The 46,180-nt window shown below is 70.0% G+C and carries 43 protein-coding genes and 1 riboswitch; of the genes, 32 read left to right on the top strand and 11 right to left on the bottom strand.

Translation table 11 applies throughout. From position 1 onward, the window contains the following. Positions 1-45: 45 nt before the first annotated feature. The 4 genes from ABD298_RS09845 to ABD298_RS09860 all read right to left on the bottom strand — a co-directional run bounded on the left by ABD298_RS09845 (position 46) and on the right by ABD298_RS09860 (position 5,464). Positions 46-1,152 (bottom strand): substrate-binding domain-containing protein, encoded by a 1,107-nt coding sequence (locus ABD298_RS09845; protein WP_344299515.1) that lies wholly within the window; start codon positions 1,150-1,152, stop codon positions 46-48. A gap of 101 nt (positions 1,153-1,253) precedes the next feature. Further along, positions 1,254-2,537, bottom strand: coding sequence for a multiple monosaccharide ABC transporter permease (gene mmsB, locus ABD298_RS09850; protein WP_344299516.1), 1,284 nt, complete (start codon positions 2,535-2,537; stop codon positions 1,254-1,256). 31 nt (positions 2,538-2,568) lie between these two features. Then, entirely contained in the window at positions 2,569-4,113 is a 1,545-nt protein-coding gene (mmsA, locus tag ABD298_RS09855) for a multiple monosaccharide ABC transporter ATP-binding protein (RefSeq protein WP_344299517.1), read from the bottom strand. 160 nt (positions 4,114-4,273) lie between these two features. Then, a complete protein-coding gene (locus ABD298_RS09860; protein WP_344299778.1) occupies positions 4,274-5,464 on the bottom strand; it encodes an ROK family transcriptional regulator in 1,191 nt (396 codons plus the stop codon). 129 nt (positions 5,465-5,593) lie between these two features. Here ABD298_RS09860 and ABD298_RS09865 point away from each other — a divergent pair, with 129 nt between their 5' ends. Then, on the top strand, positions 5,594-6,121 hold the full coding sequence (locus ABD298_RS09865; RefSeq protein WP_344299518.1) for a gamma carbonic anhydrase family protein: 528 nt from the start codon (positions 5,594-5,596) through the stop codon (positions 6,119-6,121). Positions 6,122-6,294: 173 nt separating this feature from the next. Here ABD298_RS09865 and purU read toward each other — a convergent pair whose 3' ends face one another. Then, complete coding sequence (gene purU / locus ABD298_RS09870; protein WP_344299519.1) at positions 6,295-7,143, bottom strand: formyltetrahydrofolate deformylase; 849 nt, start codon at positions 7,141-7,143, stop codon at positions 6,295-6,297. Positions 7,144-7,148: 5 nt separating this feature from the next. Next, positions 7,149-8,267 carry an NAD(P)-binding domain-containing protein gene (locus ABD298_RS09875; RefSeq protein ID WP_344299520.1) on the bottom strand — a complete coding sequence of 373 codons (1,119 nt, stop codon included), beginning with the start codon at positions 8,265-8,267 and terminating at the stop codon, positions 7,149-7,151. A gap of 97 nt (positions 8,268-8,364) precedes the next feature. Continuing rightward, a riboswitch (ZMP/ZTP riboswitch) is annotated at positions 8,365-8,453 on the top strand. Between the two features lie 100 nt (positions 8,454-8,553). Between ABD298_RS09875 and glyA the strand changes: the two genes are divergently transcribed. From glyA to ABD298_RS09900, 5 genes are all read left to right on the top strand, one after another. Then, the gene (gene glyA, locus ABD298_RS09880) at positions 8,554-9,861 is read left to right on the top strand and encodes a serine hydroxymethyltransferase (RefSeq protein WP_344299521.1); all 1,308 of its coding nucleotides are present in this window, start codon (positions 8,554-8,556) and stop codon (positions 9,859-9,861) included. Positions 9,862-9,869: 8 nt separating this feature from the next. Then, entirely contained in the window at positions 9,870-10,775 is a 906-nt protein-coding gene (locus ABD298_RS09885) for a bifunctional methylenetetrahydrofolate dehydrogenase/methenyltetrahydrofolate cyclohydrolase (RefSeq protein ID WP_344299779.1), read from the top strand. A 185-nt stretch (positions 10,776-10,960) separates the two neighbouring features. Further along, a complete protein-coding gene (locus tag ABD298_RS09890; protein ID WP_344299522.1) occupies positions 10,961-12,109 on the top strand; it encodes a sensor histidine kinase in 1,149 nt (382 codons plus the stop codon). Next, a complete protein-coding gene (locus ABD298_RS09895) occupies positions 12,106-12,771 on the top strand; it encodes a response regulator (RefSeq protein ID WP_344299523.1) in 666 nt (221 codons plus the stop codon). Before ABD298_RS09890 ends, ABD298_RS09895 begins: the two co-directional genes overlap by 4 nt. 153 nt (positions 12,772-12,924) lie before the next feature. Beyond that, positions 12,925-13,200, top strand: coding sequence for an SHOCT domain-containing protein (locus ABD298_RS09900; protein WP_208711954.1), 276 nt, complete (start codon positions 12,925-12,927; stop codon positions 13,198-13,200). 137 nt (positions 13,201-13,337) lie between these two features. Here the strand turns inward: ABD298_RS09900 and ABD298_RS09905 are convergent, their stop codons facing one another. After that, positions 13,338-14,729 carry an MFS transporter gene (locus tag ABD298_RS09905; RefSeq protein ID WP_344299525.1) on the bottom strand — a complete coding sequence of 464 codons (1,392 nt, stop codon included), beginning with the start codon at positions 14,727-14,729 and terminating at the stop codon, positions 13,338-13,340. Between the two features lie 251 nt (positions 14,730-14,980). Here ABD298_RS09905 and ABD298_RS09910 point away from each other — a divergent pair, with 251 nt between their 5' ends. The 9 genes from ABD298_RS09910 to ABD298_RS09950 all read left to right on the top strand — a co-directional run bounded on the left by ABD298_RS09910 (position 14,981) and on the right by ABD298_RS09950 (position 22,995). Next, the gene (locus tag ABD298_RS09910) at positions 14,981-15,955 is read left to right on the top strand and encodes a LysR substrate-binding domain-containing protein (RefSeq protein WP_344299526.1); all 975 of its coding nucleotides are present in this window, start codon (positions 14,981-14,983) and stop codon (positions 15,953-15,955) included. A gap of 83 nt (positions 15,956-16,038) precedes the next feature. After that, positions 16,039-16,977, top strand: a complete 939-nt coding sequence (locus ABD298_RS09915) for an ABC transporter ATP-binding protein (RefSeq protein ID WP_344299527.1) — start codon at positions 16,039-16,041, stop codon at positions 16,975-16,977. Then, on the top strand, positions 16,970-17,869 hold the full coding sequence (locus ABD298_RS09920) for an ABC transporter permease (protein ID WP_344299528.1): 900 nt from the start codon (positions 16,970-16,972) through the stop codon (positions 17,867-17,869). Before ABD298_RS09915 ends, ABD298_RS09920 begins: the two co-directional genes overlap by 8 nt. Before the next feature lie 5 nt (positions 17,870-17,874). Continuing rightward, positions 17,875-18,696, top strand: coding sequence for an ABC transporter permease (locus tag ABD298_RS09925; RefSeq protein ID WP_344299781.1), 822 nt, complete (start codon positions 17,875-17,877; stop codon positions 18,694-18,696). Between the two features lie 170 nt (positions 18,697-18,866). Next, positions 18,867-19,400, top strand: coding sequence for a hypothetical protein (locus ABD298_RS09930; protein ID WP_208711958.1), 534 nt, complete (start codon positions 18,867-18,869; stop codon positions 19,398-19,400). Between the two features lie 9 nt (positions 19,401-19,409). Then, positions 19,410-20,237 (top strand): exodeoxyribonuclease III, encoded by an 828-nt coding sequence (locus tag ABD298_RS09935; protein WP_344299529.1) that lies wholly within the window; start codon positions 19,410-19,412, stop codon positions 20,235-20,237. Between the two features lie 20 nt (positions 20,238-20,257). Continuing rightward, positions 20,258-21,304, top strand: coding sequence for a tryptophan--tRNA ligase (gene trpS, locus ABD298_RS09940; protein WP_344299530.1), 1,047 nt, complete (start codon positions 20,258-20,260; stop codon positions 21,302-21,304). Positions 21,305-21,308: 4 nt separating this feature from the next. Beyond that, positions 21,309-21,905, top strand: coding sequence for a 2'-5' RNA ligase family protein (locus ABD298_RS09945; protein WP_344299531.1), 597 nt, complete (start codon positions 21,309-21,311; stop codon positions 21,903-21,905). Continuing rightward, positions 21,856-22,995, top strand: coding sequence for a YihY/virulence factor BrkB family protein (locus ABD298_RS09950; protein ID WP_344299532.1), 1,140 nt, complete (start codon positions 21,856-21,858; stop codon positions 22,993-22,995). The genes ABD298_RS09945 and ABD298_RS09950 overlap by 50 nt, the downstream gene beginning before the upstream one ends. 80 nt (positions 22,996-23,075) lie before the next feature. On the opposite strand, the gene ABD298_RS09955 is transcribed toward ABD298_RS09950, so the two are convergent. The 4 genes from ABD298_RS09955 to sdhC are packed head-to-tail and all read right to left on the bottom strand — an operon-like array spanning position 23,076 to position 26,545. Continuing rightward, the gene (locus ABD298_RS09955; protein ID WP_344299533.1) at positions 23,076-23,855 is read right to left on the bottom strand and encodes a succinate dehydrogenase iron-sulfur subunit; all 780 of its coding nucleotides are present in this window, start codon (positions 23,853-23,855) and stop codon (positions 23,076-23,078) included. Then, positions 23,855-25,654: a succinate dehydrogenase flavoprotein subunit gene (sdhA, locus tag ABD298_RS09960; RefSeq protein ID WP_344299534.1), complete on the bottom strand. Its 1,800-nt coding sequence runs from the start codon at positions 25,652-25,654 to the stop codon at positions 23,855-23,857. Before sdhA ends, ABD298_RS09955 begins: the two co-directional genes overlap by 1 nt. A 26-nt stretch (positions 25,655-25,680) precedes the next feature. Continuing rightward, positions 25,681-26,163, bottom strand: coding sequence for a succinate dehydrogenase hydrophobic membrane anchor subunit (locus ABD298_RS09965; protein ID WP_344299535.1), 483 nt, complete (start codon positions 26,161-26,163; stop codon positions 25,681-25,683). A gap of 1 nt (position 26,164) precedes the next feature. Further along, a complete protein-coding gene (sdhC, locus tag ABD298_RS09970; protein WP_208711964.1) occupies positions 26,165-26,545 on the bottom strand; it encodes a succinate dehydrogenase, cytochrome b556 subunit in 381 nt (126 codons plus the stop codon). A 248-nt stretch (positions 26,546-26,793) separates the two neighbouring features. On the opposite strand from sdhC, the gene ABD298_RS09975 reads away from it, so the two are divergent. From ABD298_RS09975 to ABD298_RS10055, 17 genes are all read left to right on the top strand, one after another. After that, entirely contained in the window at positions 26,794-27,933 is a 1,140-nt protein-coding gene (locus ABD298_RS09975) for a mannose-1-phosphate guanylyltransferase (RefSeq protein ID WP_344299536.1), read from the top strand. Positions 27,934-27,993: 60 nt separating this feature from the next. Then, positions 27,994-29,193 carry an amidohydrolase gene (locus ABD298_RS09980; protein ID WP_344299537.1) on the top strand — a complete coding sequence of 400 codons (1,200 nt, stop codon included), beginning with the start codon at positions 27,994-27,996 and terminating at the stop codon, positions 29,191-29,193. A 152-nt stretch (positions 29,194-29,345) separates the two neighbouring features. Continuing rightward, positions 29,346-30,458 carry a BMP family lipoprotein gene (locus tag ABD298_RS09985; RefSeq protein WP_344299538.1) on the top strand — a complete coding sequence of 371 codons (1,113 nt, stop codon included), beginning with the start codon at positions 29,346-29,348 and terminating at the stop codon, positions 30,456-30,458. A 123-nt stretch (positions 30,459-30,581) separates the two neighbouring features. Further along, positions 30,582-32,162, top strand: a complete 1,581-nt coding sequence (locus ABD298_RS09990) for an ABC transporter ATP-binding protein (protein ID WP_344299539.1) — start codon at positions 30,582-30,584, stop codon at positions 32,160-32,162. Beyond that, positions 32,155-33,435, top strand: a complete 1,281-nt coding sequence (locus tag ABD298_RS09995; RefSeq protein ID WP_344299540.1) for an ABC transporter permease — start codon at positions 32,155-32,157, stop codon at positions 33,433-33,435. Before ABD298_RS09990 ends, ABD298_RS09995 begins: the two co-directional genes overlap by 8 nt. Next, positions 33,432-34,895 carry an ABC transporter permease gene (locus ABD298_RS10000; protein ID WP_344299541.1) on the top strand — a complete coding sequence of 488 codons (1,464 nt, stop codon included), beginning with the start codon at positions 33,432-33,434 and terminating at the stop codon, positions 34,893-34,895. Before ABD298_RS09995 ends, ABD298_RS10000 begins: the two co-directional genes overlap by 4 nt. Then, positions 34,882-35,319 (top strand): cytidine deaminase, encoded by a 438-nt coding sequence (locus ABD298_RS10005; RefSeq protein ID WP_344299542.1) that lies wholly within the window; start codon positions 34,882-34,884, stop codon positions 35,317-35,319. Before ABD298_RS10000 ends, ABD298_RS10005 begins: the two co-directional genes overlap by 14 nt. After that, a complete protein-coding gene (locus ABD298_RS10010; protein ID WP_425564368.1) occupies positions 35,316-36,650 on the top strand; it encodes a thymidine phosphorylase in 1,335 nt (444 codons plus the stop codon). Before ABD298_RS10005 ends, ABD298_RS10010 begins: the two co-directional genes overlap by 4 nt. 95 nt (positions 36,651-36,745) lie before the next feature. Further along, positions 36,746-37,480, top strand: a complete 735-nt coding sequence (locus ABD298_RS10015) for a DedA family protein (RefSeq protein ID WP_344299783.1) — start codon at positions 36,746-36,748, stop codon at positions 37,478-37,480. A gap of 45 nt (positions 37,481-37,525) precedes the next feature. Beyond that, positions 37,526-38,668, top strand: a complete 1,143-nt coding sequence (locus tag ABD298_RS10020; protein ID WP_344299544.1) for an adenosine deaminase — start codon at positions 37,526-37,528, stop codon at positions 38,666-38,668. 28 nt (positions 38,669-38,696) lie between these two features. Continuing rightward, positions 38,697-39,419, top strand: a complete 723-nt coding sequence (locus tag ABD298_RS10025) for a MazG nucleotide pyrophosphohydrolase domain-containing protein (RefSeq protein ID WP_344299545.1) — start codon at positions 38,697-38,699, stop codon at positions 39,417-39,419. A 151-nt stretch (positions 39,420-39,570) separates the two neighbouring features. Further along, complete coding sequence (gene eno / locus ABD298_RS10030; RefSeq protein WP_344299546.1) at positions 39,571-40,851, top strand: phosphopyruvate hydratase; 1,281 nt, start codon at positions 39,571-39,573, stop codon at positions 40,849-40,851. A gap of 167 nt (positions 40,852-41,018) precedes the next feature. Next, the gene (locus ABD298_RS10035; RefSeq protein WP_344299547.1) at positions 41,019-41,615 is read left to right on the top strand and encodes an FtsB family cell division protein; all 597 of its coding nucleotides are present in this window, start codon (positions 41,019-41,021) and stop codon (positions 41,613-41,615) included. A 48-nt stretch (positions 41,616-41,663) separates the two neighbouring features. Further along, positions 41,664-42,356 (top strand): DUF501 domain-containing protein, encoded by a 693-nt coding sequence (locus ABD298_RS10040; protein WP_344299548.1) that lies wholly within the window; start codon positions 41,664-41,666, stop codon positions 42,354-42,356. Then, positions 42,353-43,345, top strand: a complete 993-nt coding sequence (locus ABD298_RS10045; RefSeq protein WP_344299549.1) for a Ppx/GppA phosphatase family protein — start codon at positions 42,353-42,355, stop codon at positions 43,343-43,345. Before ABD298_RS10040 ends, ABD298_RS10045 begins: the two co-directional genes overlap by 4 nt. After that, positions 43,342-44,664, top strand: coding sequence for a S8 family serine peptidase (locus tag ABD298_RS10050; protein WP_425564369.1), 1,323 nt, complete (start codon positions 43,342-43,344; stop codon positions 44,662-44,664). Before ABD298_RS10045 ends, ABD298_RS10050 begins: the two co-directional genes overlap by 4 nt. Positions 44,665-44,696: 32 nt before the next feature. Next, positions 44,697-46,133 carry an NAD(P)/FAD-dependent oxidoreductase gene (locus tag ABD298_RS10055; RefSeq protein WP_344299550.1) on the top strand — a complete coding sequence of 479 codons (1,437 nt, stop codon included), beginning with the start codon at positions 44,697-44,699 and terminating at the stop codon, positions 46,131-46,133. Positions 46,134-46,180: the final 47 nt, after the last annotated feature.

Genomic DNA, 46,180 nt, shown 5'->3' on the forward strand with positions numbered 1-46,180 from the left:
GTGCGCTGAACGCCCAGGGGCAGGGCCCCCGGTGCCTGAGCCTGGCTACTGGGTGAGCTTGCTCAGGGTCGGGTCGTTCGCGTAGGCCTCCTTGGCGTTGGCCTTGGTCACGATGACCGGCGGGAGCAGGAACGCGGGGACGGTCTTGACGCCGTTGTTGTAGGACTTCTCGTCGTTCACGTCGACCTTCTGGCCCGCCTGGAGCTGCTTGACCATGTCGATGGCCTTGTTCACCAGGTTGCGGGTGTCCTTGTTGATCGTCGAGTACTGCTCGCCGGCCATGATCGACTTCACCGATTCGACCTCGGAGTCCTGACCGGTCACGATCGGGACCGCCTTGCCGGCGCCCTTGACCGAGGTGATGATCGCGCGGGCAAGCGTGTCGTTCGGCGAGAGCACGCCGTCGAGGTTCGCGGACGTGTAGTTCGCCGCGAGCAGCGTGTCCATGCGCTTCTGCGCGTTCTCGGCCTTCCAGCCCTGCGTCACGGCCTGCTCGAACGACTTCTGGCCCGAGACCACGTTGAGCGTCTTGTCGTCGATCTTCGGCTGGAGGACGCTCATGGCGCCGTCGAAGAACACCTTGGCGTTGGCGTCGTCGGGGGAGCCGGCGAAGAGCTCAATATTGTACGGGCCGCTGGGCTTCTTGGCCTTCATGCCGTCGAGGAGGGCCTGGCCCTGGAGCTGGCCGACCTTGTAGTTGTCGTACGCGACGTAGTAGTCCACGGCGTCCGTGTTCTTCAGCAGGCGGTCGTAGGCGATGACCGTCGCGCCCGAGGCCTTGGCCTGCTGGACCTGGGTGCCGAGCTGCGAGCCGTCGATCGCGCCGACGATGATGACCTTGGCGCCCTTGGTCACCATGGCCGAGATCTGGTTCTGCTGCTCCGACACGCCGCCATTCGCGAACTGGACGTCGCCCTTGAAGCCGGCTCCCTTGAGGCCGTCGTTGAACAGCTGCTCGGCGAGCACCCAGTTCTCCGACGTCTTCTGCGGCAGCGCGACCCCGATGAGCGCGTCCTTGGCGAAGCCGCCGGAGCCGCTGGCCCCGCCCGTCCCGCCGGAGCTGCTCGGTTCCGAGCGGCCGCAGGCCGTCAGCGCCAGTGCTGCGATGCCAACGACCGCGACGGCCCTGGCTGCCCTTGAAAACATGCGCATGTTCTCCGCTTTCTTCTGTGTGTTCGTGATGGTGTTTCGTGGGGAACTTGTGGCCGGCGCCGCGCGGGGACGCACGACGCCGTGTGGTCGGCCGAGGCGCCTCAGGCGTCCTTAGCCAGGACCTCGCTGGTCTTGGTGGTCTCGTCCGGCTGGAGCGGGGTGCCCTTGGTGCCGGTGCCGCCGCCACCGCCGCGGATGAGCAGGCCGATGATGGAGCGCTTGCCCTGCATCTTGTTGTAGACGTCGAAGGCGACTGCGGCCAGGAGCACGAGGCCCTTGATGATCGCGGTGAGGTCCGCGCCCACGCCGAGCAGCTGGAGGCCGTTGTTGAGGACCGCCATGACGAGGCCACCGACGATCGACCCGATGACCGTGCCGACGCCGCCGGTGACTGCCGCGCCGCCGATGAACACCGCCGCGATCGCGTCGAGCTCCCACCCGGTGCCGTCGAACGGGCCGGACGCCGTGGAGCGGGCCACGAAGACCATGCCGGCCAGGGCCGCGAGGATGGCCATGTTCATCATGACGAGGAAGTTGACCTTCTTGGACTGCACGCCGGAGAGCTCGGCGGCGTGGCGGTTGCCGCCGACCGCGTAGATGTGGCGTCCGATGACGGTCTTGGCCGAGATGAAGCCGTAGAGCAGGACGAGGATGCCGAGGATGATGCCCGAGACGGGGAACGAGGTGCCGGGCCGGCCGGTGGCGAAGAGGTAGGTCGCGTAGAGGATCGCGCCGCAGACGAGGACGAGCTTGGTGACGGTCACCCACAGCTCCGGGACCTCGGCCCCGAGCTCCTTCGCGATGCGGCGGTTCCGGACCTCGAAGAAGACCACCGCGGCCGCGCCGAGGAGCCCGAGGAGCAGGGTGAGGTTGTTGTAGCCCGTGTCCGGGCCGACCTCCGGGAGGAAGCCCGCGCCGATGGTCTGGAAGTCACGCGGCACGGGGATGGTGTTCGACTTGCCGATGTACTGGTTCACGCCGCGGAAGATGAGCATGCCGGCGAGCGTGACGATGAAGGCGGGGATGCCGACGTACGCGACCCAGAAGCCCTGCCACGCGCCGATCACCGCGCCGATGGCGAGGCCCAGCAGGAAGCCGACCCACGAGGGGAGGCCCCAGTCGCGGATCGCGAGGGCCACGATGATCCCCACTGCCGCCGCGACCGAGCCGACCGAGAGGTCGATGTGGCCTGCGATGATCACGAGGACCATGCCGATGGCGAGGATCAGGATGTAGGAGTTGCCATTGAAGAGGTTGATCACGTTGTCCGGGGTCAGCGTGAGACCGCCGGTCAGGATCTGGAACAGCACGATCAGCGCCACGAGGGCGAAGATCATGCCGAACTGGCGGGTGTTCCCGCCGAAGAGCTTCTTGAGGGCGTCCATGGGGTGTCCTTCGGTCTCCTGGTTCTTCGTCTCAGGCCGTCTTGCGGGTCTGGGTCATGAGCTTCATGAGGCTCTCCTGCGTGGCCTCTTCCTTGGTCAGGACCCCGGTGATGGCGCCCTCGAAGATGGTGTAGATGCGGTCCGAGAGGCCGAGGAGCTCGGGCAGCTCGGACGAGATGACGATGACGCCCTTGCCCTGGCTCGCGAGCCTCTGGATGATGCCGTAGATCTCGTACTTCGCCCCGACGTCGATGCCGCGGGTCGGCTCGTCGAGGATGAGCAGCTCGGGGTCGGTGAACATCCACTTGGCGAGGACGACCTTCTGCTGGTTGCCGCCCGAGAGCTTGGCCACCCCCTCGTCGACGCTCGGGGTCTTGGTCCGCAGCGACCGCCGGTACTCCTCCGCGACCTTGTACTCGCGGTTGCGGTCGACGACGAGCCCCCGGGTGATCTTCTTCAGCGCTGCCGAGACGGTGGTCGTCTTGATGTCGTCCAGGAGGTTCAGCCCGAGCGATTTGCGGTCCTCGGTGACGTAGCCGAGTCCGGCCTCGATGGCCTGGGCGACGGTGCGCATCCTGACCTCCTTGCCGTGCATGAAGGTCTGGCCCGAGAGGAACTTGCCGTACGAGTGGCCGAAGATGCTGCGGGCGAGCTCCGTGCGTCCGGCGCCCATGAGCCCGGCGAAGCCCACGATCTCGCCTTTGCGCACGAAGAAGCTCGAGTTCTTGCACACGAGCCGGTCGGCGACCTGCGGATGCTGGACGTTCCAGTTACGGACCTCGAACAGGACCTCGCCGATGGTGGGGGTGTGGTCAGGGAACCGGGACTCGAGCGTCCGGCCGACCATGCCCTTGATGATGCGGTCCTCGTCCACGCCGTCGGCCCTGACGTTGAGGGTCTCGATGGACTTCCCGTCGCGGATGATTGTGATCTCGTCCGCGATCTGCTCGATCTCGTTGAGCTTGTGGGAGATCATGATGCTCGTGACGCCGCGGCCCTTGAGGCCGACGATGAGGTCGAGCAGGTGCTGGGAATCCGACTCGTTCAGCGCCGCCGTCGGCTCGTCGAGGATGAGCAGCCGCACCGACTTGTTGAGGGCCTTGGCGATCTCCACGAGCTGCTGCTTGCCGACGCCGATCTCCTTGATGGGCGTGTCCGGGTCGTCGCCCAGGCCCACGCGGGCGAGCAGCTCGAGGGACCGCTTGCGGGCCTCCTTCCAGTCGATGACGCCGCGCTTGGTCGGCTCGTTGCCGAGGAAGATGTTCTCCATGATCGAGAGCTCGGGGATGAGCGCGAGCTCCTGGTGGATGATCACGATGCCCGCGTGCTCGCTGGCACGGATGTCCTTGAACTCCTGGACCTCGCCCTGGTAGACGATCTCGCCCGAGTAGGAGCCGTGCGGGTAGACACCCGAGAGCACCTTCATCAGCGTGGACTTGCCGGCGCCGTTCTCCCCGCAGATGGCGTGGATCTCGCCGGCCTTCACCTTCAGGTTGACGTTCGAGAGTGCCTTGACTCCCGGGAACTCCTTCGTGATGGACCTCATCTCGAGGATCACCGCTTCGTTCGGCGCCATGTGCCGCTGCCTCCTGGTCGAACGTCGTTGTCCGGCGGCCTGATCGGCGGCGCCGTCTGAGTAGAAAGTAAACAAGCATGCACAGGTTGCCGTCAAGCCTTTAACGCAATCATGGTGAGGTCACCGCGCGCGGTGCGTGGCCGGCGTCGGGCGCGAGCGGTCAGCGGTGGGCGATGTCCGCGTTCTGGAAGACCAGCGCGGCGGCGCCGAGCACCTCGGCGCGGGCGCCGAGCGCGGACATGGTGACGGAGGTGGTCTCGCCGATGAGCGGGACTGCGTGACGGAGCAGCCCCCGCCGTATCGGCTCGAGCAGGATTTCTCCGAGGTCGGCCAGAGGGCCGCCGATGACGATCACCTCGGGGTTGATGAGGTTGGCGACGTTGCCCAGGGCGCGGCCGACGGCGAGCCCTGCGTCATCGATGACCCGCAGCACGGCGGGGTGGCCCGCGAGCGCGCGCCGGACGATCTCGTCCGGGGTGAGCGGCTCCGGCTGGCCGCGCGAGAGGAGCTCTGACATGGTGGTCGTCGAGGCGACGGTCTCAAGGCATCCGCGGTTGCCGCAGCGGCACACGGCTCCGTGCTCGACGATGGTGGCGTGGCCGATCTCGCCGGTCACCCCGACCTGGCCGTAGAACAGGAGGCCGTTGAGGATCAGCCCGGCGCCGATGCCCGAGCCGATCTTGACGAAGACGAGGTTTTCGACGCCGCTGTGCGGGCCCCACGTGACCTCGCTCAGCGCGCCCAGGTTGGCGTCGTTGTCCACGAAGACGGGCAGGCCGAGGCGTTCCTCGAGATGCGCGAGGAGGTGGAACCCGACCCACTCCGGAAGGATGGCGCCCTGGGCCACCGTGCCCGTCCGGTGGTCGATCGGCCCTGGGATCCCGGCGCCCACGCCCACGATGTCCGCACGGCGCACGCCGGCGTCCTCCAGAAGCGAGTCCAGGAGGTCCACTGCGGCGGAGATGCTGACATCGGCCTCGTGTCCCAGCGGAAGGGTGATGTTCTCCTCCGCGAGTACTTCGTAGGCGAGGTTGGCCAGGACGACTCGCAGGTGCCGCCGCCCGAAGTCGATCCCGACCGCCACCGCCGAGTTGCTGTTGAGACGGACGCTCAAGGCCCTCCGGCCCGAACTCGTGGTCGGCTCGGTGGCGACGACGCCGGCGTCGTGCAGGACCTTGACGATGTTGGACACGGTCGCGGTGGAGAGGCCGGTCTGCCGTGACAGCTCGGCCTGCGTGGCCGGTCCCGCCATGAGGGTTTCCACGATGCGCTGCTCGTTGAGCTTTCGCAGGGCGGACTGTGAGCCCGGGTTGTCGGTGGCGCTCGTCGTCGAACGCAGCGTGGAGACCATGCGGTACAGCTTCCCCTTCATCGGTCTTGTCGTCAAGAAGTAAACGCAACAGGTGCGGCAACGGTTCCAGTCTTGCCGAACCGGCGGCCCCGCCGCGCACGGCCTGCGAGGCGCAACTACGCTGAGGGCATGAGCCCAGTCATCGAATTCGGGGGCATAGCCCCGGACATCCATCCCAGCGCCTTCGTGGCACCGACGGCGAGCATCATCGGCGATGCCCACCTCGCCGAGCACTCCAGCGCGTTCTACGGCGTCTCCGTCCGGGGCGACACCGCAGCCATCTCGGTCGGGGTGGGGAGCAACCTCCAGGACAACGTCGTCCTCCATGCGGACGCCGGCTTCCCCTGCACCGTCGGCGCCGGCGTGTCGGTGGGGCACAACGCCGTCGTGCACGGGTGCACGGTGGAGGACAACGTGCTCGTGGGGATGGGCGCGACGATCATGAACGGGGCGGTGATCGGATCGGACTCGCTCGTGGCTGCAGGCGCCGTCGTGCTCGAGGGTACTGTTGTCCCGCCGCGCTCGCTCGTCGCGGGCGTGCCTGCGAAGGTCCGTCGCGAGCTTTCTGACGAGGAGGTCGAGTCGGTGCGCCGCAACGCCACGCACTACGTCGACCTAGCGCGCGCGCACCGGCAGGCCAACGGCCACCACTCCTGACCGCCCGCCGAGGTCACCCCGTGTGGTGCCGAGGTCACCCCGTGTGGTGCCGAGGTCACCCGGTGTGGTGCCGAGGTCACCCCGTCTGGCGCGGTAAAGGGTGACCTCGGGCGCAGAGGGGGTGACCTCGGGCGCAGAGGGGGTGACCTCGGCGGCGGGGGCAGGGGGCAGGGTCAGGCGAAGACGACCGTCCGGTGCCCGTCGAGGAGCACGCGGTGCTCGGCATGCCACTGCACGGCCCTGGACAGGGTGCGGCCCTCGACGTCGCGGCCCAGCTGGACCAGCTGCTCGGCGGTCTTCGAGTGGTCCACCCGGATGACCTCCTGCTCGATGATCGGCCCCTCGTCGAGGTCGGCGGTCACATAGTGCGCCGTGGCGCCGATGATCTTCACGCCCCGCGCGTGCGCCTGGTGGTAGGGCCGGGCGCCCTTGAACGAGGGCAGGAATGAGTGGTGGATGTTGATCGCCCGGCCCTCGAGGGCGCGGCACAGGTCATCGGAGAGGATCTGCATGTACCGGGCCAACACGACGAGCTCGACCCGGTGCTCCTCGACGAGGGCGAGAAGCTTCGCCTCGGCGTCCGCCTTGGTCGCGGAGGTCACGGGCAAGTGCACGAAGGGGACCCCGTAGAACTCGGCCATCGGCGCCAGGTCGGTGTGGTTCGAGACGACGGCGGGCACCTCGATCGGCAGCGTCCCGGTGCGCTGCTGGAACAGCAGGTCGTTGAGGGTGCGCCCGTCCTTGGAGCACATGATGAGCGTGCGGACCGGCTCGCCGCCGTTGAAGATCCCGAGCTTCATCGCGAAGGCGTCCGCCACCGGCGCGAGCGAGGCCTCGAGCGCCGCCCGCTCCGAGGCGGTCTCGACCGTGACCCTCATGAAGAACGTCCCCGTGTCCGGGCTCTCATACTGGCGGGACTCGGTGATGTTGCACCCGGCGTCGAGCAGCGCGCCCGACACGGCGTGGACGATGCCGGGCCGGTCCGGGCACGAGAGGGTCACGATGAAGGTGTTGCGTTCCACGCGTCCTAGGGTACCGACGCGAGCGCGTCCTCCCGCGGAACCTGGGCGGACGACGCCGCCGCCCCGCTCGCGTCTGAGAGGAACCTCACGGCGGCCAGGGCCGCGGCGCGCCCCGCCCGGGTGGCCCCCACGGTCGAGGCGCTCGCCCCGTAGCCCACGAGGAACAGCCGGGGCTCGCGCACGACTCGCACGCCGTCGTCGGCCATGAGGACCCCGCCGCCCGGCTCGCGCACGTGGAGGGTCGCGAGGTGCCCGAGGGAGGCCCGGAAGCCCGTCGCCCAGAGGATGGCGTCGAGCTCGAGCTCGGTCCCGTCGGCGAGGACGGCACCCGAGCGGGTGATCCGCGCCAGCGGCCCCCGCGAAACCAGCACGCCCGCGTCGATCCCGGCGCGGTACTGCTCCGTGAGGGGAAGCCCGGTCGCGGCCACGACTGACAGCGGCGGCAGGCCGGCACGCGTGCGCTCGCCCACCCGGCGTTCGACGGCGACGCCCCAGTCGGCGTCGAAAGGCACCTCGGTCCACTGCGGCGGCCGCCGGGGCGACCAGACGGTCCGGGCGCCGGCGGCGTCGAGCTGGAGCAGGAACTGCGCCGCGCTTGTCCCGCCACCCACGACGAGGACCCGCTGCCCGCGGAACTCCTCCGCCGAGACGAAGTCGTGGGTGTGCAGCTGCCTGCCCTGGAAGGCTTCGCGTCCGGGGTAGTGCGGCCAGTAGGGGCTGTCCCAGGTCCCGGTGGCGTTGATGACCGTCTCCGTCCGCCATTCGCGCCCGTCGGCGGCGCGCACGAGGAGGGCGCCGCCGTCGTGCGCCCGCTCCACCCAGGCGACCCGCACGGGCCGGATCACCGGCAGCGCGAGGGCGCGCTCGTAGTCGCCGTAGTAGCGGCTCACGACGGCGGAGGCCGGCTCGTGCGGGTCCGGCGCCTCGAGCGGGACGCCGGGGAGCGGGTGGAGGCCGTGCGCGGCGTCGAACGTGAGCGAGTCCCACCGGTGGCGCCACGCTCCGCCGGGCCCCTCGTTGGCGTCGAGGACCACGAAGTCCTCCCAGGCCCGGAGCCCGCGGCGGCCGAGCCAGTACGCGGCGCTCAGGCCCGCCTGGCCCGCTCCGATGACAACTGCCTTCATCCTGTCCACCCGATCCTCCCTGAGAAGCTCACTGACATGTCAACTATCTCTTCCAACATGCGGGGGCCTCTTCCTGTTCCCGGGCGTGCAGATATGCTGGAGCGGTCGCGACTGGCGTTGGGTGGGTCACCACCGGGGAGCGGCATGCTTTTGGGACACCGCGGATCGTACGCCTGGGCCGGGGGTCGAGAAGCCGCGCCTTCATGCTCCGCCATCCAGTACCGGGCGGCGGGCAGGGCCGGTAGCCTGACCAGTAGCCTCCCGCAACCTTCGACCAGGAGATCCCGTGAGCCCCACCACTCCTACCGTGTCCACCGTCAGCAATCTCCCGCTGAGCGAAGTCGACCCCGAGATCGCGGCCGTCCTCGAGCAGGAGCTCGGCCGCCAGCGCAACACCCTCGAGATGATCGCGTCGGAGAACTTCGCGCCGCGCTCCGTCATGGAGGCCCAGGGCTCGGTCCTGACCAACAAGTACGCCGAGGGCTACCCCGGCAAGCGCTACTACGGCGGCTGCGAGTACGTGGACGTGGCCGAGAGCCTCGCGATCGAGCGCGTCAAGGCGCTCTTCGGCGCGGAGTACGCGAACGTGCAGCCGCACTCCGGTGCCCAGGCCAACGCCGCGGCGCTGTCCGCCATGATCAACCCGGGCGACAAGATCCTGGGACTCTCCCTCGCCCACGGCGGCCACCTCACGCACGGCATGAAGCTGAACTTCTCGGGCAAGCTCTACCAGGTCGCCGCGTACCAGGTCGAAGAGGACACGTTCCGGGTCGACATGGACAGGCTGCGCGAGCAGGCGCTCGCCGAGCGCCCCAACGTCATCATCGCCGGGTGGTCAGCCTACCCGCGCCACCTCGACTTCGCGGCGTTCCGCTCGATCGCCGACGAGGTCGGCGCGCTCCTCTGGACCGACATGGCCCACTTCGCCGGCCTCGTCGCCGCGGGCCTGCACCCGAGCCCCGTCCCGCACTCCCACGTGGTGACCTCGACCGTGCACAAGACCCTCGCAGGCCCGCGCTCCGGGGTGATCCTCGCGAAGGAGGAGTTCGGCAAGAAGCTCAACTCCAACGTGTTCCCGGGCCAGCAGGGCGGACCGCTCATGCACGTCATCGCGGCCAAGGCCGTCGCCTTCAAGATCGCCGGCTCCGATGAGTTCAAGGAGCGCCAGGAGCGCGTCCTCGAGGGCGCGAAGATCATCGCGGACCGCCTCAACCAGAAGGACGTGGCCGACGCCGGCGTCTCCGTCCTCACGGGCGGCACCGACGTGCACCTCGTCCTGGTCGACCTGCGCAACTCGGAGCTCGACGGCCAGCAGGCCGAGGACCTCCTCCACGAGGTCGGCATCACTGTGAACCGCAACGCGGTCCCGTTCGACCCGCGCCCGCCGATGGTCACCTCGGGCCTGCGCATCGGCACGCCGGCGCTCGCCACCCGCGGGTTCGGCGCGACCGAGTTCACCGAGGTCGCGGACATCATCGCGACCGCGCTCAAGGGCGGCGCCGGCTCCGCCGGGTCCGGCCTCGAGGCCCTGCGGGCGCGCGTGGACAAGCTCGCGAACGACTTCCCCCTCTACCCGGGGCACGAGGCGTGGTGAGCGAGACGATGGCGCCGCAGACAGAGAACCGGGCCGTCGTCCTCGACGGCCGCGCAGCCGCCGCGGAGATCAAGGCAGAGCTCGAGGAGCGTGTCGCTGCGCTCAAGGCCAAGGGCATCACCCCTGGCATCGCCACCGTGCTCGTGGGTGGGGACCCGGCCTCCCAGCTGTACGTGGGCATGAAGCACAAGCAGTCCAAGGCGATCGGGATGAACTCGATCCAGAAGGAGCTGCCGGCGGACGCCACACAGGCCGAGGTCGAAGCCCTCATCGACGAGCTCAACGCCGATCCCGGCTGCCACGGGTACATCGTGCAGCTCCCGCTGCCCAAGCATCTGGACACGGACGCGATCCTCGAACGGATCGACCCGGCGAAGGACGCGGACGGGCTCCACCCGACCAACCTCGGGCGCCTTGTGCTCAACGTCAACGGGAAGATCGACACGCCGCTGCCCTGCACGCCCCGTGGCGTCATCGAGCTCCTCGTGCGCAACGGCTACGACCTCAAGGGCAAGCACGTGGTCGTCGTTGGGCGCGGAGTCACGATCGGCCGCCCGATCCCGCTCCTGCTCACGCGCCGCGAGATCAACGCCACGGTCACGATCACCCACACCGGCACCGAGGACCTGGGCAGGCACCTGCGCGAGGCGGACGTCATCGTCGCCGGCGCCGGGGTGAAGCACATCGTCAAGGCCGAGGACGTGAAGCCCGGCGCGGCCGTGCTCGACGTCGGCGTGACCCGCGAGGACGACCCCGAGGGCGGCAAGCCGAAGGTGTTCGGCGACGTGCACCCCGATGTCGCCCAGGTCGCGGGATACCTGTCGCCCAACCCGGGCGGCGTGGGACCGATGACCGTGGCCCTGCTCATGACCAACGTGGTCGAGGCGGCCGAGCGCACCGCCGGCCTCGCCTGACTCCTCCCGCCTGGGGGTCATCTCCTGGGAGTCACCTCGGGTGACCCCCAGGAGGTGACCCCCAGAGTGCGCTCGGGGGCCCCAGAGTGCTGGCGGGCGCCTACTCCGCCGGGAGTACGCGCCCGCCGCCCGCGTTCCGTCGCGCGGACGACGACGCCGCCCCCGCGCGCGCGTAGGCTCGGCATATGCGTGGGTGGACTGAGGCGGGGCCGCGGCCCGCGTGGGCAGGCCGCCGCACGCCGTGGCCGTTCCGCGTGGCGGGCGTCGCCGTGCTCGTCCTCGTCCAGGTGCTCGGCACGCACGGCGCCGCGGTGCGCCAGCCGGACGCGCGCGCCGTCGACCTCCTCGCCGTCCTGTTCCTCGTCGCGGGGCCGGCGCTCCTGCTCGCCCTCCCGCACTGGCCGGGGCCGGCCGCCGCCGCAGCGGTGGCGGTGACCATCGCCTACTTCGCCCTCGGCTACCCGTGGGGCCCGGTCCTCGCGGCGCCCGCCATCGCCCTCGTCCTCGCGACGGCCGCCGGTGCCCGCCTCTGGACGTGGTCCGCCGGCGCGGTGTTCGTGGCGGCGGCCGCCGCATGGGCCGCCCCCAGCGGCGAATGGCTCAGGGTCGCGGCGGTCGGCGCGTGGGCCGCCGTCGTGCTCCTGCTCGGTGAGGGGCTGCGGGTCCGCCGTGAGCGGCTCGCAGCCCGGCGCCGCGAGTGGGAGGCGCACCGCCGGCAGGCGCGCGACCAGGAGCGCCTCGAGCTCGCGCGGGACATCCACGACGTGGTGGCGCACTCGCTCTCCCTCATCAACGTCCGTGCGAGCGTCGCGCTGCACCTGGCCGACCGGCGGCCCGAGGAGCTCCTCCCGGCCCTCGAGGCGATCAAGAACGCGAGCCACGAGGCGCTCGGCGAGGTCCGCGAGCTCCTCGGGGTCCTCCGGCAGGACGCCCCCGTCGGCCGCGACGAGCCCCTGGACCGGGTGCCCGCGCTCGTCGAGGATGCCCGGGGGACGGGCCTCGAGGTGACCCTGACGGCCCAGCTGGACCCGCCGCCGTCGCCCGCGATCCAGCGCATCGTGCACCGGGTGGTGCAGGAGGCGCTCACCAACACCGTGCGGCACGCGGGCGCGCGCACCGCCGGGGTGAGGATCGCGCGCGAGGGCGGCGCCGTCGTCGTGGAGGTGCACGACGACGGCTCGGGCCTGCGCGGCGCCGCTCCCGGGTCGGGGCTGACCGGGATGCGCGAGCGGGTCGAGGCGGCGGGCGGGTCCCTCACCCTGGCGGACGACGCCGGGCTGCACCTCCGCGCGGAGCTCCCCGAGGCGGGAGCCGGGGGAGGGGAGCCCCGGTGATCCGGATCCTCGTGGTGGACGACCAGGCCCTCATCCGCGCCGGATTCCGCGCGCTGCTGGACGCCGAGCCGGACATGGAGGTGGTCGGGGAGGCGGGGAGCGGATCGGCAGCGGTGGCCGAGGCGGAGCGGCTCGCGCCCGACGTCGTCCTCATGGACATCCGCATGCCAGGCGGCGATGGCCTCGAGGCCACCCGGGCCATCCTCGGTGCGCATCGTGAGGGCCTCAAGGTCATCATCCTGACCACGTTTGAGCTGGACGACTATGTCACCGGCGCGATCCGCGCCGGGGCGAGCGGCTTCCTGGTCAAGGACACCGAGCCCGAGGACCTCGTCCGCGCGGTGCGGGCCGTGCACGACGGCGACGCGATGCTCTCGCCGTCGGTGACCCGCAGGCTCCTCACCCGGCTCGCAGCGGAGGGGCCGGCCGAGCGGGCCGAGCCGATCGACGTCGGCCTGCTCACCGAGCGCGAGCGGGAGGTGGTGGCACTGGTGGGCCAGGGGCTCAACAATGCCGAGATCGCCGAGCGGCTCTTCATCACGCCCCTGACCGCTAAGACGCATGTCTCCCGGGCGATGACGAAGCTGGATCTCCGGGACCGGGCGCAGCTCGTGGTCCTCGCCTACGAGTCGGGGCTGGTACGGCCGGGGTGGCTGGCGTGAGGGCTGGGACGTGTGTGCTCCCGGCGGTGCTCCCGCGGGAGTAGGGGGCCGGCCGAAGTGTCTCCCGGCGGCCGACGCGCCCTGCGGCCGCGGCGCGAAGACTGGAGTCAGCGGCTGAAGGACAGCCGATGTCGAGTCAAGGAGGCGTGCGCCATGAACGCAGCACTCATCGCCACCCAGAATGCCGCGGACCACTGGGGAGGGCCCTGGTTCCCCTGGTTCCTGCTCTTCCCGCTGTTCTGGTTCCTCGTCCTGATCCTCTTCTTCGTGTTCGCGCGCCGCTTCTGGTGGCGGCGGCACTGGCAGGAGGCGTCCGGGGCGGGGGCTGAGTCGGTGCTCCGCGAGCGGTACGCCCGCGGCGAGATCGACGAGACGGAGTACCGGCAGCGGCTCGAGGTCCTGAGGGCGGACCGCGGAAAGTCCCGGTGACCCCAGCCGTCTGGGGGTCACATCCTGGGGGTCACACTCTGAAGGTCAGACTCTGAAGGTCAGGTTCTGGAGGTCACGTGAAGTGACCTCCAGAACCTGACCTTCAGGACGTGACCCTCAGACGGGGGGACGGGGTGTCAGGCCTTCGCGGCCTCGGTGGCGGCGGGCGCGGAGCGGGGGCCGAAGACCGTGGCGCCCGTGGCCTGCTCCGCCTCGTGGTCCGGGCCGAGCGGAATGCCCCGCCGGTCGCGGAGCATCAGGACCGCGGCGATGGAGATGACCGTCATCACGAGGAGGTAGGCCGAGACGGCTGCGGTGGTGCCGGTCTCCTGGAGCAGGGCCTGGGCGATGGTGGGCGCGAAGGCGCCGCCGAGGATGGCGCCGATCGCGTACGAGATCGAGACGCCGGAGAACCGGACCGAGGCGGGGAAGATCTCGGAGTACCAGGCCGCCTGCGGGCCGTAGGTGAGCCCGAGTCCGATGGAGAACAGGACCAGGCCGGCGTAGAGGCCGCCGAGGTTGCCGATGTTGACGAACCAGAACAGCGGGAAGACCATGAGCGCCTGGAACACGAACCCGATGAGGTAGGTGGCCTTGCGGCCGATCCTGTCGGCGAGGATCCCGGCGACGAGCGTCGAGACGAACCACATGGCGGACGCGACGGTCGCGGCGAGCAGTACGGCGGTGGAGTCTATCTTGAGCCGGCCCGTGGCGTAGCCCTGGATGAAGCCGCCGGTGGTCATGTAGCCCGCGGCGTTGTTGCCGACGAAGACAAGCGAGGCGAGGACCACGAGGTGCCAGTGCTTGCGGAACAGGGCCACGATCGGCACCTTGGTCTGCTGGCCGCGCTCGGCGATCTCAGCGAAGACGGGGCTCTCCTCGACCGCACGCCGCACGAAGTAGCCGACCACGATCAGCACGACGCTGAGCAGGAACGGCACGCGCCAGCCCCACTCGAGGAACGCCTTGCCGGGGGAGACGAGCCCCGTCATGATCGCCATGACCCCGGAGGCGAGGAGCATGCCGAGCGGGACGCCGAGCTGCGGGAACGCGCCGGCAAGGCCGCGGCGGTGGTTGGGAGCATGTTCGACAGCCATGAGGACTGCCCCGCCCCACTCGCCGCCGGCGGAGACGCCCTGGAGGATGCGCAGGAGCAGCAGCAGGATGGGCGCGGCCATGCCGACCTGGGAGAACGTCGGCAGCACGCCGATGAGGGTGGTCGCAGCGCCCATGAGGATCAGGGTGATGACGAGCATCGCACGCCGGCCGATCACGTCTCCGAAGTGGCCGGCGAGGAAGGCCCCGAGCGGGCGGAAGAGGAAGCTGATGCCGACGGTGGCGAACGAGAGCAGGAGGGCGATGTCGTTGCCCGCCGGCTTGAAGAAGAGCTCGGCGAACACGAGGGCCGCGCCGGTGGCGTAGATGAAGAAGTCGTACCACTCGATGGTGGTTCCGATGATCGTGGCGAACGCTACGCGTCGCTGGTTCGCTGCGGAGGATGGGGCTGAGGCTGCGCCGGGTGTGGTCATTGCGTGTCTGTCCTTGGGGTGCCGGCATCGTCGGTGATGCCACTCGGATGCGGTCTCGCCGCAGGGTGCGAAGGGTTGTGTCAGCAGAGCCCTCATGGGGCGGACTGAGGAAAGGACGGTAAGACCCATCGTGGCCTATACCACTTCCTCGTGTAAACTTCAGAGAATCGGCAAAGTACTTCGGTCTAACTTAACTTAAGCGACTCAACTTGGCTGGTGCGGCCGTCGCTCCTTCCCGTCTGGAGGTCCTCATGGCAGACGTGACGCTCAGGCAGCTCGAGCTCTTCGCGGCGCTGCCGGACTACGAGACGCTCAGCGCCGCCGCGGTCCACCTGCACATCTCGGAGTCCGCGCTGTCGCAGGCCATCACCGGGCTGGAGAGGACGGTGGGCGAGCAGCTGTGCGTGCGCCGCAAGGCCCGCGGCTTCGCGCTGACCCCCGCCGGCCAGCACTTCGCCACCCAGGCGCGCCGGATCCTCGCGGACACCCGCGAGCTCGTCCTGGATACCCAGAGCGGGGGGAAGCTGCGCGGCCCCGTTAAGCTGGGCTGCTTCGCGAGCTTCGCGACGAGCATCGTGCCCGCCGTCGTGGACGGCTTTCCCCGCCGGCATCCCGGGATCGACCTCGAGATCACCGTCGGGACCCACGAAGACCTCCTGCCGGACCTCGAGGCAGGCAAGCTCGACGTCGCGATCGTCTACGACCTCTTCCTCCCGGCTGGCTACCGGCACCGGGAGATCTATGCGACGGAGCTCGAGGCGCACCTGCACCCCGACCACCCGCTCGCGGCGAGGGACGCCGTCGACCTCGCCGACCTCGCCGACGAGCCCCTCGTCATGTACGAGGCGCGCCCCAGCATCGAGAACACGCTTCAGGCGTTCGCGGCGCGCGGGCTCACGCCGCGCGTGGCGGCGCGGGTGCCGCAGATCATCCTCGTCCAGGCGCTCGTGGGCCGCGGGGTGGGCTATGGGCTGCTCATGTCCCGCCCGAACACGACCGCGACCTCCGTTGAAGGCCGTCCGATCGCGGTGCGCCCCATCGAGCCTTCGGCGACGCGCACGAACGTCGTGGCCATCTGGCCCGAGGACATGGACCTCACGCCGCGCGCCGCGGCCCTCCTGGACTACGCGGTCGAGATCCTGGGCTGCTACGGGCGCCAGGCCGGGCACGACGGCGCGGGGTCGCCCGCCGCGGCGGCCGGCAGCCCGCGTGACACGCGGGGGTGAAACGTTCGTTGTGAGACCTGCCGCGCGGCACTAGAGTGCGAGAGGTGTCACGCTGTGGTGCCATGCAACTCGGGGGGAGTGCAGTGGGAGAGGCGACGAGCAATGCCGTCATCTCGGCACGCCACCTGACGAAGTCCTTCGGCGAGGTCACAGCGGTCGATGGCATCTCCTTCGACGTCGCTGCCGGCGAGTCCTTCGGCCTGCTCGGGCCCAACGGCGCCGGCAAGTCCACGACGATGCGCATGATCGGCGGAGTGAGCCAGCGGACCTCCGGGCAGCTCACCATCATGGGCATGGATCCCGAGCTGCAGGGTCCCGAGGTGCGCGCCCATCTGGGGGTCGTGCCCCAGCAGGACAACCTCGACGAGGAACTCCGCGTCCGCGACAACCTCATCATCTACGGCCGCTACTTCGGCCTCCCCACCGCGTACCTCAAGCGCCGGGCCGACGAACTCCTCGCCTTCGCCCAGCTCGAGGACAAGGCCGGGGCGCGCGTCGATTCGCTGTCCGGGGGCATGAAGCGCCGCCTGACGATCGCCCGTTCGCTCGTGAACGAGCCGACGATCCTCCTCCTCGACGAGCCCACCACGGGCCTCGACCCCCAGGCCCGGCATGTCCTGTGGGATCGGCTGTTCCGCCTCAAGGAGCAGGGGGTCACGCTCGTCCTCACGACCCACTACATGGACGAGGCCGAGCAGCTGTGCGACCGGCTCATCGTCGTGGACAAGGGCCGGATCATGGCGGAGGGGTCGCCGCCCGCGCTCATCCGCGAGCATTCGAGCCGCGAGGTTCTCGAGCTGCGGTTCGGCGCGGAGCGCAATGCCGCGGTCCTCGGGCAACTCGAGGGGGTGGGGGAACGCACCGAGCTGCTCCCGGACCGCGTCCTGGTCTACACGCACGACGGCGAGTGGTCCCTCGAGCAGGTCCGGGCGCGGGGGCTGCGGCCGCTCACCTCGCTCGTGCGCCGCGCATCGCTCGAGGACGTGTTCCTCCGGCTGACGGGCCGGTCGCTCGTTGACTGACCAGCGTGCACCGGCCGGAGGCCGTCCAGCCGCGCGGGACACCCGCGCCCGGCACCGCTCCAGCCTTGTGCGCGCGCACGGCCCCGGCGTCTCGGCCGCCAGGGCCAGACGCTGGGGCGCCCTGTACTTCGCCGAGCACATGCTTCGCAGGATGCGCGCCTACCTCGTCACCATCGTCGTGACCAGCGTGGGCAACCCGCTCCTGTACCTCTTCTCGATGGGCGTGGGGCTGGCCACGATCGTGGACCGGTCCGGCACCGGCTCCGCGGCGTTCGACGGCGTCGGGTACCTCGCGTACGCTGCCCCCGCACTGCTGGTGTCCAGCGCCGTCCTGACGTGCGCCAACGAGATGATGTACCCGGTGATGGACGGCTTCAAGTGGCGCCGCGTCTACTACGGGCCGCACGTGACCCCGCTCGCCCCGGGCCAGCTCGCGACGGGCCACATCCTCGCGGTGGGCGTCCGCCTGCTGGTCCAGTGCCTCGTGTTCTTCCTCATCATGCTCGCGTTCGGCGCGGCACCCGGCCCGTGGGCGTTCCTGCTCGTGCCGCTCGGCGTCCTCACCGGGATGGCGTTCGGCGCCCCGGTCATGGCGTACTCCGCATACATCGAGAAGGAGAACTTCCAGTTCTCCATGATCCAGCGCTTCGTCATCATGCCGCTGTTCCTGTTCTCCGGCACCTTCTATCCGCTCGAGACCATGCCCGCGGGAATGCAGTGGATCGGTTGGATCTCGCCCCTGTGGCATGGGAGCCAGCTCGCGCGCATCGCCTCGTACGGCCTGAGCCTCCCCGCCTGGCTCGTCGGCGTGCACCTCGGCTACCTCGCCGCGCTCGGGGTCCTGGGAATCTGGTGGGCGCGCCGGAACTACACGAGGAGGATGAGCACGTGACCCTCATGGCCAACCGCTCCGGCGCCACTGCTACCGGGCGGGGCCTGCTCGGGGGGCTGTACGCGGGGAACGCACGCGCCGTCGTCGAACGCGGATTCCGGGTCATCAAGAGCCAGAACTGGATCATCCTTGTCTCCGGGTTCTTCGAGCCGGTGTTCTACCTGCTGTCCATGGGAGTAGGCCTAGGCTCCCTGGTCGGCACGGTCGAGGGGCCGGGCGGGACGCCGATCTCGTACGCCGCGTACATCGCGCCGGCGCTGCTCGCAGTCTCGGCAATGAACGGTGCCATCTACGACTCGACATGGAATGTGTTCTTCAAGATGCACTTCGGCAAGCTCTACCAGGGCATGCTCTACACGTCGCTGGGGCCGCTCGACATCGCCATGGGGGAGATCCTCATGGCGCTGTTCCGGGGCTTTCTGTATGCGCTGGGCTTCACGGGAGTCATGGCGGCGATGGGACTGATCACGACCCCCTGGGCCCTCCTCCTCGTGCCGGCGTCGGTCATGGTGGCGTTCGGGTTCGCGTCGTTCGGGATGGCGGTGACCAGCTACATGAAGACCTTCCAGCACATGGATCTGATCACCTTCGTCATGCTGCCGATGTTCCTCTTCTCCGCGACCTTCTATCCGCTCTCGGTGTACCCGAAGCCGATCCAGTGGATCGTCGAGGCGTTCCCCCTCTGGCACGGTGTGGAGCTGATGCGGCAGATCAGCGTAGGCGTCTTCACGGGCTCGACCTGGGTCCACCTTCTCTACTACGCAGGCATGATCCTCTGCGGAGTCGCCTTCACGACTCTCAGGCTCCGGGCCCTCTTCCTCCGCTGACGCCGAGGTCACCCCGTGTGACGCCGAGGTCACCTGGTGTGGCTGTAAGCGGGGTGACTTCGCGCACACAGGGGGTGACCTCGGGCGCACACGGGGTGACTTCGCGCTCACAGGGGGTGACTTCGGCGTACGGGACGGGGGCGCCTACCGTGTCTGGAAGAATGGGAGGCATGCAGAGTCTCGGCCCCCAGAACCCGTCCATCCAGTCCGGCGCCGGCGCCCAAGCCCGCCGTGGAGGAGGCTTCAGGATCGGTGCGCTGGGCCTGTCGGTCCTCGTCCTGGCCTTCCTCGTCGCCGTGATCTTCGCCGCCAACCAGAACGATGTCATCGGCTGGATCGTGGTCATCGTGTCCTTCGGCTGGCTCGCCTTCGCGACGTTCGTGTTCCTGACGGTCCGGAGCGCGGGGCGCCGCGCCCAGGAGCGCTTCGAGCGCGCGGCCGAGAAGCTGACGGGCCGGGCGCCGTCGCTCGCCGGGACTGCAGGGGAGGCGCGCTCGGTCGACGACGTCCGCGACCTCAAGCTCGACCATTCGTTCAAGATCATCCAGGTCCAGGAGCGCGTGATCCGGGAGAACCTCGGGGGCGACCCCGAGATGGTGGCGCGTGCCCTCGAGACCATCCAGATCACGGCGTCGAACGCCCGTGACATGCTCCGTCCCGACGATGACACTCCCGTCTCCGGGACCGTCGTCGACGAGGGGTAGAGTGGCTAGGTGAGTTCCACGGAGGCGGCCCCCAAGGACGGGGCTGTGCGCATCGCGACTGTCAACGTCAACGGGCTCCGAGCGGCGTGGCGCAAAGGCATGCCGGAGTGGCTGGAGCCGCGGGACGTCGACATCCTGTGCCTGCAGGAGGTCCGCGCACCCGACCCGACCGTCCACGAGTGCTTCGACGGCTGGCATGTGCTCCACGCGGAAGCGGACGCCAAGGGGCGCGCGGGCGTGGCGATCGCCTCGCGCGAGGCGCCCACCGAGACCCGCATCGGGATCGGCGACGACTACTTCGCGACCGCCGGCCGCTGGATCGAGGCGGATTTCGCGCTCGACGGCGGGCGGCAGCTCACGGTGGTGAGTGCCTACGTCCATTCCGGCGAGGTCGGCACCCCCAAGCAGGACGACAAGTTCCGCTTCCTCGACGTGATGCTCAAGCGGCTCCCGGAGCTGGCGGAGTACTCCGACTACGCGCTCGTGGTCGGGGACCTGAACGTGGGCCACACCCCGCTGGACATCCGCAACTGGAAGTCAAACCAGAAGCGGGCCGGCTTCCTGCCCGAGGAGCGGGCCTACTTCGACCGCTTCTTCGGCCAGGAGATCGGGTGGCGGGACGTGCACCGGGACCTGGCCGGTCAGGTCGACGGCCCCTACACCTGGTGGTCCCAGCGCGGCAAGGCGTTCGACAACGACGCCGGGTGGCGCATCGACTACCACATGGCGACGCCGGCCCTCGCGGACGTGGCGCGGAACGCCGTCGTGGACCGCGCGAGCGCGTGGGACACCCGATGGTCCGACCATGCCCCCCTCGTGATCGACTACAAGCTCTAGACACCGGAAGCGCCTACTCCATGACCTCCAACGCTCCCGCCGCGCGCCAGCGGCTCCTGTCCGGCATGCAGCCCTCGGGCGACTCGCTCCACCTCGGCAACTATCTCGGCGCCCTCGTGAACTGGGTCGCGCAGCAGGACGAGTATGACTGCTTCTACTTCATCCCCGACCTCCACGCGATCACGGTGCCGCAGGACCCCACGGAGCTGCGCCACCGCACCCGCCTCACCGCGGCCCAGTACATCGCCGGCGGGATCGACGTCGAGAAGTCCACGCTGTTCGTGCAGTCGCACGTCCCGGAGCATGCCCAGCTCGCGTGGGTCCTCATGTGCCTCACCGGCTTCGGCGAGGCCTCCCGCATGACGCAGTTCAAGGACAAGTCGGCCCGCCACGGGCACGACGCCGCGAGCGCCGGCCTCTTCACGTACCCGATGCTCATGGCGGCGGACATCCTCCTGTACAAGCCGTACGGCGTCCCCGTGGGCGAGGACCAGCGGCAGCACCTCGAGCTCGCCCGCGACCTGGCGCACCGCTTCAACACGCGGTTCGGCGAGACGTTCACGGTCCCGGAGCCGCTCATCCCGCGCACCTCGGCGAAGATCTACGACCTGCAGAATCCCACGGCCAAGATGTCCAAGTCCGCCGAGTCCCCGAACGGACTCATCAACCTCCTGGACGATCCGAAGGTCACCGCGAAGCGGATCAAGTCCGCGGTGACGGACGCGGAGACGGAGATCCGCTTCGACCGCGAGGCGAAGCCCGGGGTGTCGAACCTCCTGAGCATCTACTCGACCGTTACGGGCCGCAGCATCCCCGAGCTCGAGGCCGCGTACGAGGGCAAGATGTACGGCCACCTCAAGGTGGACGTGGCCGAGGCGGTCGTGGACACGCTCGCCCCGATCAAGGCCCGCACCGAGGAGCTGCTCGAGGATCCGGCCGAGCTCGACCGGCTGCTCGCCGTCGGTGCCGCCAAGGCCCGTGAGATCGCCGTGCCGGTCCTCGCCGAGGTCTACGAGCGCGTCGGCTTCCTGCCCGCACTGGCTCCGGCGGCCGCGGCCCTCGCCTGAGGCCATGCCGGACTTCGAGGAAGGCACCGAGCCCGACGGCGTCGCCCCCGCCGGTCCGACGAGTCCTCTCGTCGGGGTCATCCTGGGATTCCCTGACAGGGTCGCCGCCGAGCTGCGGGCCTGGCGGGCCTCGTTCGGCGACCCCATGGCCGACCTCATCCCGGCGCACATCACGCTCGTGACCACGACGGCGACCGACGACTGGGACGCGGCCGTCCGCCACGTCCGGTCGGTGGCGCGGCGTGCCCGCCCGTTCACGGTGGGGCTGAAGGGAACCGGCTCGTTCCGCCCCGTCTCTCCCGTGGTGTACCTGAACGTGCTCGATGGGTTCGACCAGTGTGTCCGGCTGCACGAGGAGCTCCAGCAGGGACCCTTGGAGCGGGACCTTCCGTTCCCGTACCACCCGCACGTGACGGTCGCCCACGACGTGCCGGCGGAACGCCTCGACGAGGCAGAAACCGCCCTCGGGTCCTACTCCGAATCCTTCACCGTGGCTAGCATGGGCCTGTACGAGCACGACGCCGACGGATTCTGGCAGCTGAGGGAAGAGCTTGACTTTGGCACAGGAGCAGCGAAGACCGAAGGGCCGGACGCCGGCTGACGATCCCCTGCCGACCGAGAGGGCCAAGCTCCGGCTCGACGTGCTCCACAAGAGGCAGGATGTCGGCAGGGCCCGGCGTGAGGGCGGCCTGCCGAAGCAGGCGTTGGCGGTCGTGATGTGGCTCGTGGCCAGGATCAAGGCGCTGCTGCCCGTGAGGGCATTCCAGCACTACTCGCTCCAGCATGGCCCCCTCATGAGTGCCGGCATCGGCTTCCGCATGTTCTTCTCCATCTTCGGCCTCCTCGCCACCGGCTTCTCCTTCGCGGCCCTCGTCCTGGCCGGGAACCCGGCCCTGATGGACACTGTGGTGAAGAACGTTGCGAAGGCGGCGCCGGGCCTGTTGAAGGTCAACGGCGGCGACGGCCTGGTCGATCCCCAGCAGCTGCTCAACCCGACCGGCCTCAGCGTCACCGCCATCATCGCAACCCTCGTCACCGTCTTCTCGTCCCTTGGGTGGATCACCGGCCTGCGCGACGGCCTCCGGGGAGTCTTCGGGCTCGGGCCGATCAAGGCGAACGCAGTCCTCGTGAAGGTCAGGGACATTGGCACGCTGCTCCTCCTGGGCGTCCTGCTTGTGCTCACCTCCGCCGTGAGCGTGGTGTTCACGGCGGCCTTGGACTTCATCGCCCAGCAGCTGGGAATCGACGGCGCCTTCGTGCGGCCCGTCGGCTGGTTGGTGGGCCTGGCCGTGCCGCTCGCGCTCAATGTGCTGACGGCGTTCATCCTGTTCCGCTTCGCGGGCTGGCTCCAGATCTCTCGCAGGGCACTCATCGAGGGGACCATCCTCGCGGGCGTCGGGACGTCGATCCTCCAGGCCTTCAGCACTCAGCTACTGGCCCGGGCCGGGTCCAACCCGCTTCTTGCGCCGTTCGCGATCGTGGTCGGCCTCCTCATCTGGTTCAACCTCGTGAGCCAGGTGTACCTGGTCTCGGCGGCATGGAGCGCGGTCCGGGAGGCCGACTTCACCGCGGCCACCCGCCACGCCGAACGGCATCCGGAGGCTTTCGGTTCCGGCCGCCCTGCGCTTCACGCCTCGGCCGCGTGGATCGCCTCCCTCAGGAGAGGCGGGCGCGGGGCCGCAGTCCGGTAGGCCGAAGAGCCGCCCGGGAACGCGGAAGGGGCGCCGCTTCGTCAGAAGCGGCGCCCCTCGCACGTGGGAGAGCTGGAACCTCAGAACTGGCGGGCCAGGATGGCCTGCTTGACCTCGGCGATCGCCTGCGTCACCTGGATGCCGCGCGGGCACGCCTCCGTGCAGTTGAAGGTCGTGCGGCAGCGCCACACGCCCTCCTTGTCGTTGAGGATCTCGAGGCGCATGTCGCCGGCGTCGTCACGCGAGTCGAAGATGAAGCGGTGCGCGTTGACGATGGCGGCGGGGCCGAAGTACTGCCCGTCCGTCCAGAACACCGGGCAGGACGACGTGCACGCGGCGCAGAGGATGCACTTGGTGGTGTCGTCGAACCGCTCGCGGTCCTCGATCGACTGGATGCGCTCCTTCGTGGGCTCGTGGCCCTTCGAGATGAGGAACGGCATGATCTCGCGGTAGGACTGGAAGAACGGCTCCATGTCCACAATGAGGTCCTTCTCGACCGGAAGGCCCTTGATGGGCTCGACCGTGATCGGCTTGGACGTGTCGAGGTCCTTCAGGAGCGTCTTGCACGCGAGGCGGTTGCGGCCGTTGATGCGCATGGCATCGGAGCCGCACACGCCGTGCGCGCAGGAGCGGCGGAACGAGACCGAGCCGTCGTGCTCCCACTTCGCCTTGTGGAGGGCGTCCAGCACGCGGTCCGTGCCGTACATGGTCAGCTTGAAGTCGTCCCAGCGGACCTCGTCGGAGACCTCCGGGTCGTACCGCCGCACGCGGAGCGTGACGTCGAAGCTCGGAACCGAGCCGCCACCGGCCCCTTCGGGGAGTTCGACCTTGGATGCGGGTTCGGCAGGTGCAGCAGTCATCAGTACTTACGCTCCATGGGCTCGTAGCGGGTGAAGATGACGGGCTTGGTCTCGAGCCGGATACCAGCCACGCCGTCGGGTGAGGACTGCGCTGTGACGGACGGGTCCTTGTACGCCATCGAGTGCTTCATGAAGTTCACGTCGTCGCGCTCGGGGAAGTCCTCGCGGTAGTGGCCGCCTCGGGACTCCTTGCGGTGCAGGGCGCCGACCGTCATGACCTTGGCGATCTCGAGCAGGAAGCCGAGCTCCACGGCCTCGAGGAGGTCGAGGTTGAAGCGCTTGCCCTTGTCGCCGACCGAGATGTTCCGGTAGCGCTCCTCGAGCACAGCGATGTCGCTGAGGACCCGCTCGAGGGAGTCCTTGTCGCGGAACACCTGCATGTTCGCGTCCATGGTCTCCTGCAGGTCGCGGCGGATGTACGCGACACGCTCGGTGCCGGTGGAGTTGCGCATGCCCTCGAGGAGGGCCTCGGTGTAGCCCGCCGGGTTCTCCGGCAGCTCGACGTAGTCGGCCGTCTTCGCGTACTCGGCGGCGTTGATGCCGGAGCGCTTCCCGAAGACGTTGATGTCCAGGAGCGAGTTGGTGCCGAGGCGGTTCGACCCGTGCACGGACACGCACGCGACCTCGCCCGCGGCGTACAGGCCGGGGATGACGGTGTCGTTGTCCTGGAGCACCTCGCCCTTGATGTTGGTCGGGATACCGCCCATCGCGTAGTGCGCGGTGGGGTAGACCGGGACCGGGTCGGTGAACGGCTCGACGCCGAGGTACGTGCGGGCGAACTCCGTGATGTCCGGAAGCTTCGCCTCGATGTGCTCGGGCTCGAGGTGCGTCAAGTCGAGGTAGACGTAGTCCTTGTTCGGGCCGGCGCCGCGGCCCTCGCGCACCTCGTTGGCCATCGCGCGGGCGACGATGTCGCGCGGTGCGAGGTCCTTGATGGTCGGCGCGTAGCGCTCCATGAAGCGCTCGCCCTCGGAGTTACGCAGGATCGCGCCCTCACCGCGGGCGCCCTCGGTGAGGAGGATGCCGAGGCCGGCGAGGCCCGTCGGATGGAACTGGAAGAACTCCATGTCCTCGAGCGGGATGCCGCGGCGGAACGCGATGCCCATGCCGTCGCCCGTGAGGGTGTGGGCGTTCGAGGTGGTCTTGAAGACCTTCCCGGCGCCACCGGAGGCGAAGACGACCGACTTGGCCTGGAAGATGTGGAGCTCGCCCGAGGCGAGGTCATAGCTCACGACGCCGGCCACGCGCTTCTGCTTGTACGGCGTGCCGTCCTCGCGGGTCGCGTCCTCCTCGGTCAGGAGGAGGTCGAGCACGTAGTACTCGTTGTAGAACTCGACGTTGTGCTTAACGCAGTTTTGGTAGAGCGTCTGGAGGATCATGTGGCCCGTGCGGTCGGCTGCGTAGCATGCGCGGCGCACCGGCGCCTTGCCGTGGTCACGGGTGTGGCCGCCGAAGCGGCGCTGGTCGATCCGGCCCTCGGGGGTGCGGTTGAAGGGCAGCCCCATCTTCTCGAGGTCGAGGACCGCGTCGATGGCCTCCTTGGCCATGACCTCGGCAGCATCCTGGTCGACGAGGTAGTCGCCGCCCTTGATGGTGTCGAAGGTGTGCCACTCCCAGTTGTCTTCCTCGACGTTCGCGAGGGCTGCGCACATGCCGCCCTGGGCGGCTCCCGTGTGCGAACGGGTGGGGTACAGCTTGGTGAGCACGGCGGTGCGCGCGCGCTGGCCGGACTCGATGGCTGCCCGCATGCCGGCGCCGCCGGCGCCGACGATCACCACGTCGTATTTGTGGACCTGCATGCTTTGATGCTCTCTTTCCGGGGGACTTACGAGGCGGGGCAGTAGTCGGCGACGTGGCGGACGCCGTCGATCACCGGGCACGGGTCGAACGTGAAGATCACGAGGGTGCCGAGGATGATGATGAGCGCGGACGCCGCGTAGAGGACCACCTTGAGCCAGAAGCGCACCGCGTCGCGCTCGGCGTAGTCGTTGATGATCGTGCGGACGCCGTTGGTGCCGTGGAGCATCGCGAGCCAGAGCATCGCCAGGTCCCAGAACTGCCAGAACGGGTCAGCCCACTTGCCTGCGACGAAGCCGAAGTCGATCGCGTGGATGCCCTCGCCGACGAGGAGGTTGACCGTGAGGTGGCCGAAGATGAGGACCACCAGGACGATTCCCGAGAGGCGCATGAACAGCCACGCGAGCATCTCGAACTGGGTCCTGGGGCTGCGCGAGCGCTTGTACTGCGGCGCGATGCGTCCGGTGACGGACGTGCTGCGGGGCTCGGGGATGACAGGCAGGGCGCTCATATCAGTGGCCTCCCAGCGCGAGCGAGAGATGGCGGATGGCGAAGCCGGCGAAGGCGATCACCCAGATCACGAGGACGGCCCACAGCATCTGGCGCTGGTACTTGGGGCCGCTCTTCCAGAAGTCGACGAGGATGACTCGAAGGCCGTTGAAGGCGTGGAAGAGGATGGCGGCGACGAGGCCGGTCTCGCCGAGGGCCATGAGCGGGTTCTTGTAGGCGCCGATGACGGCCGTGTACGTCTCGGGGGACACGCGCACCAATGAGGTGTCCAGGACGTGCACCAACAAGAAGAAGAAGATGACGACGCCGGTGACCCGGTGTCCGACCCAGGACCACATGCCTTCACGGCCGCGGTACAGGGTGCCAGCTGGTTTTGTCGGCACTGATTAAACCTCCCTGCGGGCACCGGTGCCCGCATGGGGCCCATGCGGAGGGGGCTACCGGTGCGCCAGCTGCCCTGCAGGACGCAGGGCGCGCTCTTCTCGAGCTCCAGCCTAAATCTAGACTTCGCCCACAGCTTACTCAATTTGGGTATTTGCTCCGTGCAGAGGCGTGGTAATGGTCACAGTCGGCCGGGCTGTCTGTCGTCGGGGTCGTCGGCGCCGGGAGCGGCTGACTTAGAGTTAGGGCGATGAAACTCTCTTCTGCTGCGCCCGGATCAGTCCTCGACCGCTTCGTGGCCGTGATCCCCGCGGGCGGCGTGGGGACGAGGCTCTGGCCGCTGTCCCGTGCCGCCGCCCCGAAGTTCCTCCACGACCTGACAGGCTCCGGCAGCACCCTGATCCGCGCGACGTACGACAGGCTCGCCCCGCTGGCCAACGGCCGGTTCCTCGTGGTGACCGGCCTGGCCCACGAGGCCGCCGTCTGCCGGCAGATCCCCGAGCTCGACCCGTCTGATGTCGTGCTCGAGAGCGAGCCGAAAGACTCCGGGGCGGCCATCGGACTGGCCGCGGCGATCCTGCACCGCAGGAGCCCGGACATCATCATGGGCTCGTTTGCGGCGGACCAGGTCATCAGCCCCGACGACGTGTTCCAGGCGGCCGTGCGCGAGGCCGTGTACACCGCAGCCTCAGGCGAGCGCGGGAAGATCGTCACCATCGGCATCGAGCCCACCCACCCCTCGACCGGCTTCGGGTACATCCGGGGCGGCGAGGCGCTGGACGTCGAGGGCGCGCCGAGCGCCCGCGCGGTCGCCGAGTTCGTCGAGAAGCCCAACCGTGAGGTCGCCGAGAAGTACCTAGCCTCGGGGGAGTACCTCTGGAACGCCGGAATGTTCGTCGCCCCCGTGAAGCTCATGCTCGAGCACCTCGCGGCCAACCAGCCGGTCCTCTACGAGGGGCTCACCGAGATCGCCGCGGCGTGGGACACCCCTGACCGGGACGAGGTCACCGCACGCGTGTGGCCCACGCTGCCGAAGATCGCGATCGACTACGCGGTCGCCGAGCCCGCAGCGGCAGCCGGGGACGTCGCCGTCGTGCCCGGCGCGTTCCGCTGGGACGACGTGGGCGACTTCGCCGCGATCGGCCGGCTCAACAGCGCCCGCGAGGAGGACGCCGTCACCGTCCTCGGCGAGGGCGCCCGCGTCTTCACCGAGGACGCGAGCGGGATCGTGGTCTCGGACACGAAGCGCGTCATCGCGCTCATCGGCATCGAGGATGTCGTCATCGTCGACACCCCGGACGCGCTGCTCGTGACCACCAAGGAGCACGCGCAGAAGGTGAAGAACGCGGTCGCCGGGCTCAAGGCCAGCGGCGACACCGACGTGCTGTAGAAGCGGGCGGCCGGGGGCAACAATCACTGGTGCACAGCACGGTGACGCTAGAGTGAACGGGTGCGAAACTACACGACAGAGGCGGAGCCGACCCCGCTCGTGGGTCCCCGGCTCGAGGGGTTCCTGGACGAGCTGATCGCGTTCCGCCGGGACCTCCACGCCCATCCCGAGCTGTCGTTCCATGAGTACCGCACCACCGACCGCATCGTCGCGCGCCTCGAGGCGGCGGGGCTCAGCCCGAAGCGGCTCGAGGGCACCGGCGTCGTGGTGGACATCGGGAGTGGGCCCATCGCCACGGCCATCCGGGGCGACATCGACGCGCTCCCCATCATCGAGGAGTCGGGGCTGCCGTTCGCGTCCCGAAACCACGGCGTGACCCACGCCTGCGGACACGATGTGCACACGACGGCCGCGCTCGGCACCGCGCTCATGCTCGCCGAGCTGGACCGCGAGCGGCCCCTCCGGGCCACGGTCCGCGTCCTGTTCCAGCCGGCGGAGGAGACCATGCCCGGCGGCGCCCTCGCGTGCATCGACCAAGGCGTGCTCTCCGGGGTCCCGCGGATCGTCGCGCTGCACTGCGACCCGCGCATCGAGGTCGGCAGGATCGGCACGCGCATCGGCTCGATCACGTCCGCCTCGGACACGATCAGGATCGAGCTGACCGGCCGCGGGGGACACACCTCGCGCCCGCACCTGACCGAGGACCTCGTCTTCGCCCTGTCGCAGATCGCCATCAACGTCCCCGCCGTCCTCTCCCGCAGGGTGGACGTGCGCAGCGGCGTGTCGATGGTGTGGGGCCAGATCTCCGCGGGCTCGGCGCCCAACGCGATCCCGGCGTCGGGGTCGATGTCGGGCACCATGAGGTGCCTCGACCGGGAGGCGTGGCACAGCGCGGGCGAGCTCCTCGACGAGGTCGTCCAGCAGGTCGCCGCACCCTATGGCGTCGACGTGAGCCTCGAGCACACCCGGGGCGTGCCTCCGGTGGTCAACTCGGAGCACGAGACCGCGCTCATCGAGGCCGCAGCGCGCGCGGAGCTGGGGGAGGACGCCGTCGTGCTCACTCCGCAGTCCATGGGCGGGGAGGACTTCGCGTGGTTCCTCGCAGAGGTCCCGGGCTCGATGTTCCGCCTCGGGACCCACACCCCCGGCGGGGAGGAGTACGACCTCCACCGCGGGGACCTCGTCGTCGACGAGCGGGCCATCGGCTACGGCGTGCAGGTCCTCACGGCGACGGCGCTGCGGAGCGTCCGGGACCTCTGAGACGGGCCAAGCCGCCACCGGCGCACGTCCGTGCGACGCAGGTAACGAATCGCCAACGATTGCCAGCCCGCTGGCGCCGCCGCCTATGTGAAGGATTCGTTTGGCGAGTAGGTTGTGAGTCGTACCACGCGCCCGCGTCTCTGGAGGACTCCATGAACCCCACACGTTTCCGTCTGCCCAAGGCCGGATTCGCCGGCGTCGCCGCTGCCGGTGCTGCCGCGCTCGTGCTTGCCGGATGTGGTCAGGCTCCCTCGACCGGGGGCTCCTCGGGCAGCGCCTCGGCCTCGAACTACCTCGGCTGCATGGTCTCCGACTCCGGAGGCTTCGACGACAAGTCCTTCAACCAGTCCGGGTACGAGGGCCTGCAGAAGGCGGCCAAGGATCTCGGCATCCAGGAGAAGCACGTCCAGTCCAAGGCGGACACCGACTACGACCCGAACCTGCGCTCGATGGTCCAGGCCGGCTGCAAGCTCACCGTGACGGTCGGCTTCCTGCTCGGCGACGCGACGAAGAACATCGCCACCGCCAACCCGAACAGCCACTTCGCCATCATCGACTTCTCGGACCCGACCTTCCCGAAGAACGTCAAGCCGATCGTCTACGACACCGCCCAGGCCGCCTTCCTCGCGGGCTACCTCGCCGCCGGCACCTCCAAGACGGGTAAGGTCGCGACCTTCGGCGGCCTCAACATCCCCACCGTGACGATCTTCATGGACGGGTTCGCGGACGGGGTCAAGTATTACAACCAGAAGAAGAACAAGAACGTCCAGGTCCTCGGCTGGGATAAGGACAAGCAGGACGGCACGTTCGTGGGCGACTTCAAGTCCATCGACAAGGGCAAGGTGCTCACGCAGGGCTTCCTCCAGCAGGGCGCGGACATCATCCTCCCCGTGGCGGGCCCGGTCGGCGCCGGAGCCGGCTCCGCCGTCCTCGACGCCAAGAAGGCCGGGACCGACGCGAAGCTCATCTGGGTCGACTCGGACGGCTATCTCACGGCGCCCGACTACAAGTCGGTGCTGCTCACCTCGGTCCAGAAGACCATGGCGAACGCGGTCGAGTCGGTGATCAAGGACGACAAGGACGGCAAGTTCGACTCCACTCCGTACGTGGGCACCCTCGAGAACGGGGGAGTGGCACTCGCCCCGTACCACGACCTGGACTCGACGGTCCCCTCTGACCTCAAGAGCGAAGTCGACCAGCTCAAGAAGGACATCATCTCGGGTTCTGTCAAGGTGACTTCGAAGTCCAGCCCGATCTCCAAGTAGCCGCAGGGCTGCGTCCGTCAGCATCCAGCTCGAGCGCCGCGCCGTCCGCCCTCACGGGCGGGCGGCGCTGGCATGATGGGCAGTGACGCTGGCCCCACCCACGCGAAGGGGATGGTTCCACCCGTGAAACTCGAACTGCGCGGCATCACCAAGCGCTTCGGCACGTTCGCCGCCAATGACCACATCGACCTGACCGTCGAGGACTCGCAGGTGCACGCACTCCTCGGCGAGAACGGGGCTGGCAAGTCGACCCTCATGAACGTCCTCTACGGGCTGTACGAGCCCACCGAGGGCGAGATCCTCGTGGACGGTCGCGCGGTGTCCTTCCGCGGGCCGGCGGACGCGATGGCCGCCGGGATCGGGATGGTGCACCAGCACTTCATGCTCGTGCCGGTCTTCACCGTCGCCGAGAACGTCGCCCTCGGCGCCGAGACGACGAAGGCGGCGGGCTTCCTCGACCTCGAGGCGACCAGGAAGAGGATCCGGGAGATCTCCGCCCGCTACGGGTTCGACGTCGACCCCGACGCGCTCGTCGAGGACCTCCCCGTCGGGGTCCAGCAGCGCGTCGAGATCATCAAGGCGCTCGTCAGGGACGCCAAGGTGCTCATCCTCGACGAGCCGACCGCCGTCCTGACGCCCCAGGAGACGGACGAGCTCCTGGCCATCATCGGCGAGCTCAAGGCTTCCGGCACGTCGATCATCTTCATCTCCCACAAGCTGCGCGAGGTCAAGGCCGTCGCCGACGTGATCACTGTGATCCGCCGCGGCCGCGTGGTGGGCGACGCCGCGCCGTCGGCCGCCCCCGCGGAGCTCGCGACGATGATGGTCGGCCGGCCCGTCATCCTCACCCTCGACAAGGCACCCGCCGAGCCGAAGGACACCACCTTCTCCGTCCGGGACCTCACGGTCGTCGCGCCGAACGGGCAGCGGGTGGTCGATGGTGTCACCTTCGACATCGCGCAAGGCGAGATCCTTACCGTCGCAGGCGTCCAGGGGAACGGCCAGACGGAGCTCACGGAGGCCATCCTGGGGCTGGCGAAGCATGCCGCCGGCTCGGTAGTCCTCGACGGCAAGGAGCTGCTCGGCCGCTCCGTCAAGCAGATCCTGGAGGCCGGGGTCGGTTTCGTCCCGGAGGACCGCTCCCACGACGGCCTCGTCGGCGCGTTCAGTGTCGCCGAGAACCTCGTCCTCGACCTCTACGACCGGGCGCCGTTTGCCAGAGGGCTCGCGATGAGCCCCGCACGCATCGCCGCCCAGGCCAAAGAGAAGATCGAGGAGTTCGACATCAGGACGCAGTCGGCAGACGTGCCGGCGTCCTCACTCTCGGGCGGGAACCAGCAGAAGGTGGTCATGGCCCGCGAGCTGTCCCGGCCCCTGCGCCTGTTCATCGCCTCCCAGCCGACCCGCGGGGTCGATGTCGGCTCCATCGAGTTCCTGCACCGCCGCATCCTCGCCGAGCGGGACCATGGGACTCCCGTGATGATCGTCTCGACGGAGCTCGACGAGATCATGGAACTCGCCGACCGCATCGCGGTGCTGTACCGCGGGCGGCTCATGGGCGTCGTGGACGCCGGCACACCGCGCGACGTCCTGGGCCTCATGATGGCCGGGATGAACGCTGAGGAGGCGCGTGCAGCCGCGGCCCAGGAGACCGAGCAGCCCCCACCGGCCGGCGACCACACCCGAGGAGAGACGCATGGCTGAGACCCGAAACGCCCCGGAGTCGGCGCAGGGCCCGCGGCCGGTCCCCGCGCCCGAGGCCCCTGGCCGACACGACGAGGAGTCTGTCTTTCGGCGGATCGTCACGGGGACGCCGATGGTCTCGCTGCTCTCGGTGGTCCTGGCCATCGTGATCGGCGGCGTCCTCATGGCGGTGACGAACCCGAAGGTCGCCGCGGCGGCGGGCTACTTCTTCGCCCGGCCGTCCGACACCATCTCCGAGGTCCTCCGGCCCTACGCAGCACTCGTCCAGGGGTCGATCTTCAACTGGGAGGGCACCGACGCTGCGGCGATGTTCTATCCTCTCGCCGAGACTCTCACCGTCTCGGCACCGCTCATCTTCGCGGGCCTCGGCGTCGCCATCGCGTTCCGCGCAGGCCTGTTCAACATCGGCGCCCAGGGCCAGCTCATCTTCGGCGCCCTGTTCGGGGCCTATGTGGGGTTCACGTGGCATCTGCCGGCCGCTGTGCACCTGCCGCTCGTGGTGCTCGCGGGCATCGTCGGCGGTGGCCTCTGGGGCGGCCTCGTCGGCTTCCTCAAGGCGCGCACCGGCGCCCACGAGGTCATCGTCACGATCATGTTCAACTACATCGCGAGCTTCCTCCTGCTGTTCCTCCTGACGCAGCCAGGCTTCCAGCGCTCCGGCTCGACGAACCCGATCTCCCCGTTCCTGGATGAGACAGCCCTCTTCCCCGCGCTCCTCGGACCACAGTTCCGGCTGCACGCGGGGTTCATCCTCGCCATCCTCGTCACGTGGGGCGTGTGGTGGATCCTGTCCCGCTCCACGACCGGCTTCGAGTTCCGCGCCGTAGGCGCCAACCCGAACGCCGCGCGGACCGCCGGGATCAACGTGAACCGGGCCACGGTGTTCGTCATGGCCCTCGCCGGCGCCCTGGCGGGGCTTGCCGGGATCGCCCAGGTCTCAGGCACCGAGAAGTACCTCTCCGCAGGCGTCGCGGCGTCGATCGGCTTCGACGCCATCACGGTGGCGCTCCTCGGACGTTCGACGCCGTGGGGCACCTTCTTCGCGGGCCTCCTGTTCGGCGCCTTCCGGGCCGGCGGCGTCTCGATGCAGGCCGTCACCCAGACGCCGATCGACATCGTCCTCGTCATCCAGTCGCTCATCGTCCTGTTCATCGCGGCCCCGCCGCTCGTGCGCGCCATCTTCGGCCTCAACCCACGCCGGAGGAAGCGAGACGGTACCGCGTCCGCCACACCCACCCCGGCCGCCTCGGGCCAGAGCGGAGCCCCATCATGACCGCCACCACGTCAGCGCCGCGGCCTGCGGGTGCGACCGCCTTGGCTGGGGGCAGGGCGCTCGTGAGCCGGAAGACCGCTGTGGGCCTGTCCATCCTCGCGGTGGCGGGGACGCTGATGTTCGGCGTCCTCTCGGGCAGCAAGAACGCTGCCTTCGGCCTCGTCGACACCGGGGGAGAGGCATCGATGGTCGCGGCGTGGCTCGCGTTCGCCGTCGCCCTCGCCGCCGCCGGCTGGTTCGGCTACCTGTGGTACCGCCAGCGCCGCACCCCGGCGCGCTGGGTTCCTGGCGCCTTCGCGGCGGCCGTCGTCGTCTTCGTCCTGTCCATCCTCGGCGTCGCCAACGTCACGCTGATCACGCTCAGCGCGCCCGTCGTCGGGTGGCTCACCGCGGTGATCATGCTCTCGGTGGCCGGGTACTCCGTGTGGCTCACCGTCCGGTCGCGCACGACGCCGCGCTGGGCCACCGCCGTCTTCGCCGTCGCCTTCCTAGTGGGCTTCCTGACCTGGATCGTGGCAGGCGGCGCTGCCGAGACCCCCTACATCTCGCTCGCCGGCCTGCTCGCCGGCGCAGTGACGCTCGCCGTCCCGCTCGTGTTCGGGTCCCTCTCGGGCGTCCTGTGCGAGCGCTCCGGGATCGTGAACATCGCGATCGAGGGTCAGCTCCTGATGGGCGCATTCAGCGCCGCCGTCGGGGCGACGATCGCCCAGAACGTCTACGTGGGCCTCGTCTCCGCGGCGGTCGCGGGAGCTCTCGTCTCCCTCGTCCTGGCCCTCGTGAGCATCAAGTACCTCGTGAACCAGATCATCGTCGGCGTCGTGCTGAACGTCCTGGTGGTGGGGCTGACCAACTTCCTCTTCTCGACGCTCCTGACAGAGAACCCGGAGGGGCTCAACAAGCCACCGCATCTGGGCAGCATCGCGATCCCGGTCCTCGCCGACGTCCCCCTCATCGGGCCTATCCTGTTCCGCCAGTCCCTCGTCGGCTATCTCATGTATGTCGCCGTGGTCGTGGTCTACGTGGGCCTGTTCCACACGAGGTGGGGCCTGCGGGTCCGGGCTGTCGGCGAGCACCCCCAGGCTGCGGACACGCTCGGCGTCAACGTCAACCGGACCAGATTCTGGAACACGGTCCTCGGCGGCGCCGTGGCGGGGATCGGCGGATCGTTCTTCACGCTCGTGGCCGTGGACGCCTTCAGCAAGGAGATGTCCGCCGGCCGCGGCTACATCGCCCTGGCAGCGCTCATCTTCGGGCGCTGGAACCCGATCGGCGCGTTCCTGGCCTCGCTGCTGTTCGGTTTCGCAGACAACCTGCAGAGCATCATCACCATCATCGGCTCGCCGGTGCCGAGCCAGTTCATGGCGATGCTCCCGTACGTCGTCACGGTCTTCGCCGTGGCCGGGCTCGTGGGCCGCTCGCGCCCGCCGGCCATGGAAGGCATCCCCTATGTCAAGCAGTGAGCCCCGCGCGGCCGGCGACGGGATCGACTGGGATGCCCTCACGGCCGCGGCCAGCGAGGCGATGGCCGCGGCCTACGCCCCCTACTCGAGGTTCCCTGTCGGCGCCGCGGCGCTCGTGGACGACGGGCGCACCATCACGGGCTGCAACGTCGAGAACGCCTCCTACGGCCTCACACTCTGCGCCGAGTGCACGCTCGTGGGCCAGCTCCAGCTCGGTGGCGGCGGACGCCTCGTGGCCTTCGTGTGCGTCGACGCCGAGGGCACGGTCATCATGCCCTGCGGGCGCTGCCGGCAGCTCCTCTACGAGTTCCGCGCGCCCGGCATGCGCCTGCTGACGGTGAGCGGGGAACGCTCCATGGACGAGGTCCTCCCGGACGCCTTCGGGCCCCAGGACCTCCCCGACGACCGGAAGGACACCACGTGACCCTGCCAGAAGCCGCAGCCGAGGCACACGAGCCGCACGACGCCGTCGACGTCATCCGCGCCAAGCGCGACCGGGGCGAGCTCACCGACTCCCAGATCGACTGGGTCATCGACGCCTACACACGCGGTGCAGTCGCCGACGAGCAGATGTCCGCCCTCGCCATGGCGATCCTCTTGAACGGGATGACCCACCGCGAGACAGCCCGATGGACGACGGCGATGATCGCCTCAGGCGAGCGCCTCGACTTCTCCTCGCTGCGGACACCCTCCGGCGGACAGCGCCCCACGGCGGACAAGCATTCGACCGGGGGAGTGGGCGACAAGATCACGCTCCCGCTCGCCCCGCTCGTCGCAGCCTTCGGTGTGGCGGTGCCCCAGCTGTCCGGACGAGGCCTCGGCCACACGGGCGGGACGCTGGACAAGCTCGAGTCGGTCCCGGGCTGGCGCGCCTCGCTCACGAACGCCGAGATGATGGCCCAGCTCGACGGGGTCGGCGCCGTCATCTGCGCCGCGGGCGCGGGGCTCGCGCCGGCGGACAAGAAGCTCTACGCCCTCCGGGACGTCACCGGGACGGTCGAGGCCATCCCGCTCATCGCCTCCTCGATCATGAGCAAGAAGATCGCCGAGGGAACCGGCGCGCTCGTCCTCGACGTCAAGGTGGGCTCCGGCGCGTTCATGAAGGACGAGCAGTCCGCGCGCGAGCTGGCCCAGACCATGGTCGCGCTGGGCCAAGACGCGGGGGTGAACACGGTGGCACTCCTGACCGACATGGGCACCCCCCTCGGCCTCACGGCTGGCAACGCCATCGAGGTCGAGGAGTCCGTGGAGGTGCTCGCCGGCGGCGGCCCCGGGGACGTCGTCGAGCTCACCGTCCGGCTCGCCGAGGAGATGCTCGCCGCGGCGGGGGTGCGCGACGCCGATCCCGCCGCCGCGCTCAAGGACGGCCGCGCGATGGACGTCTGGCGCCGCATGATCTCCGCCCAGGGCGGCGACCCCGACGCGCCCCTGCCACGGGCCAAGGAGTCCGAGACCGTCTACGCGCCCGCCGACGGAACGCTGGTGGGGCTCGACGCCCTCGCGGTGGGCGTCGCCGCGTGGCGGCTTGGGGCCGGCCGGGCGAGGAAGGAGGACTCCGTCCAGGCAGGAGCGGGAGTGCGGCTGCATGCCAAGCCCGGCGCGTCGGTCCGCGCCGGCGAGCCGCTGATGACCCTCCTGACCGACACCCCCGAGCGCTTCGATCGCGCCAAGGAGGCCCTCGAAGGTGCCGTGACGATCGCCCCGGAGGGGGCTCGGCCGGGACGCAGGCTCATCATCGACCGCATCGCCGGCTGAGCCGCCGCCCTCGCCTACGCCTCAGGACGGATGACGCCGCGCCGGGCCGCGTGCGACACTGGACTGACCGATATTCGCGAGGAGTCCCCGGCATGCTGGAAAGCATCAATGAAGTGATTCTCCATGCCGCCGGGCAATGGTGGATCTACCCCATCCTGCTCGTCTTCTTCTTCATCGACGGGTTCGCGATGGTGGCTCCGAGCGAGACGCTCATCGTGGCGCTCGCCGCCTACTGGCGCCACAGCGGTGAGCCGAACCTCTGGATCCTCGGGCTCACGGCACTCATCGGGGCGATCGCCGGCGACAACATGGCGTACATGCTGGGCCGGAAGATCGGCACGGAGCGGTGGAAGTGGATGCGCCGCCCCAAGGTGCAGAAGGTCTTCGGCTGGGCGCGCCACGAGCTCGACAAACGGGGGGCGGTGCTGATCTTCACCGCGCGCTACATCCCGTGGGGCAGGGTCGCGGTCAACTACGTCTCCGGCAGCACCGGCTTCCGCCACCGCACCTTCTTCCTGCTTGACGCGTTCGCCTGCCTGACCTGGGTCGGATACTCCCTCGGCGTCGGCCTGCTCGCGAGCTCCTTCCCCTGGCTCCACCACAACCCGCTGCTCAGCGTCGTCGTGGCGGTCGTCTTCGCCCTCGTCCTCGGCGTGGCCCTCGACCACTCGATCACGCTGTTCCACCGCTGGCGCGACACCGTCGATGCTCGGAAGGCGGCGGCCCGCGCCGCCGCGGACCACGAGCGGGAGCTGCGCGAGCACCCGCACCCCCACCCCGACGACTACGCTCCGTGGGAGCACGAGAGCTCCACGACGCCGCGCGAGTAGCGCGCCGTCTGGCCCGCGGGTCGGGGCTTCTCTAGAGTTGAGCCCGTGACTGAGCCGAACATCGACGCCGCCCCGGACCTGACCTTCGACCTGCGGAACCTTCCGAAGGTCTCGCTGCACGACCACCTCGACGGCGGCCTCCGCCCCGCCACGATCATCGAACTGGCTGCCGAGGTCGGCCACGAGCTGCCGTCCACGGACGCGGTCGCCCTAGGAGCGTGGTTCCGCGAGGCCGCCGATTCGGGCTCGCTCCCGCGGTACCTCGAGACCTTCGACCACACCGTTGCCGTCATGCAGACCGCGTCAGCGCTCCGCCGGGTGGCGCGCGAGTTCGTGGAGGACCTCGCGGACGACGGCGTGGTGTACGGCGAGGTGCGCTGGGCGCCCGAGCAGCACCTCGCCCGGGGACTCACGCTCGACGAGGCTGTCGAAGCCGTCCAGGCTGGCCTCGAGGAGGGCGTCGCCGCGGTCGAGGAGACCGGGCGCGTCATCGCCGTCGGCCAGCTCATCACCGCCATGCGCCACGCGGACCGCGGGATGGAGATCGCCGAGCTCGCCGTGCGCCACAGGGACCGCGGCGCGGTGGGCTTCGACATCGCGGGCGCCGAGGACGGGTTCCCGCCGTCGCGCTTCGCGGAGGCCTTCAGGTACCTCGCGCAGAACAACTTCCCCGCCACGGTCCACGCCGGCGAGGCTGCCGGCCCCGAGAGCATCCAGTCCGCGCTCGTGGACGGGCGCGCGGTGCGACTGGGCCACGGCGTCCGGATCGCCGAGGACATCGCCGTCGAGGCGACCGACGAGGTCGACGAGGACGGCGTGCCGATCCTCGACGTGACGCTCGGGCAGCTCGCCGCCTGGGTCCGCGACCGCGGCATCGCGCTCGAGCTGTGCCCGTCCTCGAACCTTCAGACCGGGGCCATCTCCCAGTGGGGAGAGGACATCCTCGACCACCCCTTCGACATGCTGTACGAGCTGGGCTTCAATGTGACCGTCAGCCCCGACAACCGGCTCATGAGCGGGGTGAGCCTCACGGACGAGTTCCAGCTCCTCGTCGAGGCCTACGACTACGACCTCGACGACCTCCTCGAGCTCACGCTCAACGCGGCCGAGGCGGCCTTCCTGCCTCTCGAGGACCGCGAGGACCTCGTGGAGTACATCAACGAGGCCTACTCGAACCTCGCCGGCTAGCGCGCCCTGGCGAGGAAATGAGCCAACCGTGAGCGCCGCCGTCGACCGTCTCGTAGAGGTGATCCGCCTCCTCCGCGAGCACTGCCTCTGGACGGCGGCGCTCACGCATGCCTCCCTCGTGACGTACCTCGTGGAGGAGTCGTACGAGCTCGTGGAGGCCATCGAGGATGGGCATCCCGAGGAAGACCTCAAGGGAGAGCTCGCCGACGTCCTGCTCCAGGTCGTGCTGCACGCCGAGATCGCGCGGGAGCGCGGCGCCTTCGACCTCGACGCGGTGGCGGAGGCGCTCACGGAGAAGATGGTGCGCCGCAACCGGCACGTCTTCACGCCCGACGGCGGACTGCAGCCGAGCTTCCCGGCGACGGTGGAGGACATCATCGCCTCGTGGGACGAGGCGAAGCGGGAGGAGAAGGCGGCACTCGCCGAGGGAACCGCGGATGACGGCGACGCCTCGCCGCACCTTGTCGGCCCCACCGCGCTCGAGGGGCTTCCGCGGCACCTTCCGGCACTCGCCCTCGCGGACAAGGCGCTCGGGCGGGCGGAGCGGCGTCGTGCGCTCGACGGGGTGACTTCGGCGTCAGAGGGGGTGACCTCGGCCCCGCACGGGGTGACTTCGGCGTCAGAGGGGGTGACCTCGGCGTTCGAGACGGAGGAGGAACTCGGGGACTTCCTGCTCGGAGTCGTGCGGGCGGCCCGGGCGCGGGGGCTCGACTCCGAGCGGGCGCTGCGCACCGCCGTCGGGCGTCTCTGAGGGGGCCGGCTGCCGGCCCGAGCCGCCCGCGGAGGGCAGGCGTCACATGGTCGCGGGCCAGCTGGGGGCCGACTAGGCTGGGGACGACACCGTGGTCACCCCTGGTATCACCACCTTCGAAGTCAGCACGTTTCCACCAAGGAGCACATCCATGGCGCTTATCGATGCCATCCACGCCCGCGAAATCCTGGACTCCCGCGGCAACCCGACCGTCGAGGTCGAGGTCCTGCTCAGCGACGGCTCCCTCGGACGCGCGGCCGTCCCCTCGGGCGCATCGACCGGCGAATTCGAGGCTGTGGAGCGCCGCGACGGCGACAAGGGCCGCTACCTGGGCAAGGGCGTCCAGCAGGCGGTCGAGGCGGTCCTCGACCAGATCGCCCCGGCGCTGAACGGCTTCGACGCGACTGACCAGCGTGCCATCGACCAGGCGATGATCGACCTGGACGGCACCGCCAACAAGTCCAACCTCGGCGCGAACGCCATCCTCGGCGTCTCCCTCGCCGTCGCCAACGCCGCTGCGGACTCGGCCAACCTCCCGCTCTACAAGTACCTGGGCGGCCCGAACGCGCACGTGCTGCCCGTGCCGCTCATGAACATCCTCAACGGCGGCTCGCACGCCGACTCCGACGTGGACATCCAGGAGTTCATGATCGCCCCGCTCGGCGCCGAGACCTTCTCCGAGGGCCTCCGCTGGGGCGTCGAGGTCTACCACAGCCTCAAGGGCGTCCTGAAGGAGAAGGGCCTGTCGACGGGCCTCGGCGACGAGGGCGGCTTCGCCCCGAACCTGCCCTCCAACCGCGCGGCCCTCGAGCTCATCACCGAGGCCATCCAGAAGGCCGGCTACACCCCCGGCAAGGACATCGCCCTCGCCCTCGACGTCGCCTCCTCGGAGTTCTTCAAGGACGGCGCCTACCAGTTCGAGGGCAAGTCCCTCTCCGCCTCCGAGATGAGCGCGTACTACGCCGAGCTCGTCAACGACTTCCCGCTCGTCTCCATCGAGGACCCGCTCGACGAGAACGACTGGGAGGGCTGGAAGATCCTCACCGAGAGCATCGGCGACAAGGTCCAGCTCGTGGGCGACGACCTGTTCGTGACCAACCCGGAGCGCCTCCAGCAGGGCATCGACGCGCGCACGGCCAACTCGCTGCTCGTGAAGGTGAACCAGATCGGCTCGCTCACCGAGACGCTCGACGCCGTGTCCCTCGCCCAGCGCTCGGGCTACACGACCATCACCTCGCACCGCTCCGGCGAAACCGAGGACACGACCATCGCCGACATCTGCGTGGCCACCAACGCCGGCCAGATCAAGACCGGTGCCCCGGCCCGCTCCGAGCGCGTCGCCAAGTACAACCAGCTCCTGCGCATCGAGGAGGAGCTCGACGACGCCGCCCGCTACGCGGGCCGCAGCGCCTTCCCGCGCTTCAAGGGCTGAGTCACCCTCGCCGGCCGAGCACTCGGCCAGCTGAACGGAACCTAGGAGTCGGGCACCCGCCCGGGGGCCTGCACGGATTCGCCGGCCGCGGCGGCTATGGTGGAAGACACCATGGCCGCCGCGGCCGTTTGCGCATCCGGCGGCCCCGTCCCACGTCAGGAGCGCACATGGCCACGCGTCGACCGGCGGTGCCCCGCACCCCCGGCACGAAGCGCAGGCCGCCCGCGCCCGCGACCGGCGGCCCCACCGGCAGCCCCGCCCCCAAGGACGCCGCCCGCCCGAGCGCAGCCGCGCCGAAGGCCGCCTCGGGGTCGTTGGCGTCGGCGTCCCGCGCCACTGCGGGGCCGTCAGGACGCGCCCCGACCCCGGCAGCGGAGGCGCCCGTCCCGGCACGGGCGTTCTCAGGCCGGATCCTCGCACTCGCGGTCGTGCTCGTCGCGATCACGGTCATGCTCGCGCCGACGGTGCGGGTGTTCCTGAGCCAGCGTGCCGAGATCAGCTCGCTCGAGCAGGACATCGCGGCGAGGAAGACCGAGCAGGACGGGCTCCGCCAGTCGATCTCGCGGTGGGAAGACCCCAACTACGTCAAGCAGCAGGCCCGCGACCGCATTAACATGGTCATGCCCGGCGAGACGTCCTACTGGGTGTTCGGCGACGTCGGCTCCACCTCGCCGGCAGCCGGGAGCCCGGCGTCCCAGAGCGGGGGAGACCGTCCGTGGGCCGAGGGCTTCTGGGACTCTTTCGTCCGTGCCGCCACGGAGTGAGCAGCTCCCGCGGCTGAGCCGCCCCTGACCGACCAAGCAAGGACCACCGTGACCGAGAACTCCACCGCGCCCAGCGGCGCGCCCACGCCCGCCGACCTCGAGGTGCTGAGCCGGCAGCTCGGCCGGCCGGTGCGCGACGTCGTCGCCATCCCGGCCCGCTGCGTCTGCGGCAACCCACTCTTGGCCGCCACGGCGCCGCGGCTGGGCAACGGCACGCCGTTCCCGACCACCTTCTACCTCACGCACCCCGTGATCACGTCCGCCGTCTCGCGGCTCGAAGCAGCCGGCGTCATGGCCGAGATGAACGCGCGCCTCGAGGCAGACCCGGAGCTCGCCGCGTCCTACAGGGCGGCGCACGAGGCGTACCTGGCCGCCCGCGAGGAGATCGGGCGGCGGGCCGGGACCGGTCCCGTCCCCGAGATCGACGGCGTCTCCGCCGGCGGCATGCCCTCCCGGGTCAAGTGCCTGCACGTCCTCGTCGGGCAGTCGCTCGCGATGGGGCCCGGCGTCAACCAGCTCGGGGACGAGGCGATCGAGCGCATCGCCGAATGGTGGACGCGGGACCGGTGCTGGTGCGAGGGCGCGTGGGACACGGAGGGCGCGGCGCCCAGCCGGGACCTCTCACGCCACGGGCCGCAGGGTCTGCCGTCGATGACCGGCCGGCCGGCGCCCGTCAGGCGCTCGGACGCCGGAGACTCCGCCACCGAGGCCGCCCGCACTGAGGGCGGCGAGGAGGCGTGAGGGTCGCGGGGATCGACTGCGGGACCAACTCGATCCGCCTCCTGGTCGCTGATGCGGGTGCAGACGGGCCCGCGGCGCACGACGGCGGCGCGGCGGCAGAGCGGCCACCCCGCCTGGCCGACGTGCACCGCGAGATGCGGATCGTGAGGCTCGGGCAGGGCGTCGACGCGACCGGCGAGCTCGCTCCCGAGGCCCTTGAGCGGACCTTCGCGGTCGCGGACGACTACGCCGCGACGATCCGTTCCCTCGGGGCGGAGCGCATCCGCTTCGTCGCGACCTCCGCGACGCGCGATGCCCGGAACCGCGGCGTCTTCGTCGACGGCATCAGGGCCCGGCTCGGAGTCGAGCCCGAGGTCGTGAGCGGAGACGAGGAGGCGGCCCTGAGCTTCGCGGGAGCGGCCAGCGTCCTCGCGCTCGAGTCGGGCGTCCCCGTCCTCGTCGTCGACCTCGGCGGCGGGAGCACCGAATTCGTCCTCGGAGACGCCCAGGGCGTGCGCGCAGCACGCTCGGTCGACATCGGCTGCGTGCGCCTCACCGAGCGGCACCTCCGGTCCGACCCTCCGACGCCCGAGCAGATCGCAGCCGCCGAGGCGGACGTCGACGCGGGCATCGAACAGGCCCTGGCCACCGTCCCCCTGGCCGAGGCGAGAGCGGTGATCGGGGTCGCCGGCTCCGTCACCACCCTCACGGCGCACGCCCTCCAGCTGCCGTCCTACCTGCCCGAGCGCATCCACGGCACGGAGCTCCCGGCAGCGCAGATCGCGGCGGCGTGCACGTCGCTGCTGGAGATGAGCCACGCCGAGCGGGCCGCCCTGCCGTACATGCATCCCGGGCGCGTGGACGTGATCGGGGCCGGCGCCCTCGTGTGGCGCCGCATCCTCGCGGGGATGGGGGAGCTCACTGACGGCCGGATCGCCACTGCCGTGACGAGCGAGCATGACATCCTCGACGGCATTGCCCTGAGCGCCCTGGCCCCCGAGTCGCTGTGACGCGGAACCGAGCAGGGGCCCGAGCGGCCGCGGCCCTCTTCGCTGTGCTGGTCGCGGTGGCGGCAGTCCTGCCCGCCGCGGCCGCCGCCTTCCTGATCCCGGCGGCACCGGCCAGAGCGGACAGCATCCGTGACCGCGAGTACTGGATCGCCGAGTACGGAATCGACAAGGCCTGGCAGGTCTCGAAGGGCGCCGGGGTCAAGGTCGCCGTGATCGACAGCGGAATCGACGGCAGGCACCCGGACCTCCGCGGCGTCGTCGTCGGCGGCCACGACGCCTCGGGTGCAGGGGCGGCGGACGGCCAGAAGCCCCTCGGCGCCAAGCCCGAGCACGGCACGCTCGTCGCCACGATGCTCGCCGGCCGCGGACATGCGACCCAGGCCAAGGAAACTGACCCGGCGGGCGGCCCCGACGGCGTCGTCGGCGTCGCGCCGGAGGCCTCCCTACTGACCGTCTCGACCTGGCTCGGCTCGGTGAATCCGTCGGGCCGGTCCGATCAGGACCAGATACCCGAGGCGGTGCGCTGGGCCGTGGACCAGGGCGCGAAGGTCATCAACATCTCCCTCGGCAGCTCCTCGCCGGCGTGGCCCCAGAGCTGGGACGAGGCGTTCCTCTACGCCGAGCAGAAGGACGTCGTGATCGTGGCCGCCGCGGGGAACCGCGGGGGAGGAAACGTCCAGGTGGGCGCACCCGCGACCATCCCGGGCGTCCTCACGGTCGCCGGCCTGGACAGGGCCCGCACGGCGAGCGTCGACTCCTCGGCGCAGGGCATCAGCATCGGCGTGGCCGCGCCCGCCGAAGGCCTCGTGGGCGGCATGCCCGGGGGCCAGTACGCCGAATGGGCCGGCACCTCCGGCGCGGCTCCGATCGTCTCGGGGGTCGCGGCGCTGATCCGCGCGAAATGGCCTACGATGAGCGCCTCGCAGGTCATCAACCGGATCCTCTCGACCGCCAAGGACGCCGGACCGGCCGGCCAGGACCCGATCTACGGATTCGGGATCCTCGACGCGGAGGCCGCCCTGAAGGCGGACGTCCCGGAAGCGGCGGCCAACCCGCTCGGGTCGATCGCGGACTGGATCCGCGTGCACCGGAAGGGCACGCCCGCGACCGCCGCCCCGGGCGCGGCCGCTGCCTCCTCGGCCCCGGCGGCAGCGCTTCCGGAGCCGGCCGCGCCCGTGCCCCATGAGCCGTCCGCCGCGGACAACCCGTGGCCGCCGATCGTCGTCCTCGGGTGGTCGGCGCTCATCGCCGGGATCGCCGTCACGGGAGCGCTCCACATGCGCCGCGTGGCATCGAGGACGCGCGCCGCGGAGCGCTAGTGAATATTTTCACAAGCTGCTACGCTGGTTCCATGCCTTCCTCCTCCCTGCAGCTTGTCGAGCGCCCGCGCGTCCTCGTCGTCGGCGGCGGCTACGTCGGCCTCTATGTCGCCCTCAACCTCCAGAAGAAGATCGCCGAGGCCGGTGGCATCGTCACCGTCGTCGATCCGCTTCCCTACATGACCTACCAGCCGTTCCTGCCCGAGGTGGCCGGCGGCAACATCGAGGCGCGCCACGCCGTCGTCTCCCTCCGCGAGCACCTGAAGAAGACTGAGGTCATCCAGGGCTCCGTGACGGCCATCGACCACGAGAACCGCAAGGCCGTCGTCGCCCTTCCGGGCGACCAGGGCACCGTCGAGGTCCCGTACGTCGACGTCGTCCTCGCCGCGGGCGCGATCACCCGCACGTTCCCGATCCCCGGCCTCGCCGACAAGGGCATCGGCAACAAGACCATCGAGGAGGCCGTGGCCCTGCGCAACCAGGTCCTGGAGCGCATCGAGTTCGCCTCGACCGCGACCGACCCGGCGGAGCGCAAGCGCGCCCTGACCTTCGTCGTCGTCGGCGGCGGGTTCGCCGGCATCGAGACGATCGCCGAGCTCGAGGACCTCGCCCGCGAGGCCGTGCGGAACAACGGCCGCCTGCGCCAGGACGAGGTCCGGTTCGTGCTCGTCGAGGCCATGGGCCGCATCATGCCCGAGGTCACGGCCGAGCAGGCCGACTGGGTCGTGGAGCACCTCCAGAGCCGTGGCGTCGAGGTCCTCCTCAACACGTCGCTCGCCAGCGCCGAGGGGCCGCTCAAGCTCATCACCATGCCGGACAAGGCTCCCGCTGACGAGTTCGAGGCGGACACCCTGATCTGGACTGCAGGCGTCCAGGCCAACCCCATGGTCCGCTCGACTGACTTCCCGCTCGAGCCGCGCGGCCGCGTGCGGGTCCTGCCCGACCTGCGCATCGCGGGCGACGAGGGCATCATCGAGAACGCCTGGGCCGCCGGCGACATCGCCGCGGTGCCGGACCTCACCGGCAAGGGCCTCCCGGACGGAACGTGCGTCCCGAACGCCCAGCACGCGCTGCGCCAGGCCAAGGTCCTCGCGAAGAACCTGTGGGCCAGCCGCTGGGACAAGCCGCTGACCGACTACAAGCACAAGAACCTCGGTGCCGTTGCCGGCTTCGGTGCCTGGAAGGGCGTCGCGAACATCAACCTTTTCGGCCGGATCGGCCTCAAGGGCCCGCTCGCCTGGCTCGCCCACCGCGGCTACCACGGCATGGCGATCCCCACGGCAGAGCGCAAGTTCCGGGTCATCCTCGACTGGTTCTCCTCGCTGTTCGCCGGCCGCGACACGACCCCGATCCAGGGGCTCGACAACCCGCGCGCCGCCTTCGAGGCCGCCGCCCGTCCCGCCCCGAAGCCCGCTGCCGCAGCCCCCGCCGCGCCCGCTGCGGAGAAGGTCGCCGCCGGAACCAAGTAGTCCGGCGTCCCGGCCGCTACCGGCAGTCACGACGGCGGCGGCGCCCC

The organism is Sinomonas flava, from assembly GCF_039531875.1.
GTDB lineage: Bacteria > Actinomycetota > Actinomycetes > Actinomycetales > Micrococcaceae > Sinomonas > Sinomonas flava.

What these genes read in the sequence shown, in the direction of transcription:
- ABD298_RS09845 (WP_344299515.1), bottom strand. Translation starts at nt 1,152, where the DNA reads ATGCGCATGTTTTCAAGGGCAGCCAGGGCCGTCGCGGTCGTTGGCATC.
- mmsB (WP_344299516.1), bottom strand. Translation starts at nt 2,537, where the DNA reads ATGGACGCCCTCAAGAAGCTCTTCGGCGGGAACACCCGCCAGTTCGGC.
- mmsA (WP_344299517.1), bottom strand. Translation starts at nt 4,113, where the DNA reads ATGGCGCCGAACGAAGCGGTGATCCTCGAGATGAGGTCCATCACGAAG.
- ABD298_RS09860 (WP_344299778.1), bottom strand. Translation starts at nt 5,464, where the DNA reads ATGGTCTCCACGCTGCGTTCGACGACGAGCGCCACCGACAACCCGGGC.
- ABD298_RS09865 (WP_344299518.1), top strand. Translation starts at nt 5,594, where the DNA reads ATGAGCCCAGTCATCGAATTCGGGGGCATAGCCCCGGACATCCATCCC.
- ABD298_RS09875 (WP_344299520.1), bottom strand. Translation starts at nt 8,267, where the DNA reads ATGAAGGCAGTTGTCATCGGAGCGGGCCAGGCGGGCCTGAGCGCCGCG.
- ABD298_RS09885 (WP_344299779.1), top strand. Translation starts at nt 9,870, where the DNA reads ATGGCGCCGCAGACAGAGAACCGGGCCGTCGTCCTCGACGGCCGCGCA.
- ABD298_RS09890 (WP_344299522.1), top strand. Translation starts at nt 10,961, where the DNA reads ATGCGTGGGTGGACTGAGGCGGGGCCGCGGCCCGCGTGGGCAGGCCGC.
- ABD298_RS09900 (WP_208711954.1), top strand. Translation starts at nt 12,925, where the DNA reads ATGAACGCAGCACTCATCGCCACCCAGAATGCCGCGGACCACTGGGGA.
- ABD298_RS09905 (WP_344299525.1), bottom strand. Translation starts at nt 14,729, where the DNA reads ATGACCACACCCGGCGCAGCCTCAGCCCCATCCTCCGCAGCGAACCAG.
- ABD298_RS09910 (WP_344299526.1), top strand. Translation starts at nt 14,981, where the DNA reads ATGGCAGACGTGACGCTCAGGCAGCTCGAGCTCTTCGCGGCGCTGCCG.
- ABD298_RS09925 (WP_344299781.1), top strand. Translation starts at nt 17,875, where the DNA reads ATGGCCAACCGCTCCGGCGCCACTGCTACCGGGCGGGGCCTGCTCGGG.
- ABD298_RS09930 (WP_208711958.1), top strand. Translation starts at nt 18,867, where the DNA reads ATGCAGAGTCTCGGCCCCCAGAACCCGTCCATCCAGTCCGGCGCCGGC.
- trpS (WP_344299530.1), top strand. Translation starts at nt 20,258, where the DNA reads ATGACCTCCAACGCTCCCGCCGCGCGCCAGCGGCTCCTGTCCGGCATG.
- ABD298_RS09945 (WP_344299531.1), top strand. Translation starts at nt 21,309, where the DNA reads ATGCCGGACTTCGAGGAAGGCACCGAGCCCGACGGCGTCGCCCCCGCC.
- ABD298_RS09955 (WP_344299533.1), bottom strand. Translation starts at nt 23,855, where the DNA reads ATGACTGCTGCACCTGCCGAACCCGCATCCAAGGTCGAACTCCCCGAA.
- sdhA (WP_344299534.1), bottom strand. Translation starts at nt 25,654, where the DNA reads ATGCAGGTCCACAAATACGACGTGGTGATCGTCGGCGCCGGCGGCGCC.
- ABD298_RS09965 (WP_344299535.1), bottom strand. Translation starts at nt 26,163, where the DNA reads ATGAGCGCCCTGCCTGTCATCCCCGAGCCCCGCAGCACGTCCGTCACC.
- ABD298_RS09975 (WP_344299536.1), top strand. Translation starts at nt 26,794, where the DNA reads ATGAAACTCTCTTCTGCTGCGCCCGGATCAGTCCTCGACCGCTTCGTG.
- ABD298_RS09985 (WP_344299538.1), top strand. Translation starts at nt 29,346, where the DNA reads ATGAACCCCACACGTTTCCGTCTGCCCAAGGCCGGATTCGCCGGCGTC.
- ABD298_RS09995 (WP_344299540.1), top strand. Translation starts at nt 32,155, where the DNA reads ATGGCTGAGACCCGAAACGCCCCGGAGTCGGCGCAGGGCCCGCGGCCG.
- ABD298_RS10000 (WP_344299541.1), top strand. Translation starts at nt 33,432, where the DNA reads ATGACCGCCACCACGTCAGCGCCGCGGCCTGCGGGTGCGACCGCCTTG.
- ABD298_RS10005 (WP_344299542.1), top strand. Translation starts at nt 34,882, where the DNA reads ATGTCAAGCAGTGAGCCCCGCGCGGCCGGCGACGGGATCGACTGGGAT.
- eno (WP_344299546.1), top strand. Translation starts at nt 39,571, where the DNA reads ATGGCGCTTATCGATGCCATCCACGCCCGCGAAATCCTGGACTCCCGC.
- ABD298_RS10035 (WP_344299547.1), top strand. Translation starts at nt 41,019, where the DNA reads ATGGCCACGCGTCGACCGGCGGTGCCCCGCACCCCCGGCACGAAGCGC.
- ABD298_RS10055 (WP_344299550.1), top strand. Translation starts at nt 44,697, where the DNA reads ATGCCTTCCTCCTCCCTGCAGCTTGTCGAGCGCCCGCGCGTCCTCGTC.